At 72.3% G+C, this 43,243-nt stretch carries 43 protein-coding genes and 2 tRNA genes (1 of these 45 running past the window's edge); 20 read left to right on the forward strand and 25 right to left on the reverse strand.

What is annotated here, in order from left to right:
• The 6 genes from ABD785_RS25060 to ABD785_RS25085 form a co-directional block, all read right to left on the reverse strand.
• Positions 1-763 carry the 5' portion of a UDP-N-acetylmuramate dehydrogenase gene (locus ABD785_RS25060; RefSeq protein WP_344832672.1) on the reverse strand. It extends 275 nt beyond the left edge of the window, so 763 of the gene's 1,038 nt are visible here — the first part of the coding sequence; the start codon lies at positions 761-763; its stop codon lies beyond the left edge, outside the window.
• Between the two features lie 38 nt (positions 764-801).
• Complete coding sequence (locus ABD785_RS25065) at positions 802-1,227, reverse strand: MaoC family dehydratase (RefSeq protein WP_344832675.1); 426 nt, start codon at positions 1,225-1,227, stop codon at positions 802-804.
• The gene (locus tag ABD785_RS25070; protein WP_344832677.1) at positions 1,227-1,664 is read right to left on the reverse strand and encodes a MaoC family dehydratase N-terminal domain-containing protein; all 438 of its coding nucleotides are present in this window, start codon (positions 1,662-1,664) and stop codon (positions 1,227-1,229) included. The genes ABD785_RS25065 and ABD785_RS25070 overlap by 1 nt, the downstream gene beginning before the upstream one ends.
• 278 nt (positions 1,665-1,942) lie before the next feature.
• On the reverse strand, positions 1,943-2,107 hold the full coding sequence (rpmG, locus tag ABD785_RS25075; protein ID WP_344832679.1) for a 50S ribosomal protein L33: 165 nt from the start codon (positions 2,105-2,107) through the stop codon (positions 1,943-1,945).
• Positions 2,108-2,184: 77 nt separating this feature from the next.
• Positions 2,185-2,258 (reverse strand) — tRNA-Met (locus ABD785_RS25080).
• A gap of 124 nt (positions 2,259-2,382) precedes the next feature.
• Positions 2,383-2,455: transfer RNA gene (locus ABD785_RS25085), tRNA-Thr, on the reverse strand.
• A 135-nt stretch (positions 2,456-2,590) separates the two neighbouring features.
• On the opposite strand from ABD785_RS25085, the gene ABD785_RS25090 reads away from it, so the two are divergent.
• Positions 2,591-3,547: an Rv2578c family radical SAM protein gene (locus ABD785_RS25090; protein ID WP_344832681.1), complete on the forward strand. Its 957-nt coding sequence runs from the start codon at positions 2,591-2,593 to the stop codon at positions 3,545-3,547.
• Positions 3,548-3,566: 19 nt separating this feature from the next.
• Positions 3,567-4,208, forward strand: a complete 642-nt coding sequence (locus tag ABD785_RS25095) for a Crp/Fnr family transcriptional regulator (protein WP_344832684.1) — start codon at positions 3,567-3,569, stop codon at positions 4,206-4,208.
• A 71-nt stretch (positions 4,209-4,279) separates the two neighbouring features.
• On the opposite strand, the gene ABD785_RS25100 is transcribed toward ABD785_RS25095, so the two are convergent.
• A complete protein-coding gene (locus tag ABD785_RS25100) occupies positions 4,280-5,383 on the reverse strand; it encodes an SPFH domain-containing protein (protein WP_344832685.1) in 1,104 nt (367 codons plus the stop codon).
• Between the two features lie 289 nt (positions 5,384-5,672).
• On the reverse strand, positions 5,673-6,338 hold the full coding sequence (locus tag ABD785_RS25105; RefSeq protein WP_344832687.1) for a FadR/GntR family transcriptional regulator: 666 nt from the start codon (positions 6,336-6,338) through the stop codon (positions 5,673-5,675).
• A 52-nt stretch (positions 6,339-6,390) separates the two neighbouring features.
• Here ABD785_RS25105 and ABD785_RS25110 point away from each other — a divergent pair, with 52 nt between their 5' ends.
• Positions 6,391-7,611, forward strand: coding sequence for a CynX/NimT family MFS transporter (locus tag ABD785_RS25110; RefSeq protein WP_344832689.1), 1,221 nt, complete (start codon positions 6,391-6,393; stop codon positions 7,609-7,611).
• Here ABD785_RS25110 and ABD785_RS25115 read toward each other — a convergent pair.
• A complete protein-coding gene (locus tag ABD785_RS25115; RefSeq protein ID WP_344832692.1) occupies positions 7,608-8,393 on the reverse strand; it encodes an SGNH/GDSL hydrolase family protein in 786 nt (261 codons plus the stop codon). The two genes, ABD785_RS25110 and ABD785_RS25115, sit on opposite strands and share 4 nt — an antisense overlap.
• Positions 8,394-8,423: 30 nt before the next feature.
• On the reverse strand, positions 8,424-9,665 hold the full coding sequence (locus ABD785_RS25120) for a DUF7927 domain-containing protein (protein ID WP_344832695.1): 1,242 nt from the start codon (positions 9,663-9,665) through the stop codon (positions 8,424-8,426).
• Positions 9,666-9,766: 101 nt separating this feature from the next.
• On the opposite strand from ABD785_RS25120, the gene ABD785_RS25125 reads away from it, so the two are divergent.
• The 4 genes from ABD785_RS25125 (at position 9,767) to ABD785_RS25140 (ending at position 13,220) form a co-directional block, all read left to right on the forward strand.
• Positions 9,767-10,918, forward strand: coding sequence for a hypothetical protein (locus ABD785_RS25125; protein WP_344832697.1), 1,152 nt, complete (start codon positions 9,767-9,769; stop codon positions 10,916-10,918).
• 120 nt (positions 10,919-11,038) lie between these two features.
• Complete coding sequence (locus ABD785_RS25130) at positions 11,039-11,593, forward strand: hypothetical protein (protein WP_344832698.1); 555 nt, start codon at positions 11,039-11,041, stop codon at positions 11,591-11,593.
• On the forward strand, positions 11,590-12,525 hold the full coding sequence (locus ABD785_RS25135; protein ID WP_344832700.1) for a DUF7927 domain-containing protein: 936 nt from the start codon (positions 11,590-11,592) through the stop codon (positions 12,523-12,525). The genes ABD785_RS25130 and ABD785_RS25135 overlap by 4 nt, the downstream gene beginning before the upstream one ends.
• The gene (locus ABD785_RS25140; protein WP_344832702.1) at positions 12,522-13,220 is read left to right on the forward strand and encodes a hypothetical protein; all 699 of its coding nucleotides are present in this window, start codon (positions 12,522-12,524) and stop codon (positions 13,218-13,220) included. Before ABD785_RS25135 ends, ABD785_RS25140 begins: the two co-directional genes overlap by 4 nt.
• 41 nt (positions 13,221-13,261) lie before the next feature.
• On the opposite strand, the gene ABD785_RS25145 is transcribed toward ABD785_RS25140, so the two are convergent.
• The 3 genes from ABD785_RS25145 to ABD785_RS25155 are packed head-to-tail and all read right to left on the reverse strand — an operon-like array spanning position 13,262 to position 14,416.
• Positions 13,262-13,399 (reverse strand): DUF397 domain-containing protein, encoded by a 138-nt coding sequence (locus tag ABD785_RS25145; protein WP_344832705.1) that lies wholly within the window; start codon positions 13,397-13,399, stop codon positions 13,262-13,264.
• Positions 13,400-13,415: 16 nt separating this feature from the next.
• Positions 13,416-13,598, reverse strand: a complete 183-nt coding sequence (locus ABD785_RS25150) for a DUF397 domain-containing protein (protein ID WP_344832707.1) — start codon at positions 13,596-13,598, stop codon at positions 13,416-13,418.
• The gene (locus tag ABD785_RS25155) at positions 13,595-14,416 is read right to left on the reverse strand and encodes a Scr1 family TA system antitoxin-like transcriptional regulator (protein WP_344832710.1); all 822 of its coding nucleotides are present in this window, start codon (positions 14,414-14,416) and stop codon (positions 13,595-13,597) included. Before ABD785_RS25155 ends, ABD785_RS25150 begins: the two co-directional genes overlap by 4 nt.
• Positions 14,417-14,532: 116 nt before the next feature.
• On the opposite strand from ABD785_RS25155, the gene ABD785_RS25160 reads away from it, so the two are divergent.
• Positions 14,533-14,958 (forward strand): ATP-binding protein, encoded by a 426-nt coding sequence (locus ABD785_RS25160; RefSeq protein WP_344832713.1) that lies wholly within the window; start codon positions 14,533-14,535, stop codon positions 14,956-14,958.
• Positions 14,959-14,972: 14 nt separating this feature from the next.
• Here ABD785_RS25160 and ABD785_RS25165 read toward each other — a convergent pair whose 3' ends face one another.
• On the reverse strand, positions 14,973-16,100 hold the full coding sequence (locus ABD785_RS25165) for a methyltransferase (RefSeq protein WP_344832716.1): 1,128 nt from the start codon (positions 16,098-16,100) through the stop codon (positions 14,973-14,975).
• 100 nt (positions 16,101-16,200) lie between these two features.
• Here ABD785_RS25165 and ABD785_RS25170 point away from each other — a divergent pair, with 100 nt between their 5' ends.
• The 3 genes from ABD785_RS25170 to ABD785_RS25180 are packed head-to-tail and all read left to right on the forward strand — an operon-like array spanning position 16,201 to position 20,620.
• Complete coding sequence (locus ABD785_RS25170) at positions 16,201-17,583, forward strand: aldehyde dehydrogenase family protein (RefSeq protein ID WP_425547818.1); 1,383 nt, start codon at positions 16,201-16,203, stop codon at positions 17,581-17,583.
• Between the two features lie 49 nt (positions 17,584-17,632).
• Positions 17,633-19,300, forward strand: coding sequence for a ricin-type beta-trefoil lectin domain protein (locus ABD785_RS25175; protein ID WP_344832719.1), 1,668 nt, complete (start codon positions 17,633-17,635; stop codon positions 19,298-19,300).
• Positions 19,301-19,321: 21 nt separating this feature from the next.
• The gene (locus tag ABD785_RS25180; protein ID WP_344832722.1) at positions 19,322-20,620 is read left to right on the forward strand and encodes a sigma-70 family RNA polymerase sigma factor; all 1,299 of its coding nucleotides are present in this window, start codon (positions 19,322-19,324) and stop codon (positions 20,618-20,620) included.
• On the opposite strand, the gene ABD785_RS25185 is transcribed toward ABD785_RS25180, so the two are convergent.
• A complete protein-coding gene (locus tag ABD785_RS25185) occupies positions 20,610-23,114 on the reverse strand; it encodes a LuxR C-terminal-related transcriptional regulator (protein ID WP_344832725.1) in 2,505 nt (834 codons plus the stop codon). The genes ABD785_RS25180 and ABD785_RS25185 overlap by 11 nt on opposite strands.
• A 65-nt stretch (positions 23,115-23,179) precedes the next feature.
• Between ABD785_RS25185 and ABD785_RS25190 the strand changes: the two genes are divergently transcribed.
• Entirely contained in the window at positions 23,180-24,244 is a 1,065-nt protein-coding gene (locus ABD785_RS25190) for a phosphotransferase family protein (RefSeq protein WP_344832728.1), read from the forward strand.
• Between the two features lie 53 nt (positions 24,245-24,297).
• A complete protein-coding gene (locus ABD785_RS25195) occupies positions 24,298-24,864 on the forward strand; it encodes a TetR/AcrR family transcriptional regulator (protein WP_344832730.1) in 567 nt (188 codons plus the stop codon).
• On the opposite strand, the gene ABD785_RS25200 is transcribed toward ABD785_RS25195, so the two are convergent.
• Positions 24,810-25,457, reverse strand: a complete 648-nt coding sequence (locus tag ABD785_RS25200) for a TetR/AcrR family transcriptional regulator (RefSeq protein ID WP_344832731.1) — start codon at positions 25,455-25,457, stop codon at positions 24,810-24,812. The two genes, ABD785_RS25195 and ABD785_RS25200, sit on opposite strands and share 55 nt — an antisense overlap.
• Positions 25,458-25,578: 121 nt before the next feature.
• The gene (locus ABD785_RS25205; RefSeq protein ID WP_344832733.1) at positions 25,579-26,772 is read right to left on the reverse strand and encodes a glycoside hydrolase family 3 N-terminal domain-containing protein; all 1,194 of its coding nucleotides are present in this window, start codon (positions 26,770-26,772) and stop codon (positions 25,579-25,581) included.
• 117 nt (positions 26,773-26,889) lie between these two features.
• On the opposite strand from ABD785_RS25205, the gene ABD785_RS25210 reads away from it, so the two are divergent.
• Positions 26,890-28,461: a hypothetical protein gene (locus ABD785_RS25210; protein ID WP_344832736.1), complete on the forward strand. Its 1,572-nt coding sequence runs from the start codon at positions 26,890-26,892 to the stop codon at positions 28,459-28,461.
• A 21-nt stretch (positions 28,462-28,482) separates the two neighbouring features.
• Here ABD785_RS25210 and ABD785_RS25215 read toward each other — a convergent pair whose 3' ends face one another.
• Positions 28,483-28,887 (reverse strand): hypothetical protein, encoded by a 405-nt coding sequence (locus ABD785_RS25215; protein ID WP_344832739.1) that lies wholly within the window; start codon positions 28,885-28,887, stop codon positions 28,483-28,485.
• 309 nt (positions 28,888-29,196) lie between these two features.
• On the opposite strand from ABD785_RS25215, the gene ABD785_RS25220 reads away from it, so the two are divergent.
• Positions 29,197-29,646, forward strand: a complete 450-nt coding sequence (locus ABD785_RS25220) for a VOC family protein (protein ID WP_344832740.1) — start codon at positions 29,197-29,199, stop codon at positions 29,644-29,646.
• Positions 29,647-29,682: 36 nt separating this feature from the next.
• On the opposite strand, the gene ABD785_RS25225 is transcribed toward ABD785_RS25220, so the two are convergent.
• From ABD785_RS25225 to ABD785_RS25240, 4 genes are all read right to left on the reverse strand, one after another.
• On the reverse strand, positions 29,683-30,297 hold the full coding sequence (locus ABD785_RS25225) for a hypothetical protein (protein WP_344832743.1): 615 nt from the start codon (positions 30,295-30,297) through the stop codon (positions 29,683-29,685).
• A gap of 518 nt (positions 30,298-30,815) precedes the next feature.
• The gene (locus ABD785_RS25230; RefSeq protein ID WP_344832744.1) at positions 30,816-31,610 is read right to left on the reverse strand and encodes an ABC transporter permease subunit; all 795 of its coding nucleotides are present in this window, start codon (positions 31,608-31,610) and stop codon (positions 30,816-30,818) included.
• A gap of 288 nt (positions 31,611-31,898) precedes the next feature.
• Entirely contained in the window at positions 31,899-33,293 is a 1,395-nt protein-coding gene (locus ABD785_RS25235; RefSeq protein WP_344832745.1) for a DUF1349 domain-containing protein, read from the reverse strand.
• Positions 33,290-34,243, reverse strand: coding sequence for an ABC transporter ATP-binding protein (locus tag ABD785_RS25240; protein WP_344832746.1), 954 nt, complete (start codon positions 34,241-34,243; stop codon positions 33,290-33,292). Before ABD785_RS25240 ends, ABD785_RS25235 begins: the two co-directional genes overlap by 4 nt.
• A 167-nt stretch (positions 34,244-34,410) precedes the next feature.
• On the opposite strand from ABD785_RS25240, the gene ABD785_RS25245 reads away from it, so the two are divergent.
• The 4 genes from ABD785_RS25245 to ABD785_RS25260 all read left to right on the forward strand — a co-directional run bounded on the left by ABD785_RS25245 (position 34,411) and on the right by ABD785_RS25260 (position 38,413).
• Entirely contained in the window at positions 34,411-35,586 is a 1,176-nt protein-coding gene (locus ABD785_RS25245) for a sensor histidine kinase (protein WP_344832748.1), read from the forward strand.
• Complete coding sequence (locus ABD785_RS25250) at positions 35,583-36,239, forward strand: response regulator (RefSeq protein ID WP_344832749.1); 657 nt, start codon at positions 35,583-35,585, stop codon at positions 36,237-36,239. The genes ABD785_RS25245 and ABD785_RS25250 overlap by 4 nt, the downstream gene beginning before the upstream one ends.
• Positions 36,240-36,344: 105 nt before the next feature.
• Positions 36,345-37,790, forward strand: coding sequence for an MFS transporter (locus ABD785_RS25255; RefSeq protein ID WP_344832751.1), 1,446 nt, complete (start codon positions 36,345-36,347; stop codon positions 37,788-37,790).
• A 17-nt stretch (positions 37,791-37,807) separates the two neighbouring features.
• On the forward strand, positions 37,808-38,413 hold the full coding sequence (locus ABD785_RS25260; RefSeq protein WP_344832754.1) for a TetR/AcrR family transcriptional regulator: 606 nt from the start codon (positions 37,808-37,810) through the stop codon (positions 38,411-38,413).
• Here ABD785_RS25260 and ABD785_RS25265 read toward each other — a convergent pair.
• Positions 38,391-39,713 carry an APC family permease gene (locus ABD785_RS25265; protein WP_344832757.1) on the reverse strand — a complete coding sequence of 441 codons (1,323 nt, stop codon included), beginning with the start codon at positions 39,711-39,713 and terminating at the stop codon, positions 38,391-38,393. The two genes, ABD785_RS25260 and ABD785_RS25265, sit on opposite strands and share 23 nt — an antisense overlap.
• 29 nt (positions 39,714-39,742) lie before the next feature.
• Complete coding sequence (locus ABD785_RS25270) at positions 39,743-40,921, reverse strand: cytochrome P450 (RefSeq protein ID WP_344832759.1); 1,179 nt, start codon at positions 40,919-40,921, stop codon at positions 39,743-39,745.
• Between the two features lie 143 nt (positions 40,922-41,064).
• Between ABD785_RS25270 and ABD785_RS25275 the strand changes: the two genes are divergently transcribed.
• Complete coding sequence (locus tag ABD785_RS25275; RefSeq protein WP_344832762.1) at positions 41,065-42,246, forward strand: PucR family transcriptional regulator; 1,182 nt, start codon at positions 41,065-41,067, stop codon at positions 42,244-42,246.
• A 7-nt stretch (positions 42,247-42,253) separates the two neighbouring features.
• Here the strand turns inward: ABD785_RS25275 and ABD785_RS25280 are convergent.
• Positions 42,254-43,243 (reverse strand): FUSC family protein (locus tag ABD785_RS25280; RefSeq protein WP_344832764.1); only part of this gene is annotated, 990 nt, incomplete at its 5' end.

The following is a 43,243-nucleotide window of genomic DNA, read 5'->3' on the forward strand; positions in this document are numbered from 1 at the left end:
CGGCGAACTCCTTGAGCTGCCGCTCGTCCAGGATCGGGTTGGTGAAGAAGGAGCCGGCGCTGCGGGTGTCGGGGTCGGCGGCGTCCAGGACCATGCCCTTGCCGCTGCGCAGGGCGAGGACGGCGTCGCGGGCGTCCTGGAGGGGGACGGTGCCACCGGGCTCGACGCCCAGGGCGCGGGCGAGTTCCGCGTACTTGATCGGGGCGGAGTCGGGTGAGGCGGCCAGCCGGAAGGTGACGGCCAGGACGACGTAGCGGTCGTCGCCCTTGAAGACGCTGTGCCGGTAGGTGAACCCGCAGTCGGCGGCGGGGATCGTGAGGATCTCTCCGGTGCGGCGGTCGTAGGCGCGGACCTCGGTGATCGTCTCGCTGACGTCCTGGCCGTAGGCGCCGACGTTCTGGATCGGGGTCGAGCCGACCCGGCCGGGGATCCCCGACAGGCACTCGACGCCGGACAGGCCCTCGCGGACGCACCGGGCGACGAAGGCGTCCCAGTCCTCACCGGCCTGCGCGGTGACGAGGCCGTCCTCGACGGTGACGCCGCGCGTGCTCACATGGATCACGGTCCCGGGGAACCCGGCGTCGGAGATCACCAGATTGCTGCCGCCGCCGAGGATCAGGACGGGATCTCCCGCCAGCTCCGCCGCGCGCACCTCGGCGATCAGCTCGTCCTCGGTCGTGACCTCGACGAACGTCCGTGCGGGCCCGCCCAGGCGGAGGGTGGTGTAACCGGACAACCGGACGTCCTGGCACCGAACCGTCACTTGCTCCCCCTCCGCGCCGGGCTTCTCCGCCCCCGAGCCTAGGCCAGTCTGACGGTGGCCTTGGCCTGGGTGAGGACCTTGAGGTCGCCGGTGCGGGCGGTGAGGGCCACCACGACCTTGTTGTCGTCGAGCTTCTGCTCGACGACGCCGCTGATCACGAGTTCGGCACCGCCGTCGTTGGGGACGACGACCATGCCGGAGAAACGGACGCCGTAGTCGAGGACGGCCGCGGGGTCGCCGGCCCAGTCGGTGACGAACCTGCCGCCCTCGGCCATGGTGAACATGCCGTGCGCGATGACGTCGGGCAGGCCGACGGCCTTGGCGGTCGTCTCGTTCCAGTGGATGGGGTTGAAGTCGCCGGACGCGCCCGCGTACATCACCAGGTTGTGCCGGTGGACGGGGTAGGTGACGGCGGGGATCTCGGTGCCGACCTCGACTTCGTCGTACTTCACTGCCGCGGTCATCAGGCTCCCCGCTCGACGATGGTGTTGTAGGTGGTCACGACGAGGTCGCCCTTGGCGTCGCGGATCTCGGTGGTGAGCTTCAGCAGGTGGTTGGAGCCCGCCTTGCGGATGTCGGTGATCGTCGTCTGGCAGACCAGGACGTCGCCGGCGAGGATCGGCCGTTCGAAGGTGAACTTCTGCTCGCCGTGGACGACCATCGCGTAGTTCAGGCCCAGCTCGGGGTTGCCGAGGAAGTCGCCGCCGAGGGAGACCACGATCGGGAAGGTCGGGGGCGCGATGACGTCCTCGTGCCCGGCCGCGCGGGCCGCCTCACGGTCGTAGTAGATCGGGTTCTTGTCACCGATGGCCGTGGCGAACTCCCTGATCTTGATTCGGGAGACCTCGTACGGCGGGGTGGGCGGATAGGTCCGCCCGATGAAATCTGTGTTCAAAGCCATATCGGCTCCTTCCAGGGACGTTGCGGTCGCGCCTCGTCAGGAAGGTAACAGAACGACGTTCGGCCCGCTCCCGGCGGGATGCGCCAAGGGAACGGGCCGTACGGAGATGTACAGGAGTGCGCGGGCCCTGAGGCCGAGAGCGCAGCTACCTAGCGGGTCTCGCGGTGGGGCTGGTGGGTACGGCCAACTCTGATGAGCACGCGGGCAGTACTTCAAGCCTTAGGCGGTGCCGGTGGAGAGCGTCAGGCGCGTGGGCCTTGAGCTCAGCCAGGCGACGACTAGCGGGTCTCGCGGTGGGGCTGGTGGGTACGGCAGTTGGGGCAGTACTTCTTCAGCTCCATGCGGTCAGGGTCGTTGCGCCGGTTCTTCCGCGTGATGTAGTTGCGGTGCTTGCACTCCTGGCAGGCCAGCGTGATCTTCGGCCGAACGTCGGTGGCAGCCACGGTGGAGTGCCTTTCTGCTAAGGGATCTGGACAAACAGCCCGAAGGGGAGTCCGGGGGGACTCCACTTTCAGGTTAGTAGCGAGGGCCGGACTTGAACCGGCGACACAGCGATTATGAGCCGCTTGCTCTGCCAGACTGAGCTACCCCGCCATGGCAAACCGTCATTCACGAGCTCAGGAGAAGACTACCTGAGGACTGACGGTCTCGAAACAAACCGAAGGCCCGCCCGGCGTGCTAGATGCAAGCAACGGGCCGGGCCTTGGGATGTTTCTAGAGCCCCTTTACGGAATCGAACCGTAGACCTTCTCCTTACCATGGAGACGCTCTGCCGACTGAGCTAAAGGGGCTTGCGTCGTGCTCGCAGGGAAAACCATACACGGTCACCTGCGAGTACGCGAACTGGATACTCCCGACCCCCTTGACCAGGGGTTGCATGCTCTTGACGCCCCCTCGTATCGTACAGATGTTCGAGGAGGCGGAGTATGCGTTGGAACGGTCTGATCACCCCGCGGGAGGACCCCGCGCCCGAGTTCAAGGGCATCACGTTCTACGAGATCCACGCGAAATCGATCATCAACAAAGTGCCCGGCGGGTCCAGGGTTCCGTTCTCCTGGACCATCAATCCCTATCGCGGCTGCAGTCACGCCTGCACCTACTGCTTCGCCCGTAACACCCACACCTATCTCGACCTCGATGCCGGCGCCGACTTCGACTCGAAGATCGTCGTCAAGACGAACGCGGCGGAGCTCGTCCGGCACGAGCTGGCGGCCCCGCGGTGGCGCGGCGAGCCGATCGCGATGGGCACCAACGTCGACTGCTACCAGCGCGCCGAGGGCCGCTACCGGCTCATGCCCGGCATCATCAAGGCGCTCGGCGCGGCCGGTAACCCCTTCTCGATCCTCACCAAGGGGTCGCTGATCCTGCGCGATCTCCCGCTGCTCCAGGAGGCGGCCGAACGCGCCGACGTCAGCACGGCCGTCTCGGCCGGCTTCCTCGACCGCGACCTGTGGCGCCTGGCCGAACCGGGCACCCCGGCCCCGCGCAGGCGCCTGGAGGTCTGCGCGGCGCTCAACGACGCGGGGATCCCGTCGGGCGTGCTGATGGGGCCGCTGCTCCCCTACCTCGCCGACACGCCCCGGCAGATCGACGCCGCCGTCAGGGAGATCGCCGCCACCGGCGCGACCTGGGTCAGCGCCATCCCCCTGCACCTCAGGACGGGTGCCAGGGAGTGGTACCTCTCCTGGCTCGCCGAGCACCATCCGGAGCTGGTCGGCCCCTACCGGCGGCTCTACGGCAACGGCTCCTACGCGCCCAAGGCCTACCAGGACCGCGTCACCCGGCTCGTCCGCGAGGCCGCCGAACGCCACGGGCTGCACCGGCGCAACGCCGTCCGGGCGATCACGCCCCGGCCGCGGCCGGAACAGCTCTCCCTGCTGTGAGCCCCATTAGGTTGGTGCCATGGGCGATGTCAGGGGGCTCGTCTCCCGGCTGACCGAGCTGGCCGAGGTCAGGGCCTTCGGTGACGGCGAGCTGCTCCGGCATGCCGACGACCGGGTCCCGGCGGTCGTCGGGCTGGTCTCGGGCCGCGTGAAGATCGTCGGTGAGCACTACGGGCGGCGGCCGTCGCTCGCGTTCCGGGACGGGCCCGACCTGCTCGGGCAGATCGTCAACATCGGGCTGGAGACGCGGCGGGAGACGATCTCCGCGGTCGGCGTGTGCTCGGCGCTGTGGGTGCCGACCGAGACGTTCCTCACCAGGACCCGCGAACTCGGCCTGGAGGGCGTGGTCCACCAGGTGTGGGCCTCGCGGCGCGCCTATGAGGACCTGCTGCTGGCGGAGATGGAGGGGCTTCCGCCGGAGGCCCGGGTGGCCCGGCTGCTGTGGCGGATCGCGTCGGCGGATCCGGCGGCGCATCCCGGCATGACCCTGCCGGTGGGGCGGTCCGATCTCGCCCGGACGACCGGCCTCGGCCGGCTGGCGGCGTCCCGGCAGGTGGCCGCGCTGCGCGGGCAGGGCGTCATCGCCTCGGTCCAGGGACGGATCGTGCTCGTCAGGCCTTGGGCCCTCGGGCAGGGCGCCCCGCCTCAAGCCTGGCGGTGACGGAGCCGGTCTCGGCCGCGGTGGACGCCCTGGGGAGGTGCTCACCGCGGCCGTGGACGTCGAACGAGGATCTAGGCCTCGATCTGGGGCTTCTTGTCGGCGTCGATGTCGCGCTTGACGGCGTCGAGGATGGCGAGGCCCTGGCCGACGAGGCCGGCGGCGAGTTCGCCGAGGCCGTCGGCGCCGTTGAGGATGTTGACGTTGGCGCCCTGCATGCCCTGGGCGGCCTTCTCGACGATGAGCGGGAGCTGCTCGATCAGCATGCGGTCGAGGGCGACGCGGTCGTGGGAGGCGGCGGCGTCGGCCTGGATGCGCATCCGCTGGGCCTCGGCCTCGGCGAGGATCTTGATGCGCTCGGCGTCGGCCTCGGCGGGCTTGACGACCTCGGCGACCAGCTGCTGCTGGCGCAGCTCGGCGGCGCGCTGGGCCAGCTCGGTCTGGGCCGTGAGGACCTCCTGCTGGGCGTGCGCCTGGGCGAGCGGGCCCGCCTGGGCGGACTCGGCCTGCGCGCGGTCGACCTCGGCCTTGTACTGGGCCTGGACGATCGCGGTCTGCCGGCCGTACTCGGCCTGCTTGCGCGCGGACTCCTGCTCGGCCTCGGCCGACTGCTGCTTGGCCTGGGCCTGGGCGATCTGGGCCTGACGCTGGATCGCCGCGACGTGCGGAGCCGCCATCGCGTCGATGTAGCCGGCGCCCATGTCGTCGATCGACTGGATCTGGAGGGAGTCGATCGTGAGACCGATCTTCAGCATCTCGGGGGTGGCGGTGTCCAGGACGGCGGTGGCGAGCTTCTGCCGTTCGGTCACGATCTCCTCGACGGTCATCGAGCCGACGATCGCCCGCAGGTGCCCGGAGAAGATCCGCCCGGTCAGGACGGCCATCTGGGCCTGGTCGGACTGGAACCGCTGCCCGGCGTTGACGATGCTCTCCAGGTCGTTGCCGACCTTGAACGCGATGATCGCCTTGACCTTCAGCGAGATGCCCTGGCGGGTCACGCAGGTGTCGGCGACCTCGGACTCGTGCATGGCCAGGGAGAGGAACTCCACCTTGCGGAAGACCGGCACGACGAAGGCGCCGTGGCCGATGATCACGCGGAAGGGGGCGTCGCCCTGCTGGCGCTTGCCACCGGAGATCAGCATCGCTTCGTCGGGTGCGGGTACTCGGTAACCGAACATTCGGGGGTCTTCTCCTAGGTCGAGGTGTTCGCGTCCAAAGGGTCAGACCATTGCATGACGTCTACGGTTCTGCCACCTCGCGAATCAAATACGAGAATTTTTGTGCCCTCGGGAAGCGGATGCTCTGACCAGGCAAGATAGGTCTCGCTCCCGCCCCTGATCTTGACGAGGACCTCGCCGGGGCCGCCCGTGCCCCTGGTCGGGATCGTGACGACGCCCTCACACCCGATGACGGACCTGTGCGGCACTGCCGGATCTCCCTTCGCCGTTTCCGGGCACGGTACAAGCCTCAGGGCCGCTGGGTGAAGACCGCGGCGGCCTCGCGGGAGGCCTCGGCGGGGTCGCCCGCGCGGATGGCCTCGACGAGGCGTCCGTGGTCGCACATCCGGTCGGGAGTGAGGGGCGCGCCCTCGAAATGCCCGCGGAGCTCGGCGATGAGGAGCTCGCCGAGGTCGGCGTACAGGGCGCTGAGCGCCTGGTTGTGGGCGGCCGCGACGACGGCCTGGTGGAAGGCGGCGTCGGTGCGGACGAAGGTCTCCAGGTCGTCGGCGGCCCAGGCGGCCTCGCGGCGGGCCAGGGCGAGGTCGAGGACGTCGAGGTCGGCGCCGGTGCGGCGGGTGGCGGCCAGCGCGGCGGCGGCGGTCTCGAGGGTGAAGCGCAGCTCCTTGACATCCCCGTCGGGCATTCCGGCGAAGCGGCGGTTCATGACGCCGGCGAGCTCGCTGGTGGCCAGGACGTAGGTGCCGGAGCCCTGCCGGATGTCGAGCAGGCCGTTGTGGGCGAGGGCCCGGACGGCCTCGCGCAGGGTGTTCCTGGCCACGCCCAGCCGTTCGACGAGTTCCGGCTCCGTGGGGATGCGGGAGCCCACCGGCCAGCGTCCGGTGGTGATCTGCTCGCGGAGCTGGGCGACCACCTGGTCGAACAGGGGCGTGCGGCGAGCGGACGACAGCGTCATGGGGCCATCCTCCCATCGACTGGATTCATCCAATGATTATATGATTGGCCCTATGGCGACGCAGACTCATCCCCCGGCCTCCCCCGACCGGATCACTCCGGCCCGTGCCCGCTCGGCCGCCGCCCTGCTGGTGCTGGTCGTGATCGCCGCTCTCAACCTCCGTCCGACGATCACGACGCTCGGGCCGCTGCTGCCGGACGTCCGCGACGGCCTGCACATGAACGGCGTCATGGCCGGGCTGCTGACCTCGCTGCCGTCGGCGTGCTTCGCGCTGTTCGGGCCCCTCGCCCCCGCCCTGGCGCGGAGGTTCGGGCTGCTCGGCGTGCTCGGCGGCGGGCTCGCGGCGATCACCGTGGGCCTGCTGGCCCGGGCCGCCGCCCCCACCGACGCGGTGTTCCTGCTGTTCACCGCGCTCGCGCTGGCCGGGATCGCGGTCTCCAACGTGCTCATGCCCGCGATCATCAGCCGGAACTTCCCCGACCGGATCGGCACCATGACCGGCCTGTACGCCGGGATCATGGCGGGCGGTTCGGCGATCACCGCGGCGGTGGCCGTCCCGGTGACGGGCCTGCTCGGCGGGTCGTGGCGGGAGGGCCTCGGGGTGTGGGCGCTGCTGTCGGTCGGCGGGGCCGCGCTCGCGCTGGTCCTGCGGGACGGGCGGCCCGCCGCGTCCGCCAGGCCTGCGGGGGCGTCGCTGCGGAGCAGCCGGACGGCCCGGGCGATGGCCCTGTTCTTCGGCATGTGCGCGACCGCCGCCTACTCGCTCATGGGCTGGATGCCGCAGATCTACCGGGACGCCGGCCTTTCCCCCACCTACGCCGGGCTGCTGCTCGCCCTCACGATGATCCTCGGGGTGCCGCTGTCGTTCCTGATCCCGGCGCTGGCCGCCCACCGCGACGACCAGCGTCCGCTGGTGGCGGTCCTGATGGGCTGCGGGGTGATCGCCTACGCCGGGCTCGCGTTCGCGCCCGCCACCCTGCCGTGGCTGTGGGCGACGCTCAGCGGGATCGCGCTGTCGGCGTTCTCGCTGGCGCTGACCATGCTCGGCCTGCGCTCGCGCACCCACGAGGGCGTCGCCCGGCTGTCGTCGTTCGCGCAGAGCACCGGCTACCTGATCTCGATCCCGGGGCCGCTGCTGATCGGCGTCCTCTACCAGCACACCGGCTCGTGGAAGCCGCCGATCGCCCTGCTGACGGCACTGCTCGTGCCGCAGCTCCTGGCGGGGCTGCGCGCGGCCCGCCCGGGCAAGATCGAGGACGAGCTGACGGCCTAGGCCGGACCGCTGATCGAGTCGCTGATCGGGGCGAGGACGGGGCGCTTGGCGGTGACGAGGTCGCCGGAGGAGCGGCCGCGCAGGCGGCGGGCGACCCACGGGGTCAGGTAGGTGCGGGCCCAGCGCAGGTGCCACAGCCGGGTCGCGCCGGGGCTCAGGTAGGGCAGCGGCGCGAGCGGAGCGCGGAAGTCCTCCTCGACGGGCAGGCCCAGGCTCTCCTGGACGGCCAGCGCCACCCGGTGGTGCCCGCGCGGCGACATGTGGAGCCGGTCGGTGTCCCACATCCGCCAGTCGCGCAGGATCCGCAGCTCCCACTGGTCGACGACGTGCGCGCCCCGGTCCTCGGCGATCTCGCGCACCCGCTCGTTGAAGCGGAGCAGGCGGGGCCTGATCCGGCCGATGATCGGCGAGTCGGCCGGGTCGGCGCCGGTGAACAGGATCACGTCGGCCCCGGCCTCGCGCAGTTCCCGCACGGCCCCGTCGAGACGGTTCGCGAGGGCGTCGACGTCGGCGCCGGGGCGGAGCAGGTCGTTACCGCCGCCGGAGATCGAGACCAGGTCGGGCTCGAGGGCGAGGGCCTGCGGAAGCTGCTCGTCGATGATCGCGTTCAGGAGGCGGCCGCGGATGGCGAGGTTGGCGTAGCCGAAGCCCTCGGTCTCCTCGGAGAGGGCCTCGGCGACCCGGTCGGCCCAGCCCCGCCAGGCGTCCGGCCCGGCCGGAGAGGGGTCGCCGAGCCCCTCGGTGAAGGAGTCGCCGATCGCCACATAACGCGCCCAAGTCATGCGAACAGGCTAGGTGACCTGGGGATCGGCTCAGCAACGGACGAGTGTGACGGTCGTCTCGACCCGGCAGCGCCCGTGCTTCGGCCGCTTCTTCTTCACGGCCGGCCGGGGCCTGAAGACGATCTTCGGCGTGCAGGCGGAGCCCTCGCAGACCACGCGCGGGCCGCCGGAGACCACGACGTTGCGGATCTTCATGTCGCCCGTGGCGGGTTCCCTCAGCCGGACCGAGTAAGTGATCGTGCGGGTCTGGCCGTGGTTCAGCCTGCCGGACCAGGTGAGCACGGGGGCGTCGTAGGCGATCGTGCCGCCGTCGGCGTGGGCGTCGCCGCTGTAGGAGGCGTCGTCGAGGACGTCGGCGAGGGAGTCGGTGAACTTCGCGTGCGGCTCGTCCACCTTGCCCGTGTTCCTGAGCTTCACGGTGAAGGTGATCTTCTCGCCGGGCAGGGCCGTCGACGGGCGGGCCGTCTTGGTGAGGACGAGGTCGGGCTCGCCCGGCTCGGTCACCACGACGAGCGGCGGCGGCCCGCCGGGGAACGGGACGTGCCCGGGGTCGGGGTCGGTGGTCAGAGCGATCGGTTCCTGGTCCCTGGTCCACTTGGCGGCGATCCACAACTGGGCCACCGGGATGCCGATCTGGACCGTGAAGGTGATCCTCAGCGACCTGACCGGGACCGTCGGCAGGAACCAGCCGGCCGCGCCGTCGCTGTCGGCGATGTTGCCGGTGAGGGTCGTGGTGCCGGGGTCCCAGACGGGCTGGTCGGTGTAGACGCCCCGGGTGCAGGAGGAGGGGCGCGGTGTCGGCGCGCAGTAGTTGAAACCGCTCTGCCAGCCGAGCTCCGCGGCGGTCAGCGGCCGCCCGTCGCCGCCGACGGCCTCGATCCCGACCCGGTCGGAGTCGATGTCGCCGAGGGCGAAGCCCCAGCGTCCGGCGGGGGTGGGGGTGTCGAAGGTGACGGTCGTCGTGGACGGCCTGCCGCCCGCGGCCGAGCCGAAGAGCAGATAGGGCTCGCCCCGGGAGGAGCCGAAGACCTGGCCGAACGGCGTCCCGTCGCCGAGCCAGGTGCTCTGGCCCGACGGCACCTGGGTGCGCGTGCTGTCGGTGGCGAGGTCCCCGTTCGGGAAGCCGACCGCCGGAACGTCCACCCCTCCCCGGGTGGTGCCCGTCAGGCTCCACTCCGCGTACTCGTTGCCCTCTTCGTCGGCGGCCGCGGGGCCGATCGCCGCCAGAAGCGTCATCGCGGCCGTGCCCCAGGCCACCAGAGATCTGCGCATGGAACGACGATCACGATCATGACTTCCGGTCCGCCGCAGCGACCCGCGATCTTGACGAGACCCTGGGTTTCCGCCGCGACGATCTTGGAGACGCCACCGGTATGCGCCGCATCCTCTCCGTCGTCCTCATCGTGCTGGGCTGCCTTCTCGCCCCGGTCGCGCTGACGGCCGTCTGGGCCGCCAACCAGGTCAGCGACACCGACAGGTACCTGAAGACGGTGGCTCCGCTGGCCGACGATCCGGCGATCCAGAACGCGGTCGCCGACCGGGTCACCACCGCGGTGATGAGCCGTCTGGACATCCCGAGCCTGGTCTCGGGAGCCAGTGAGTCGCTCCCGCCGAGGGTCGGGCAGCTCGCGGGGCTCGTCGCGGGCCCGGCGTCGTCGCTGGTGCAGGGATTCGTGCGGGACAAGTCGGGCGCCGTCGTGGCGAGCGACGCCTTCGCCACGATCTGGACCGAGGCCAACCGGGTCGCGCACACCCGGATCGACAAGATCCTCGCCGGTGACGACGACACGGTCGTCCAGACCGACGGCGACACCGTGAACGTCGAGCTCGGGCCCGTGGTGCAGACCGTCAAGGAGCGGCTCGTCGCCGAGGGGATGACCGTCGCCGGGAAGATCCCGGACATCAACCCGACCTATCCGCTGTTCAAGACCGACCAGCTCGCCCAGGCCCAGACCTACTACGACTGGCTCGGCGTGCTCGAGTGGCTGGCGCCGCTGCTGGCCCTGGCCTGCCTCGCGGGCGGCGTCCTCCTGGCCAGGGGACGCCGTAAGGCGCTGGGCCGGGCCGCGCTCGGAGTGGGCGCGTCGATGCTCGTCCTCGCCGTCGGGCTCATGATCAGCCGGTCGGCCGTGGTCGGGGCGGCGCAGAACGCGGAGGCGGGCGGGGCGCTGTTCGACATCGTGGTCGATCTGCTGCGGCTCGGGCTGCGGGCCGTGCTGCTGCTGTCCCTGGCCGTCGCGGTGGGGGCCTGGCTGGCCGGCGGGTCCGCCACGGCCGTCAGGACCCGGGCGTACTGGACGGACCTGCTGCGCGGCCGCGCCGACACGCCCGTCACGGCGTGGGTGACCGCGCACCGCTCCGCGCTGCGGATCGGGGCGGTGGCGCTCGCCGTGCTGGCGTTCGTGTTCTGGCCGCATCCGACCGGGCTCGTGGTGCTCTGCCTCATCGTGGCCCTGCTGGTGGTGCTCGCGGTCATCGAGCTGCTCACGGAGCGCACGCCCGCCGCCCCGAGCCCGCAGCACTAGCCCGCAGCACCGGGCCCGCAGCACCGGGCCCGCAGCACTGAGCCCGGCTCCGGCGCGTCCGGCTGACCTGTGCGTCCGACAGTGCGATCATCGCTACTGTCAGTGACGAGAGGGTGGTTCATGAGGCGGCTCACCGGCGTGGTCCTGTTCGGCCTGGTGCTCGCTCCCGCGAGCGCCGCCGACGCGCGTCCCCGGCCGCCGATGCTGTCGATCAAGCTGGACGACGCACGGACCCAGGTCACTCCCGGTGACGAGGTGACCTACCGGATCGTCGTGAACAGCGACGAGCCGAAGGGCCTGCCGACCCGGGTCGAACTGTCGCTTCCGCGCGGGATGACCGCCGTGCGGACCAGCGGTTCCGGCCGGATCAGCGGGTCGAAGGTGAGCTGGGCGGCGAGCATCGCCCCGGCCGGGAGGACGCTGCTGACCGCGACCGGGCGGCTCCCCCGGGGCGTGGCGGGCGACGCCGTCACGAGCACCGCGTGCGTGACCGCGCCGGGGCACGGCGCCAGCCCGCTGGTCTGCTCGGGAGACATCGACGCGCTGCCCTCCTCGGACGCGCTGCCCGTCAGGGCACTACTGCCACTCTGGGCCGCGACGGCCGCCGCCGCCCTGGCGGCCGTCGCGGGAGTTCTTCACTGGCGCTCGCGCAGACGGCGCCGGGCCGCCGCATGATGCACGGGGCCGTGCTCGCGGCGGCGCTCGCGGTGCCGGGGGCCGTCCCCGTCGCGGCGGAAGCGAACCGTCCGCTCTCCTGCCCGCCGGCGACGGCGTCGCCGCAGGCCGAGGCGGGTCTCCAGGTGTCGCTGCGGGGAGAGGCCGCCCCGCGCGGCGGCCGGGTCTCCTACCGGGCGCGGATCTCCAATCCAGGGCCCGCGGCGCCGGGGGTGACGGTCGTCGACGATCTGCGCTGCCTGCTCGACGACGCCGCGCTGGACGGGGACGTCACCGTCTCGGCGGGGCGGGCGGCGATCGGCGGGACGCTGCTGGAGTGGCGGCTCGATCTGGCGGCGGGCGCCTCGGCGACGCTGGCGTTCGGCGTGAAGGTCCGCGGTTCCGGCGGTGACGGGCGGCTCGACCATCTGCTGAGCGTGCGGGGCGCACCGTCGGTGTGCGCGTCGTCGTGCCGGCTCGGGATGCCGGTGGCGCCGGGCGCCGCGCCTCGTCCGCGTACTCCGGCCGTGCCCGGAGCCCGTCCGAAGCCCAAGCCCCAACCCAAGCCACGGCCCCCCGTGGTGGAGGTGCCGATGCGGACCGTTCCGCACGGGGCCCCGCCGCCGCCCGGCGCGCTCGCCGCGCCGCCCCCGCCGGATCCGGTGCTCGCGCCGACGACACCCGCCGAGCTGGTGCTGTCGGACGTGCCGCCGATCCTGCCCGAGGACGCGGCGCCGCTGACGGCCGCTCCGGTGGCGCAGGCGACGGCCACGGCCGAAGACGGCGGCAGCCTGCGATTCGCCTTCTTTTCGAGCCTGCTGACGGCGCTGCCGCTGCTGTCACTGGTGGTCGCGGGGCACCGTCGCCGCCGCCGTCGTGCCGCCCCCGTTCCGGGGCCGCGCCCCGGGCCCGTGTCCCCGTCCGCCCGCGCCTCCGAAGAGTCCCGGCTGTGAAGCGCCTCGCCCTGCCGGCCCTGCTGCCGGCCCTGCTGCCGGCCCTGCTGCCGGTCCTGCTGCCGGTCCTGGCCGCCTGCTCCGGCGGGCCCGCCGTGTCGGAGCCGTCGCCGGAGTCCTCGGCCGCCGCTCCCGCCCCGCCCCCGGCGCGCCCGGATCTGCTGGTGGTCGCGAACCAGCCGCTGACCGTCGCGCAGATGAGGGGGATCCGCGCGCTGAAGAGCGTCACGGCCTTGACGTTCCTGTCCTACGGCAAGGTCACCGTGTTCGACGCCCCGGTGGACGCCGCCGCCGTCGATCCGGGGGAGTTCCGCCGCTTCGCCCCGCCGTCGAGCGCCGCCGCGGACCCCCTGTGGAAGGCCCTGGCCACCGGCGAGGTCGCCGTCAGCCACGCCGTCGCCAACCGCCTGCGGCTCCCGATCAACGTCCTGGTCCCCGCCGCGAGCACGGCCGTCACGATCGGCGGCATCGCCACGACGGTCCCCGGCATCGACCTCCTCGCGGACCGTTCGACGGGCGCCCGCCTGGGCCTGGGCCCCGTCAACGCGATGGTGCTGTCCTCGTCCGCCCCCGCCAGGGAACCCACCGCGGCCCTCCTGAGACTCCTGGGCCCCACCGCCACGATCCGCCCGATCCTCACCTCGGCCCCCCGCACCGGCGCGGTGCTCCCGAGCCTCCCCCCGGGCCGCGCCTAACCCCCGCGCTTCACCCCGTCCACCAGGCCCGCGAACTGCCGTCACGTCAGGGACAGGTGCCCCGCCCCGGGATTCTTCGCATCCCGCACCCCGACCGCCGCCGGAAGACCGGCGAGCTCCACACAGGTCTCATCGTGGACGCCACCGCTGTAGGAGCTCTTACGCCACTGGACGGTCATCCGAGGGCCTCCGGGTCTACGGCTTCCGCTTGATGCTCTCAGTCAGACGCCCGAACTGCCGGTGTGTCAAGGAGAGGTGCCCGGAGTGCGGGTTCTTGGAGTCGCGGACGCCGATCTCGGTGTGGAGACTGGCGAGTTCTATGCAGGCCTCGTCCTGGACTCCGCCGCTGTAGGAGCTCTTGCGCCACTGGACGGTCATTCGAGGGCCTCCATCTTTCTGAGGATCATGGCCCTGGTGTCGTCGTCCGACAGGGCTCGCTGACTCATGAACTCCCAATCTAGAGCGACTTCAGCGACTTCGTAAGGGGACTCGATCAAGCGCCCTCCGCGCTGCGCACCCATGTAGGCGATCTGTCTTCCGGCTACTTCGGCCAGGCGTATGGGCCCGTCGGTGCCGATGTGGGAGCCGGTGCTCTTGGGAATCGCTCGGACTCCGATATGCGTGCGGAGACTGAGTTCGAGCAGGTGGGCGAGTTGGGCACGCTGAGCGCTCCGACCACCCGTCGCGTATTCGAGTGTGCCCTCCTCGATGATCAGCCACAGATAGGGCGGGTCCCTGCGATTGAGGATGGCGTCCTGCCGAGCCAGCCGTGACTGGGCCGTCGCCTCCACATCCCGGACAGAACGGGCGGCCGAAAGCTGTGCGCGTATCGTCGCCTCGGTCTGGAACGGGATCGGGATGGTCTGACCGTGAAAGATCTTGAGCCAGGACGCCTCCAGTTCGTAGCCGCTGACCGTCCGGGCCCAATCAGGGTCGTGGGCCATGCGGGCGTAGAAAACGAGGGTCTGGAGGAGTTCGCCGGTGCCGTAGTGCTCGTCGAGCAGGGTGGCGTAGCGGTCGCCCAGCTTGCGGCGGCCGGATTCGAAGTTGCTTACAGTGCCGCGTTCGAGGCCGAGGACGCGGCCGCACTGGGCGAGGGAGAGGCCGTGGCTCTCCCGGAGATGCCTCATGACGTAGGCGACGAAGTGCCAGTGGGACAGGCGGGGGTCGAGCTGGTCGCGTGTGTGGACGGGCATCGTTCCGGCCTCCTGTGTTCTCCTACAGCTGGCTACAACTAACCGTAGCTTCGCGGTGTCATTCTCGTGACGGAAATCGACAAGCCCGCTCAACTGGGAGAACTCCGGTGAGAACGATGACCGACGACCTTCGGCTGACCCTGCTCGGCACCGCTTCCGCGGCGGGACTGGTACGCACGCTCGCGGCTCAGCGGATCAGGCGGTGGGGATGTGCGCGGATCCTCGACGACGTCCTGCTGGTGGCGTCCGAGCTGATCGTGAACGCCTGTGAGGCGACGCCGAACGACGACATCCGCTTCCTGCTCGGGCGGGAGGAGGGCGGGGTGTACGTCGCGGTCTGGGACGGCGGGCCCGCGCTTCCGCGGGCGCGGCCGGTCCGGGAGATGAGCTTCGAGGCGCTCGACGCGTCGGAGGGGAGCTGGGACTCCGGGGGCGGGTGGGGGCTGCCGATCGTCGCCGCGCTGTCGGCGTCGTGCGGGGTGCGGGCCGACCCGGCGGGCGGCAAGTGGGTGTGGGCGGCCTGCCGGGCCACGACGGGCTGACCCGCGTCCGCCGCTCAGCGCCTCCGCTGCCGCCGGACGGCCCTCAGCACGACGAACTTGGGGTTGCTCGCCACGAGCGAGCAGTTGCCGAACACGCGCCGCAGCCGGGTGTGGTGGCCGAGGTGCCGGTTGGCGACCACCCACAGCTCCCCGCCGGGACGCAGGGCGTCGCGGGCGCCGGTGAACATCCGCCAGGCGATGGCGTCGGTCGTCGCCTGGTGGGTGTGGAACGGCGGATTGCTGAGCACGAGGTCGACCGAGCCCTTCTCCAGCCCGGTGAGGGCGTCGGCGGCGCGGAACTCCGCCTTCCCGGCGAGCCCGGGACGGCCTTCGAGGTTGGCGCGGTAGGTGGCCTCGGCGGAGGCGACGGCCTGGAACGACTCGTCGGTGAACAGCACCCCGGCGCCGGGGTGGGTGAGCGCCGCCGCCAGGCCGACGACGCCGTTGCCGCAGCCCAGGTCGACGATCGTGCTCGCGTCCGGCATCGTGGGCAGGTTCTCGAGGAGGAAGCGGGTGCCGATGTCGAGCCGGTCGGCGCAGAAGACCCCCGCGTGGTTGACCACGGGACGGCCCGCGACGATCGCGGCGTCCGCGGGAAGCCGGTAGGTCAGCGGCCACGGGCCGGGGGTCCGCGGGATCGAGGCGTCCGCGGTGGTGAGGATCAGGCGTGCCTTCTTCACGGCCGGCGAGGTGCGCGTGGGGCCGAGGATCCGCTCGAACAGCGCCAGTGTGCTGGTGTGGATCTCCTTGACCATCCCGGTGCCGACGATCCGTGTTCCGGCGTGGACGCCGGGCGAAAGCCGGTGGAGCTGGTCCTCCAGCAGCGCCAGGCTCTTGGGGACCCGGACGAGCAGCACGTCGATCCGGGGCGGCGGGGTGTCCCGCGAGGTCAGCAGGGTGACACCGGAGCGCCCGTTCGCCTCCAGGTTGGCGCGCGTCGCGGCCTGTGCGAGGAAGGAGTCGGAGATCTGCGACGGGCGGTGCGCGGCCAGCTCGGTCGCCAGCGCGCCCCAGCGGTCTCCGACGATGACCACCTCGCCGGACACGCCCGTCTCCGCGAGATGCCGGAGGAGGTACTCGTCGGCCGCGTCCCAGGCGCGCAGGGACTCGTCGGCGGGGAACCGCTCCAGCACCAGATCCATCGTCCCAGGTTAGGGGCAGCCCGAGCGGCCGTCGGCAGGCGCGGTGGCTCCCGGCGCCGTCTGCCGGTAGAAGCGTGCGGGCACGGGTACATCACTGTGCGTGACCAACGATGCTCCCCACTCCGTTGTCAGCCGGCTGAGGGCCGGACACTCCGCAGGGATCACCAGGCCGCTCTCCTGGCGGACCTCCCAGCTGAAGGCGCTGCGGGCGCTGCTCGTCGAGGGGCGTCCCGGGCTGGAACGGGCGTTGCACGAGGACCTGCGCAAGAGCCCGACCGAGGCGTGGACCACCGAGATCGGCTTCACGCTCAACGAGATCGACCACACGCTGAAGCACCTCGAAGGCTGGCTCCGGCCGCAGAAGGCGCGGGTTCCCGCGACGTTGCAGCCCGCCAGGGCGCGCATCGTGCGGGAGCCCCTCGGCGTCGTGCTGATCATCAGCCCGTGGAACTATCCGGTGAACCTGGCGCTCGCGCCGCTGGTGGGGGCGCTCGCCGCCGGGAACTGCGCGGTCCTCAAGCCCAGTGAGCTGGCCCCGGCCACGTCGGCGGCGCTGGCCCGGCTGGTCCCCAAGTACCTGGACACGGCCGCGGTGGCGGTCGTCGAGGGCGGGGTGCCGGAGACCACGGCGCTGCTGGAGGAGCGGTTCGACCACATCTTCTACACCGGGAGCGGCGGGGTCGGGCGGGTCGTCATGGCGGCCGCGGCCAGGCATCTGACGCCCGTCGCGCTGGAGCTCGGCGGGAAGAGCCCGGCGCTGGTCGAGCCGGGGGTGGACCTCGCGGCGACGGCCCGGCGGATCGTGTGGGGCAAGTTCCTCAACGCCGGGCAGACCTGTGTGGCGCCCGACTACGTGCTGGCCATCGGGGCGACGACGGCGCGGCATCTCGAGGCGGAGCTGACCGAGGCGATCGGCGACATGTACGGGCCCGACCCCAAGGAGAGCTCCGACTACGGGCGGATCGTGAACGACCGGCACTTCGAGCGGCTGACCGCCCTGCTCAAGGACGGCCGGATCGTCACCGGCGGTGAGCACGACACGGCCGAGCGGTATCTCGCGCCGACCGTCCTGGCCGAGGTGGATCCGGACTCCTCGGTGATGAGCGAGGAGATCTTCGGGCCCGTCCTGCCGATCGTGACCGTCCCGGATCTCGACGCGGCCATCGCGTTCATCAACGGCCGCGACAAGCCGCTGGCCCTGTACGCCTTCACCGCCTACGACCACACCAAGGCGCGGCTGGCCGCCGAGACCTCCTCGGGGGCGCTCGGGTTCGGGCTGCCCGCGGCGCATCTCGCCGTCCCCTCGCTGCCGTTCGGCGGGGTCGGCGAGAGCGGGACCGGCGCCTACCACGGGGTCCACTCCCTCGACACGTTCAGCCACCGCAAGGCCGTCCTCGACAAGCCGCTCTCGCCCGACACCTGGTCGGTCGCCTATCCGCCCTTCTCCCGGATCAAGAAGACGATTCTTCGCCGTTTCCTGTAATCGGCCGCCGCCCCGGCACTCCTCTCTCCTAGACCCGAGAGGAGTGCCGATGAGGCTGAGGGCAGTGGTCGCGGCGGTCGCCGCGGCGGCGGTGGCGATGACGGGGCTGGCGGCGGCCGGTCCCGGACGTGAGATGAGGCCCGTGGCGCGGGCGGCGGCCGTCCCGTCGAGCGTGCCGAAGGCGGCCTGCGACGCCGGGGACACGCCGGGCGAGGGCTGGGTGCTGGCCGTCTACGTCTTCCAGCCGGGAAAGGACCGGTACGCGGGCTCCGTGGGGGCGATCCGGCGGACGCTCTGGGAGACCGACCAGACCTACGACGCCAGCGCCCGCCGGTTCGGGACGTCGCGGCGGATCCGCTACGTCCAGGACGGCGGGTGCGTGCCGGTCGTCGCCAAGGTCGCCTTCGCCGAGGGGCGGAACCGGGCGGAGATCGGGGACGAGTTCCGCAAGCGGCTGCCCTCGCAGCCCGCGGCCGTCCGGAAGATCATGAAGACGGGCCGGGTGAAGCTGCTGTTCTTCGTCGGCGACAACGAGATCACCGACCAGTGCACCGGCGGCGGCGCCGACGCCGGGCTCAGCACCGGCGGGGTGATCCTTCCGCTGTGGTGCTGGAGCGAGGCGGGCCTGACCCACGAGTTCGGGCACGGGATGGGGCTCAGCCACTGCGACCAGGACGGCGCGGGCGGGCCCAACGGCAGCGACCCGATGTGCCGGAACTGGGGCGGCCGGAAGTCCTGTACGAGCGACGCGGCGGCGAACTACCTGCTCGACTCCTGCCGGAGCGACGCCTTCCGCTACTTCGAGGTCACGAAGCCGAAGGGGAGGAAGGCGCTGCCGAGGAACCGGAACGTCGCCTTCAGCCCGTACCTGATCCGGAACCGGCCGTCGCGGCCGGTGAACTTCCGGCTGCGCCTCGCCGGGACCGGGGCCTGCGTCGACGGGGCCGGCGCCGTGGTGCTGCGGCCGTGCCGGCGCAGGACCGTCCAGACCTGGCAGCGGAAGATCGACGGCCACGGCTACCTGACGCTCCGCAACCTCGGCACCGGACGCTGCCTGGAGATGCGCACCACGCCCGCCGCCAAGGCCGCCAGGGTCGTCACGGCCGCCTGCGTGCCGGGACGCGCCTCCCAGCAGTGGCTCCCCCGGCAGGACAGGAACGGGATCAACTTCGCCAACCGGACCGGCGGGCCGAACGGCGCGACGCTCACCGGCTGGGGCGGCGAGCACTGGGACGGCACCCCGGTCGTCAGGGGCGGGGCGACCTTCGTCATGGACACCGCGGTCGACCGGGGCAGGACGGCGCTGTCCGCCGCGCCCTCCGGGCCGATCCGCGCCACCTACGGCACCTGCCTGAACGCCGACGGCACGAAGGTCCGGCTCGGGAAGTGCGGCGCGCGGTGGAAGGCCGTCCCGAGCCGGGCGCTGGGCGTCCAGCTGCGGCTGAACGGCCGGTGCCTGACCCTCGGGCCGGTCGCCGACGGGCGCCGGACGGTCTCCCTGGCCGCCTGCCGGAAGGGAAGGCGGGCTCAGCTCTGGCTGTTCGACAGCGGCGAGAACGGCCGGCACCTGATCCACAGCGCGACGGTGAAGCTGCTGAAGGGCGAGGCCGGGCAGGGTGACCAGATTGTCCTCTACGCAGGCGATCCCGACCGTAAGATCCCCGTCCATGCCGGTATTCCGTATCCCGACCCCGCTCGTCTCTTCCGTATCGGTTGACGGCTTTCTAGGGTGAACGTGATGACGAGCGAGGACGCGGAACTCACCCGGCTGGTCCGGGTGGGCGACGACGCGGCGGCCGAAGAGCTCTACCGGCGGCACCACACGGCGGTCCTCGCCTTCGCCGGGCGGCTGTGCAGGGATCCGCTGACAGCGGAGGACCTGGCCAGTGAGGCCTTCACCCGAACCCTCCGGGCGGTGCGCACGGGCGCGAGCGGACCGTCCGGAGGGTGGCGGCCCTACCTGTACGCGGTCGCGCGGAACACCGCGGCGGAGTGGGCGCGCGGGGAGCGGGGGGTCGTCGCGACGGCCGAGGTCCCCGACCTCGCCGCGCCCGAGGACGATCCGCCGGACGACCTCGCCGTCGCGGCGTACCGGTCGCTGCCCGAGCGGTGGCGGACCGTGCTGTGGCACACGCTCATCGAGCGGGAGAAACCCGAGGACGTCGCTCGGCTGCTCGGCACGACGCCGGGGAACGTCAACGTGCTGGCGTTCCGGGCCCGCGAGGGGCTGCGGACGGCCTACCTCGCCGCGCACGTGAACGCCGAGCCGGGCTGCCGGGAGTTCGCCGACCGGCTGGCGGTGGCGGTGCGGCGGCCCGCCGTGCGCCGGCCGCCCGCGCTGCGGCGCCATCTGAAGGAGTGCGAGGCCTGCGCCAGGGCCGACACGGAGCTGCGGGACCTCAACGCGACGCTGCGGGCGGCGCTGCCGCTCGCGCTTCCCCTCCTGAAGGGGCCCGCGTTCGCCTGGCCCTCGCTGTCGGTGCCGTGGGCGGTGGCGGCGGGCGCGGGGGCCGTCTCGGTGGCGGTGGCCGTCGCGGTGCTGCCGCGGGATCCGGCTCCCGTTCCGCGGCCCGTGGCGGCTCCGCCCAACTCCTCCGTGGTCACCGCGGAGCCCGTCCCGGAACCGTCTCTGCTGCCCAAGGCCGGTCCCGTCGAGGGCACGCGGATCAGGAGCGGGGCGAAGGGCTGGTGCGTCGGCGCGGACGCCGTCCATCTGCCGTGCGACGACCGCAGGACGGCCTGGCGCAGGACGGGCACGACGGAGTTCCGGCTGGTCAACGCCGTCACCGGCCGGTGCCTGGCCGCGGCGGAGAAGTACGACTCCGCTTCCTTCGACGGGGTGTGGGCCGTCCGGAGCGCCGTCTGCGGCGCCTCCCGTGAGCAGCTCTGGAAGACGCCCGGGTTCTCCGACGGGATCCGGCGGCTGACCAGCGTCGCGCTCGGGAAGGTCCTGAGCGAGCGGTGGCGGGGATCGCCCACCGACTTCGTCCTGTACTTCGCCTACACCGGCTCGGCCGAGCAGGAATTCACTCTCTGAGCAGGACCCCGAGCTCCGCTCTGTCATTCACGCCGGTCTTCTCGTAGACCGCGAGCAGGGTGTTGGCGACCGTCCTGATCGACAGGAACAGCCGGGTCGCTATCTCCCGGTTGGTGAGGCCGCCGGCCGCCAGCAGGGCGATCTCGCGCTGGCGCGGGGTCAGGTCAGGGGTCGACAGCGAGCTCAGCGCGGGGGTGCGGGCGCCCTGGCACTCGTGGCGGAGCGTCCTGGCCTTCTGCTCGGCGAGCTGGGCCCGGCGCGGTTCCCCGGCGGCGCGGAGGCGGACCGCCGCGATCGCGGCCGCCTCCGCCGCGAAGAGCAGGAAGCCGAGGGCGTCGAACTCGGTGGCGACGGCGAGCAGATCGGCGCCCGTCCGGGCGGCGGCGTGCCGGGCGAACAGGGCGGCCAGGGGGCCGTTGCCCGCCAGCGCGGCGAGACCGTCCACGGCGAGGTCGGGACGGCCGAGGCGGACCAGATCGTGCAGGGCGAACAGGGCGAACGGGATGTAGGGGGTGTCGATGAGGGCCTCGGCCCTCGCGACGGCCGCGGTGAGGTCGCCCCGGGCGGCGGCCGTCCAGATCTCGGCGAACCGCAGCGGAAAGGTCACCGGCGGACCCAGTTCCAGGACCGCCGACTCCGCACGGGCCAGGGCCTCCTCGGCCGCCTCGACGTTCCCGAGCAGGGCGTGGGCCTGGGCCAGCTCGCCCAGGCACGGACCGCCCGACGCGCTGCGCCCGGCGGGCAGCCGCAGGGCCGCCTCCTCCACGCGGTGCAGGGCGCCGGTGATGCGGCCGCGCAGCCGGTCGTTCCGCGCGGCGGAGGCGGCGGCCTGCAGGACCGAGCGGTTCCAGTCGCCCAGCGCCTCCGCCCGCTCGGTGTAATGCTCGGCGAGGTCCAGGTCGGCGCCGGCGATCGCGGCGATGGTGCCCGCGTCGAGGACCTGGGCGGTGATGCTCGGCATCGCCTCCGGCTGGGTGGCGATCAGGTCGAGGGCATAGCGGACCGCGTCGAGGGCGGGACCGGCGGCGTCCGCGATCGCCAGCACGCCCGAGCGCATCGCGCTCAGCGATCCGGCCCCGCGCACGCCCTGCGGGCCCGGCACGACGGTCTCCTCCATCAGGGCGACCGCGCCCGGCAGGTCCCCCCCGACGGCCCTGATGGAGATCTCGAAGCAGGAGATGCTCTGGCGGTACTCCGGCGACGTGACGATCCCCCGCGCCTCGGCGATCACCCGGAGCGCCTCGTCGATCCGGCCCGAGCCCCAGGCCAGGTTCTGGGCGCGCAGGACCGCGCACTCGAACGCGGTCATCGAGTCCTCCGGGGCCTCGGCCCAGAGCGCCGCGAAGATCGTCTCCGCCTCCTCGGGCCGTTCCTGGTAGGACAGCACTCCGGCCAGCGCGAGCCGCGCCCTGCGACCTCCGCCCGCCGCCCTGGCCAGGCGCTCGGCCAGCGCCAGATCGCGGACGGCCCGCGCCTGGCCGCAGGCGCGGAGCATCAGGGCGTGCTCGTGGTCCTCCCCCTCCCCGGCGAGGTCGGCGTCGAGACGCCAGACCGCGACGCGCAGGACGTCCTCGCGGCGGCGCAGCCCGGCCGGTTCGACGGACGCGATCAGCCGGCGCAGGACGGAGCGGGTGCGCAGGGTCCCCCAGCGGCTCCTGATCTCCTCGCCGTACAGCGGGTGCGCCAGCCGGGCCTCCAGCCTGCGGCCCGTCCGGCTCACCGTCACGAGCTGGCGGTCCTCCAGGCGCTCGGTCGCGGCGGCGTCCAGGAGGGAGACGCCCAGCGGCTCGCCGAAAGCCAGCAGGTCGAGGACGTCGCGCTCGTCCCCGGTGAGATCGCCGATGCGGGCCGCGACGGTCTCGCGCAGCGTCGCGCTCAGTTCCAGCGAGCCGTGCCACAGCCACAGCCCGCCGACGTCGCGGAGCGCCCCGGACAGGACCAGCTCGCGCAGGTAGAGAGGGTTGCCGCGGCTGGTCTCCCAGACCCTGGCCAGCGAACCGGCCTCGATCCTGCCCGGCAGCGCCGCCCCGAGCATCGCCTCGGCCTCCGCCCGGGGCATCGGCCCGAGCTCCAGCCGGGGCAGCAGCTCGTCCTTCCACAGCGCGACGACGGCTCCGGGCGGACGCTCCCCGGTCCTGACGGTCACGAGCAGCCGCCGGTCCCCCTGGAGCGCGAGCCGGTGCAGCAGCTCGGCCGAGGCCGGGTCGAGGAGCTGGGCGTCGTCGACGACCAGCACCGGAGCGGTGATCGCGGCGGTGGCCCAGCGCAGCGGGTTGCCGCCGGGCGCGGTGTCGGGCAGAAGGTGGGCGAAGGCGCCGCACGGAAGCTCAGCGGCGGCCGGGGTCGCCCGCACCCACGCCACCCCCGCCAGCCCGGCGACGGCCTCGGCGACCAGCCGGGACTTGCCGGTGCCGGCGGGCCCGAGCACGACCATGCCCGGTCCTGCGGCCCTGACGGCCTCGAGCTGGTCAGCGCGTCCCGCGAACGGCCACATGGCCCGAATCTATTTGAGTACCCCTTGCTCATGCGACGGGAATCGGACGGCTCCATGCTCCGTCCATGGACACTCTCGCCCGCACCGACCTGACCGCGCTCGTCCGGGAGCAGCTCGACGACCCCTCGGCCGAGATCGCCGAGCAGCGCGTCGAGAGGCTTCCCGCTGAGTTCGCGTTCTCCACGATCGCCCTGCACCGCGTGCACGGCACCGCCGCCGACGGCCGGTCCTGGTCGTTCTTCGTGAAGTCGATCGGCGCCCTCCGGCACTCGGCGGTGTTCCCCTCGCTGCCCGCGGAGATCCGCGAGGACGTGACCGCGGGGTACCCGTGGCGGGTCGACGCCGACACCTACCTCGCCGACGAGCCGCTCCCGCCCGGGCTGCGGCTGCCCCGGCTGTACCGGCTGGAGGAACTGGGCGACGAGCGGGCGATCATCTGGATGGAGGACGTCGCGGAGGCGCCCGGCGCCTGGGACGCCGCCCGTTACGCCGAGGCGGCCCGCCGCCTCGGGGCGCTCGCCGCGCTCCGCCCCGCCCCGGCGGGCAACACCGGCCTGCGCTACTTCTGCGAGCGGGTGGCCCCCTTCGGGCTGCACAGGATGCTGCTGGACGCGGAGCTCTGGAAGCATCCGCTGCTCGCCCCGCACGTTGACGAGGACTTCCACACCGGGGTCCGCGAGGTCATCGCCCGCACCCCCGCCCTGCTGGAGGCGATGGACCGGCTCCCCCACAGCCGGGTCCACGGCGACGCCAGCCCGCAGAACCTGCTGGTCCCCGCCGACGGCTCGGCGTCCTTCGTCGCCATCGACTGGAGCTGGGGCAGCCCGGGAGCGGCCGGCTTCGACCTCGGACAGCTCCTGGCCGGGCACGCCCACAGCGGGCTGCTTCCCGTCGAGGAACTGCCCGCGATGACCGAGACCGTGCTGGCCGCCTACGGCGAGACCTGTCCCGCGGATCCGGACGCGATCCGGCTGGGCGCCCTCGGCGGGCTCGTGCTGCGGAGCCTGCCGACGGCCGTCCCGATGTTCCGGCTGGACGAGCCGCCGGCGGAGGAGCTCGCCGACCATGTCGCGATGCGGGTCGCCCTCGCCCGTCATCTCGTCGGGGTCGGCCTGGCGCTGGCCGGGTGACCGGATCCGGCCAACAAGCGCTTGCTCGACATCGATGAGCGGACGATGGGCGGATGTCCGAACGTGAGCGGCTCGTCCGCGCCTTCGCCGGGGTGGCCACCGAGAACGGGTTCGATCGGACGTCGGCCGGGCTGGTCGCGGAGGCCGCCGACCTGCCCGAGGACGCCTTCCACCGTCACTTCCCGACGATGGAGGACTGCTTCATGGCCTACTACGCCGAGTGCGTCGCGGAGCTGAGAGAACTGCTGGAACGCGCCTACCACGCCCAGAACGACTGGCGGGACGGGCTGGAGGCGGCGCTCCGGGCCGCGATCGAGGCGCTGGCCTCCGATCCCGAACGGGCCCGGCTGCTGGTCGTCGAGATCAACTCGGTGGGGCCGCGGGCGGCGCGGGCACGGGCGGTGGCCGTCGCGGGGTTCCGGCAGTTCTTCGCCGAACGGCCCGAGCTTCCGCCGCTGCCCGACGTCGTGCGGAAGGCCTTCAGCGGCGGGATCTACACGACGATCTACAACCACGTGGCCGCGGGGCGGGCCGCCGAGCTGCGTCAGGCGCTGCCCGCGCTCAGTTACTTCGTGCTGCTGCCCTTCTCCGGGTCCGGCAGCGGGAGCATGACGAAGTAGAGCAGGGACGGCAGCAGCGACAGCAGGTCGGCCGTCCGGCCGGAGTCGACCTGGAGGTAGAGCGTGCTGTAGACGCCGCCGACCACCGCGTCGACCACGTGGTCGCGGGTCTCGCCGCCGTAGCCGGGCTCGTCGAAGACCGCGCGGAAGCGCTCCAGATACTCGTCGCGCACCGCGCGGACCCGGGCTCCCGCCCCGGCGACCTCGACGGTGACCAGGCGGGCGAACGGCTCCTCCGCCGCCAGGGTGCGCAGCAGGGCGTCCAGGCCGGCCTCGATGCCCGAACGCCAGTCGGGGGCGGTCTGGAACGCCGTCCGCACGGCCTCCTCCAGCACCGCCGCGCCCTGTTCGAGCGCGGCGACGAAGCAGTCCTCCATCGAGGGGAAGAACAGGTAGAACGCCTTCTTGGTGACCCCGGCCGCCTCGGTCACCCGGCTGATCGTCACGTTGGTGTAGCCGTGCTCGGCCACCTGCCGGACGAATCCGTCGATCAGCCGCCCGCGCTGGATCAGCCCGACCGCCTCGCGCGAGAGCCCGTGCCGTCCTGGCTTGATCGCCCGATCCGGCGCGAGCGCCGATCTCGAGCCGGGCAAGTGACTCACTGTGGTTCCTTCGGCACGGCGACGATTGGCCACACCATAAGCCCGGTGCGTCCGGGTTCGCTTCGTGTTCAGGATCACAAACCGGGCTCGGCCACGTGGCCTCGCGCCATGGTCAGTAGGCCCTGCGCACCGTGAGGATCCGCCGGACGGCCGACTCGGTCCGCTTCTTGTCGAGCTTGCCCTCCTGCAGGGCCTTGGCGAGCACGGTGACGCCGGACAGGCCGGCCGCCGGGTTCTGGGCGGAGAAGAGCAGCAGGTCCATGCCCGCGCCGGCGGCCAGCAGGCCACGGGTGGCCACGGAGCCGAACTTCTTGAGCGCGCCGGCCTCGAGGGCGTCGGTGATGGTCACGCCCTTGAACCCGACGCGGCCGCGCAGCTCCCCAGAGATGATCTTCTGGGACAGGCCGGCCGGACGGGTCTTGTCGAGGGCCGGGTAGACGGCCCAGGACAGCATGACCATCGGGGCTCCGGCCGCGATCGCGGGACCGTAGGGGCTCTCGTCGACCGACCGCAGGACCGCCGCCGGGGTCTTGAGGACGACCTTCCTGAGATCGGTGTTGGCCTTGGTGGGAGCCGGGCCGAGGCCGGGGAAGTGCTTGACCGTCGCCGCGACGCCGCCCTTCTGCTGGGCCTTCAGGAAGGCCGAGGCGAGGGCGGCGACCTTCTTCGGGTCCTTGCTGAAGGAGCGGCCGAAGCGGTCGGCGAAGTCGCCCTTCTTGCGGTAGACGTCGAGGACCGGGGCCAGATTGACGTTCAGCCCGACGCCGCGCAGGTTGGCCGCGGTGTCCCTGCCGGCCTTGGCCGCGGTCGCCGCCGGGTTCGCCGACGCGCCCATCTGCCGGGCCGACTGGAACGGAGCACCGGGCAGGCGGCGGACCGGGCCGCCCTCCTGGTCGGTCATGAGCAGCAGGGGAGCCTTGACCGGGCTCTCGGAGTTGGCCTTCTTGATCTTGGCGACGGCGGCGCGGAGCTTGGCGCGCGAGCGGACGTTGCCCGCGAAGAAGATGACCCCGGCGGCCTCGCCGCGGCGGATCGCCTCCAGGAGGGAGGCGGGCGGGGTGGCGCCCTTGTAGCTGTAGATCACGCGCTGGCCGGCGAGCTGGCGGAGGGTCAGCCGGGGCAGCGGCGCGACGGGCGCCCGGCCCGGATCCGTGCCCGGATCGGCGTTCGGGGCCCGGGTGACGGAGGTCGTCTGGGGGGCCGCCGGGGGCGGAACGGGCTCAGGGGTGGACGTGTTGCCACATCCGGCCACCAGTAGGGCGACCGTGGTGCATATCGACACCAAGCGGTGCTTTTCGCCTGACATGTCCTCCGTCCTACACCAAGCGATTGCTTGGCTTCCGCTACTGTGCGGCCACCGCACCGCCGAAAGGGATCCAGGATGATGCCCCGATCGCTCCTCTGCGCGACTACCGTACTGCTGATGGCGGGGGCCGTCGCCTGTTCCTCCAGCCCCAAGGGTGTCAAGGACGGCTGCGTGAAACTGCGCGTGGCCGTCAGCCCCGAGCTCCTGGCGCCGCTCAAGGCCGTGAGCGGCTCGGCCTGCGGGGTGACGTTCGCCGCGCAGCCGCCGGGGAAGGTCGCCGACGTGCTCGCCGGGACGCTCGAGAACCCCGGCCTGCCCGCTCCCGACGTCTGGATCCCCGACTCCTCGCTGTGGATCGCCACCGCCCGGCGGACCGACGAGGGGGCTCAGCTCGTCCCGGCGAAGGGGACGTCGCTGGCCTCCTCCCCCATCGTGTGGGGCGTCCCGGCGGCGCTCGCGGTGAAGATGGCGTCGTCGCCGCAGAAGCCGGCGTGGCGGATGCTGCTCCCGGCCAAGGTCTCCAACACCGCGGCGGCGGGGCCGGCGCTGGCGATCCCCGATCCCGGGACCAGCGCGACCGGGCTGTCCACCCTGATCGCGACCCAGCAGCTCTCCGGGACCGGGAAGGCGGGGCTCCAGCGGTACGCGACGGCGCTGCTGGCCGTGCGGTCGCTGGCCGTCAAGGACGTGGGGACGGCGCTGAAGTCGCCGAAACCCACGATCGGGATCATGAGCGAGCAGGCCGCCCTGGCGAGCGGCGGAAAGATCATCGTGGCGAATCCCGTGGAGGGGACGCTGTCGCTCGACTATCCCTACCTCGTGACCACCGGTGACGAGGCCAAGCGGAAGGCGGCCGAGACGCTGCTGGGCACCGTGCGCAAGGTCGACTTCGGCAAGGCCGGGTTCCGGACGGCCGCGGGCAGGGCTCCGGCGGGGGTGAGCCCGCTGACCGGGATCGACGCGAAGGGTCCGAAGAGGCTGGCCGCGCCCGATCCCGAGAAGACCGCGAAGATCCGGAAGATCTGGAACCGGGTGCAGCTCGGGGCCCGGCTGCTCGAGGTCCTCGACGTGTCGCCGTCCATGGCGCAGAACGTCCCGGGGACCACGACCGCGCGGATCGCCGCGCTGACCCGGCAGATCCGGGAGGGGTTCGTGCTGAGCCCGGACTTCGTGTCGATCGGGCTGTGGGAGTTCTCGACCCGGCTCGACGGGAGGCGGCACTACCGGGAGCTCGCGCCGATCCGGAAGCTGGGGGCGGGGAGCGGTGCCTCGAAGCACCGGGACCTGCTGGTGCGGAAGATCGACGCGGCGCGTCCGGTCCAGGGGAGTTACACCGGGCTCTACGACACGATCCTCGCCGCCTATCGCGAGGTGAAGCGGGCCTATCAGCCGGACGTCTACAACACGGCTCTGATCTTCACCGACGGGATGAATCAGAACCCCTACGGCGGCCTCTCCCTGGCGAGGCTGCTCAAGACCCTGAAGGCCGAGTACGACAGGACGGCGCCGGTCAGCGTCGTGATCGGGGCGTACGGGCCCGACATCGACGAGGAGCCGCTCCGGCGGATCGCCGCCGCCACCAACGGCCAGGTCTACGTCTCCAAGGACGCGCGGCAGACGCAGCGGATCTTCCAGGACCTGCTCGTGCGGATGCTCTGCGACGGGACGGACTGCCCGTCCAATCCCTGAGCCGGACCGGGCTTCGGCGGGTCAGCTCCGGAAGGAGACGCCGCCGTCGACCGGTTCCGTCTTCGCCTTCACGCCGTTGACGTAGACCTCGGCTCCTTCGCAGACCGTCCCCTGGAAGCGGGTGTGGTCGAACCTGGCGATGGAGCCGGGGTCGAGTTCGGTGTTGGCGAGGACGTTGCCGTCCAGGTCGAGGAGCTTCAGCGGGCAGGGGGTCGCGGGGGCCTGGATCCGCAGCGGCACCGTCCTTTCGACCGTGCCCTGGAAGGCGATCCTGGTCGGCACCGCGGTCACCTCGCGGTCGGCGTGGCCGAAGGCCCGGTAGGCGGCGTAGGCGCCGACTCCGCCGAGCGCGAGCACGATGACCATGACGGCCAGCGACGCGGCCAGGGGGCCCGCCCTGCCCGCGTCGGATCTATGTCGAGACATGGCCGGGAGCGTAGCGGCGGGCTGCGAGCGGGTGCTAGGGCGCCTTTTTGGTGGGCTTCAGGGCTTTCGGGAGGTTCGCGAGGCGGGTCGTTCCGCCGCCGGGACCGGGTTGGGCGGCGCGCACCACCCTTGAAGTGCGAGGTCTGCGGGGCGGAAGGGATGGGGCCGCCGTCTTCGGGGTCCGCGGCACCGGGCGGTTCACTCCGCGGGCCGGTCATACCGGCCTGATCCGGACGCGAATCCGGTGGCCGTCCCGGAGTGATCGGGGCTCCGGGAGATGAAGGGGACCGGCGGGGGCATGGTGAGGGCATGGCACTCACCTGGAAACTCGTCATCGACTGCGCGGACCCGCACGCCCAGGCCGCGTTCTGGGCCGCGGCCCTCGGCTACGCGATGGAGGACAACGGCGATCTGGTCGAACGGCTCCTGGACTCCGGCGCCCTCCCCGAGGAGGCGACCGTGACGGTGGGCGGACGCCGGGCCTTCCGGACGCTCCAGGCGGTGCGCCACCCGGACGACCCCGTCCAGGAGGGCACCGGCGTGGGCCTCGGCAGACGCCTGCTGTTCCAGCAGGTCCCCGAGCCCAAGACCGTCAAGAACCGTCTCCATCTCGACCTCCACGCGGGCCCGGACACCCGCGACGGCGAGGTCTCCCGCCTCCGCTCCCTGGGCGCCACGGTCCTGCAGGAGGTCAAGGAGCCGGGCACCCATCACGTCGTCATGTCCGACCCCGAGGGAAACGAGTTCTGCGTCCAGTAGACCGGCCACCCGAGACCCTCGTCCGGCGAGCGGCGATCAGCGGGCGGCAAGCCGCAGATACAGGCCGTCGCCCGTAGGCGGCAGCGGCGAGACCTCGGCTCCGGCCGAACGAACGACGAGAAGTTCACCCGCCGAAAGCCTGACGGGAACGGTCTCCTCACCGGAGAGCGTCAGCCCGACCCCGAAGTCCCGACCCCCGGGCGGGCACAGGACCACCTCGAACGCCATCTCCGCCTCCCCACCGGAGACCCCGAGCCGCGCACCGACGACCTCCAACAGATCATCCGCAGCATCCCCGACACTCCCCCGCCCTCCACCGTCCTCATCAACGCCCCCCACCCCAACGCTCCCGACCGCCATGCTCCCCGCCCCCATGCTCTCCACCCCGACGCCACCCGCATCGGCGCGCACCTCCCGGACGCCTTTCTCCCCCAGCCCACGGACCAGCAGCGCAGGCGGGCCTCCCGCGACGAAGGCATCAAGGCGATCGCGGAACGGACAGGGCGCGAGCTCCGGCACCCCACTGAACCCCGGCCCCCACGCAGGCATCCGCCCACGCCTCCTCCGCAACACCGCCTCGTCGATCTCGATCAGATCGACCGGAGTGACCCGGTAACGCTCCAACCGCCAGTAAGCCTCCAGCTCGTCCATCCCCACCCGCCCGCCCTCCCGACCAAGGAATCACCCACGACCGACACGAACCACCCCCAGATCAAGCCCTTCGCACACCACCCCCTGCACACCGCTCGACCTTCGCCCCGGCACGTCAGCCCTTCCACCGTCCCAGCACACCACGCGACCCACCACATCAAGCCCCCGACCTGCCGCCCGGCTCAACACGCGAACGTCCCGGCACACCACGCAGCCCATCGCGTCAAGCCTTGCGGCCCACCACGCGACCCATCGCGTCAAGCCTTGCTGCCCACTACCGGTCGGCCGTCACAGAGCTCCACGCGCCTCACGAGGAAGCCTCCCAGCGCGCCACCCGACCCAGCGCGTGAAGCTCCAGCGCACCACGCAGCACATCGCGTCGAGCCCCCGGCACACCACGCGACCCATCGCGTCAAGCCCCAGCGCGCCACGCGGCCCATCGCGAGAAGCCCCCGGCAGACCACGCGACTCGACGCGAAAACCTCTCAGGGCACCGGCGCGACTCAGTGCGTTGAGCTTCAGGCGTCGCGGCGGGTGAGGGTGAGGGTGGCCAGGAGGAGGGCGGTGAGGGTGTAGGCGGTGAGGATGGAGAGGCCTTGCCAGGGGGTGGTCTTCAGGTGGTCCACGCCTACGGTCACCTGGATGGTGAGGCCGGCGGTCATGGGCGACCAGCGGTTCAGGCGGTCGTGCCAGGTGGGGTCGGAGATGAACTCGGTGAGGATCGGGAGGATGAAAAGGAGGGCGAGGACCGTGGTCAGGGCGCCCGCGGTGTCGCGGACGATCGTCGCCACGCTCAGGGAGAGCAGGGCGATCAGGGCCAGGTAGAGGACGGTGCCCGCTGTGGCGCGGAGGGTGGGGCCGTCGGTCGGGGACAGGAGCGGGTATCCGTTGGCCGGGGTGAATCCGCCGTCGGGGAGCAGGTGGCGACCCAGGAGCAGGCAGGTGAGGGTGGCGAGGACGGCGCTGGCGACGGTCACGCCCGTCAGGACGATGGCCTTGGCCGCCAGGACCCGTCCGCGACGGGGGACCACCGTCAGCGTGGGGAGGATCGTGCCCGTCCCGTACTCGGCGGAGATGCTCAGGACCGCCAGCACGACCACGGCCACCTGGGCCAGCCGTACTCCGTTCAAGGCCAGCTTGGGCGTGTCCTCGAAGCACCGGTCGGGCGCCGGGCAGTGCGACACGTCGGCCCCCGCCGTACCCGCCAGCCCGACCAGGACCGTGAACGCGACGATCGCGAGCACCAGCCAGTGGGTGCTGCGCAGGGTCCGGAGCTTCGTCCACTCCGCCTGCAGCACATCAAAAGAGAACATCAGGCTTCCCGGGGTCTGGAGCAGGAGACGGCCTCAGGGCTCGGACCCTCAGCCGCTCCGCGCGGAACACATCGAAAGAGGACATCCAGCACCCCGGCAATGGACAAGGAAAGAGACGGCGGCCACCGCCGCAGCCCAGCCGAACGGGTCGAGTGGGCCGAGCGGGTCGAGTGGGCCAAGAAAGCCGAGCGGGCCGAGCGGGGCCCAGGGGGTGATGGTCGCCAGGAGCCAGGGGCGCTGCGTGGGTCGGGAATCCGGCTGCTGTGGGGTGGGCATCGTGGAGGGGCATCAGGCGTCTCGGGTGGTGAGGGTTCGGGAGGCCAGGGCCAGGGTGAGGGCGGCGTAGAGGAAGAGGACCGCTAGGGCGGGCCAGGGGGAGAGGGCCGTGTCGTAGTGGCGGAAGGTCTGCTGGGCTTCGAAGGCCGCCGAGGGGGTCAGGCGGGTCAGCCAGCGGGCCGCGGAGAGGGGGAGGCCGGTGGCGATGATCTGCGGGAGGAGCAGGCCCACGAGGGCGGTGCCCACGGCCGCCGCCGTGTTGCGGAAGAGGGTGGCCAGGGCCAGGCTGAAGATCATTACCAGGGAGACCAGGAGGGCCGTGCAGAGGACGGCGCGCAGGACGGTCGGGTCGGTGAGGGAGATGTCGCGGCGTTTGTCCGCGCGGATCAGGGGGGCGCTCAGCAGAAGGGCCGCCACCGAGGCGACCAGGCCGATCACGAAGCCCGTCGCGCCCAGGACGAGGGTTCGCGCGGCGAGGACCCGGCCTCGGCGGGGGCTGATCGTGTAGGTGGTCAGGGCCATGCCCTTGCGGTACTCGGTGGTGACGAAGAGGACGGCGACCGCGATCACCGCGATCAGGCCGAGGAGGATGCCCGTGAGGGTGGTTCTGGTGATGTCGTCGCCGTAGAGGTCGGGGCCCAGGTCGTTGACGCCGTTCATGGTGGCCTTGCCGTCGGACCAGGCGAAGGTGGTGATTTCGGCGCCGTCCGGGCCTTCGGCGCCCGGGCCCTCGGGGGCGCCCGAGTCCGTCCAGCCGACCGGTTCGGGGGTGACGTTGTCGAAGACGGCGTTCGCGATCGCCGGGAAGGAGTCGATGCTCTCGGAGCCGAACTGGCGGATGACCTTGGTCTGGTCGGGAGAGGCGACGAACAGGCCCAGGAGTGCGGGGCCGCTGAGCCGGTAGGTGGACAGCTTCCGCCAGGTCGTGCCGTCCTGTGAGGTGTAGCCGGTGACGGTCGGGCCGGTGCGGGTCAGCTTCAGCCAGGTGGGTTTTCCCGGGGTGGCGGCGGTGGAGGCCCTGTCCTTGAAGTCGGCCTCCATCCTGACGCCGTGCCCGGGGGTGAGCACGACGGTCGCGTGGGCCGCTCCCCTGTCCTGGCTCGCCCGGATCATGAGGCCGGCCTTGGCCCAGGGGCTGGTGTCCTTCTGGGAGACCACGCGGGCGATCAGAGTTCCGTCGGCGGGGAGCGCCTTGTAGGTGAAGGAGCCGCCGTCCTGGAATCCACGCGGGGGCCTCGGGCTGTCGTCGGGTCCTGATCCGCCGGTGGCCTCCGACCCCGCCCCCGCGGACGTCAGCAGGGCCACCAGCACGGTGAGACCGATGGCGGCACCGAGGGCCATCATCCAGCGGGGGACCGAGCGGAGCTTGGTCCATTCGGCTCTGATCAGCCAGCCGAACTCACTCATGTGCGCTCCCGGTAGTCGACGGCGTCGCGGGTGAGGTCCATGTAGGCCTCCTCCAGGGACGCCCGGTGCTCGTTCAGGCCGGTGAAGGGGATGCCGTCGGAGGTCAGGAGGGCGGCGATCCGCTCCGCCGGCAGGCCCGCGACGGTCACCTGGCCGGACTCGCCCGCCGCGACGGTCGCGCCCGCCCGCGACAGCGAGGTCATCGCCTCCTGGCGGTGGGTGGTCCTGACGACGACGCGGTCGTCGGAGGCGGCGGCCAGCAGGGACCGCACGTCGGTGTCGGCGATCAGCCTGCCGCGGCCGATCACCACGAGGTGGTCGGCGGTGTCCTCCAGCTCGCTCATCAGATGGCTGGAGACCAGGACGGCCCGGCCCTCCGCCGCCAGGGAGCGGAGCAGGATGCGGATCCAGCGGACGCCGTCGGGGTCGAGGCCGTTGACCGGCTCGTCGAAGATCAGCATGGGGGGATCGCCCAGCAGGGCGGCGGCGATGCCCAGGCGCTGGCGCATTCCCAGGGAGTAACCGCCGACGGCCCGCCTGCCGACGGAGGAGAGGCCGACCTGCTCCAGGACCTCGGCCACCCTCGCCTTCTTCAGGCCGGCGGCGTGCGCCATCCACAGGAGGTGATCGCTCGCCTTCCGGGACGGGTGGACCGCGGACGCGTCGAGCATCGCGCCGAGATGGGTGATGGGTCTGCGCAGGCTCCGGTAGGGCCTGCCGCCGACCAGCGCGGTGCCCCCGTCGGGACGGTCGAGGCCCAGGATCAGCCGGAGGGTGGTGGACTTGCCCGCGCCGTTGGGCCCGACGAAGCCGGTGACGCGGCCGGGGGGGACCGTGAAGGTCAGGTCATCGACGGCGAGGGCGGCGCCGTAGCGTTTGCGCAGCCCTCGCACCTCGATGGTCGAGGACGACCCGTTCGGGGTCGCGGTGGATCCTGTGGACTCTGCCATGGTGAGAACGCTAGGGAAACGACGGACCCGTGGCGTCCCGCGAGGGAGCCCACTTCTTCCTCCCCTCTCCAGGGGAAGGCGAGGGCCGGGTCCCTCTGCCGGGGGACATCGCGATCCACGGTCCAGTGGGACGCGGGACCGCTCACCGATTGGCCACAATGAGTGATGTGAAGCGCGCGGGGTATCTCGTCGCCGCGGCCGCCCTGGGGGCGGCCGGGGCCGCCGAGGCCTGGTCACAGGCCGACGGGTCGCTGACCCTCGCGCTGGTCCTCCTGGCCGTCGCCGCCGCGGCGGTACCGGCGGCCTTTCCCGGCAACTGGCGGATGGCCGTGGTCGCGACCCTCGCGGCCGTCACCCTGGCGGCGATCTACCGGGAGCCGAGCTGGGCCGGGAGCCTCGCGGTGCTGGTCGTCTGGGGCCCGATGATCGTGGAATGGTTCCGCCGCAACCGGGCCGGCACGGCCGCGAGGCTCGAGGAGCAGCGGGCGTTCGAGGCGTCCCTGCTGGAGCTGACGGCGCGCGGCGAGCGGGCCAGGATCGCCCGTGAGCTGCACGACGTGGTCGCCCACCACATCTCGATGATCTCGGTGCAGGCGGACACGGCCCGTCTCGCCGTGCCTGGGATGCCAGCGGACGGCGTCAAGCACCTGCTGGCCATCGGGGAGACGGCCCGATCCGCGCTCACCGAGATGCGCAGGCTCCTCGGCGTGCTCCGCGAGGACGCCGAGCCCCCGCCCACCCGCCGCCCCCAGCCGGGCCTGCGCGACCTCCTCGCCCTGATCGACGAGACCCGCCAGGCCGGCGGCGGCGCCGCCCGCCTCATCGTCTCCGGCCCGGTCACCCCCCTCGACCCCGGCCTCGAACTGACCGCCTACCGAGTCGTCCAGGAGGCCCTCACCAACGCCCGAAGGCACGCCCCCGGCGCCGCCGTCGACGTCGAGCTCACCTACTCCCCCGACCACCTGAAGATCAGAATCCGCGACAACGGCCTCTGCCCCGCCCCCCGCCACCCCGCCCCGATCCCCCCACCGCCTCAGCCCAGGACCTGGCCCTTCACGCACGGCGGCCCGGGGTGGGACAAGGGCCAGGCAGGGCGGTATGAGGGCCAGGCGAGGCGGGACCAAGATCGGGCGGGGCGGGACGAGGGTCAGGCGGGGTGGCATGGGAGTCGGGCGGGGCGGGATGAGGGTGGGTTCGGTGGGGACAGGGGTTGGGGGGACGGGCATGGGCTGATGGGGATGCGGGAGAGGGTGGCGACGGTCGGGGGGAGTCTGTGGGTGGGGCCCGGGGTGCCCGCGGGGTTCCTGGTCGAGGTCGTTCTGCCGGTGGGGGAGGTCGCGTGATTCGGCTCGTGGTGGTTGATGATCTTGAGGTGGTCCGGGCGGGGTTCGCCGCGCTGCTGGAGACGCAGGAGGACTTCTCGGTGGTGGGGACCGCCGCCGACGGGGAGGGGGCCGTGGGGGTCTGTGCGGAGGTGCGGCCGGATGTGGTGCTCATGGACGTGCGGATGCCGGTCATGGACGGGATCGAGGCGACCCGGCTGATCACTGCCGCGGCGGAGCATCCCCGGGTGGTCATGCTGACCACCTTTGATCTTGACGAGCATGTGTACGACGCGTTGACCGCGGGGGCCAGCGGGTTCCTGCTCAAGGACGTCTCGGCCGAGCGGCTGTTCGACGCCGTCAGGGTCGTCGCCGACGGCGAGGCCCTCATCGCTCCCGCGATCACCCGGCGTCTCATCGCCGAGTTCGCCCGCAACCGGCCCCGGCCCGCGCCCCCCGCCATCGCCGCGCTCACCCCCCGCGAACTGGACGTGCTGCGCCTGGTCGCCGAGGGGCTGTCCAACGCCGACATCGCGGGACGGCTCGTCCTCGGAGAGGAGACCATCAAGACCCATGTCAGCCGGATCCTGCGCAAACTCGATCTGCGCGACCGCGCCCAAGCCGTCATGACCGCCTACGAGTCGGGGCTGGTGGTGCCACGGGCGGCCCCGTGACGTCAGTCACTTGTCACCACCAGGCGCAATATCTCGGCCAAAAGCCGGGTTAGCCTGGGCAAAGACAAATGGACCTACGGGTCCGTTTTTGCTTCTGGGGGAAAGATGACGAAACGGACCGCGCCCGTGGGCCGGACGCTCGGGATCCTGTCACTGTCGGCGCTGGCGTACGCACTGGCCCAGACCGCGGTGGTCCCGGCGATCGGAGCCCTGGCGACCGGCCTTCACACGAGTCCGCAGAACGTCACCTGGACGCTCACCGGCTACCTGCTGTCCGCCGCCGTCCTGACCCCCGTCCTCGGCCGGCTCGGCGACATGTTCGGCAAGAAGCGGCTGCTGGTGATCGCCCTCGTGGTCTTCGCGGCGGGCGGCGTGGTCGCGGCGGTGGGCCCGAACCTGGGCTGGGCGGTCGCCGGCCGGGTGCTCCAGGGCGCGGGCGGCGGCATCTTCCCGCTCTGCTTCGGCATCGTCCGCGACGAGTTCCCCGCGGCCAGGCGGGTGTCCGCGATGGGCCTGCTGTCGGCGATCGCGGGCATCGGCGGCGGAGGCGGGCTGCTGATGGGCGGCCTGCTCATCGACCACGCCAGCTACCACTGGATCTTCTGGAGCGGTGTCATGATGGCGCTGGCCGCGGCCGTCGCCGCGCAGCTCCTGGTGCCGGAGCCGGGCGAGCGCAGGCCCGGCCGGGTCGACCTGACCGGTGCGGGGCTGCTCGCCGCCGGCGTCACCCTGCCTCTGCTGGCGATCAGCCAGGCGCAGGCCTGGGGCTGGGGCGACACGAAGACCCTCGGCCTGATCGGTGCGGGCGTGGCGATCCTCGCCGTGTTCGGGTTCGCCGAGACGCGCGTCGCCGAGCCGCTGGTCGACATGAAGGTGCTGGCCCGGCGGCCCGTGCTGGTCACCAACATCGCGACCGTGCTCGTCGGGTTCGGGATGTTCGGCGCGTTCATGCTGATCCCGCAGTTCATCGAGACCCCCGAGGCCGCCGGTTACGGGTTCGGCGGATCCGCCACCCAGGCCGGTCTGATCATGCTTCCGGGCTGCCTGATGATGCTGGTCGCCGGGCCGGTGTCCGCCCTGGTCACCCAGAGGTTCGGGGCGCGGATCGCCCTGGTCCTCGGCTCATTGATCACCGGGGCAGGGCTGCTGCTGATCGCGGCCGACCACGGCTCCCCCGCCGCGGTGCTCGGCGTGACGATGGTGATGTTCTTCGGGATCGGCCTGGCCTTCGCGGCGATGCCGAACCTGATCATCGACGCGGTCTCCCCCGACCAGACCGGCCAGGCGACGGGCGTCAACGCGCTGCTGCGTTCGGTCGGCTCGTCGCTGGGGTCGCAGCTCGTCGCGGGGATCCTGGCGGGAAGCGTCACCGCCGGCCGCCTGGTGCCGACCGAGCGCGCCTACGTGGTGTCGTTCCTGATCGCGGCGGGCGTCAGCCTCACGGCCGGAATCGCCGCCCTGTTCATTCCGCGCGGCGGCGCGACCGAGCCCATCCCGATGCTGGAGGAGATCGGCGCCGCCGGTCTCGTGGCGGTGGCCGAACCCGAGTGATCGGGCACACTGAACCCATGACCGACGAGGCCGCGCCCACCACCGGCCGGGGGAGTTCCCCCGGCGGCGGACCGGGATGGGCGGGACGGCGGGCCGACGCCCGTCGCAACCACGAGCGGATCGTGCGGGCGGCCTTCGAGGTGTTCGCCGAGAAGGGGCTCGAGGCGACGGTGCCGGAGGTCGCGGAGCGGGCCGGGGTCGGGAAGGCGACCGTCTACCGGAGTTACCCGACCAAGGCCGACCTGGTGGCGGCCGTCGCGCTGCACCAGCTCGAGTGGTTGCAGGAGCGCCTCGCGGCGGCGCTCGCCGAGGACGACGCCGGGCCCGCCCTGCGGGAGGCGCTGGCCGACATGCTCGAACGGCTCGCGGGCGACTGCGCGATCGCCGAGGCTCTCGGGGCGGGCAGCCCCGTGGACGCCGCCCTCCAGACCTTCGTCGATCTCCTGGGCCGGGTGGTGGCCGCCGCCCGCGACCAGGGTGCGATCCGCGCGGATGTGACCGTCACCGAGGTCCGGGTGCTGTTCGGCGGCTGCTCGGTCCAGCTCACCAAGTACGGGGAACGGGATCCGGCGGTCTGGCGGCACTACGGCGAGCTGGTGTTCAACGCCCTCCGGCCGGCCTGACCAGGCGGGTGAGGAACCAGAGCAGCACGCCGACCGCCAGCAGGATCCCGGCGCGGAGGTAGACCTCGACGTCGCGGCCGGTCAGCGGGGTGGCCAGGAGCAGGCAGACGATCGAGCCGGCGGCCGGCGTCCAGGTCGGCGCGCGGTAGTGGTCGTGCTCGACGCTCTCCCGCCGCAGCACCAGTACACAGACGTTGACCAGGGCGAAGACCAGCAGGAGCAGCAGGACGGTCGTGTCGGCGAGCCCGCCGACGTCCCCCGTGCAGACCAGGACGACCGCGATCGCGACGGTGAAGAGGATCGCGACCCAGGGCGTGGCCCGCCGCGGGTGCACGGTCCCGAGGACCGGTGGCACGATCCCCTCCCTGGCCATCCCGTAGACCAGCCGCGAAGCCATGATCATGTTGATGAGGGCGGTGTTGCCGACCGCCAGCAGGGCGATCAGGGCGAACAGCTTCGGCGGGAAGGACAGCCCCGCGGCCTTGACGACCTCCAGCAGCGGCCCCGTCGACTTCTCCAGCACGTCGGTGGGGACCAGCATCGTCGCGGTGAACGCGACGGCCAGGTAGATCAGCACCGTGATGGTGAGCCCGCCGAACAGCGCCCGCGGGAAGTCGCGGCTCGGGTCCTTGGCCTCCTCGGCCAGGTTGACCGAGTCCTCGAAGCCCAGCAGCGCGTAGAAGGCCAGCGCGGTCCCGCCGAGGATGCCGAGGAACGCCCCGTCGGACGCGTGGAACTCCAGCGCCCGTCCGGGATCGCCGTCGCCGCTGACCAGGGCCGCGACCCCGATCACCATGATGACCACGAGACCGAGGCCCTCGATGATCGTGAGCACCACGTTCACCTTGATCGACTCGGAGATCCCGACGAAGTTCACGACCGTCACCAGCGCGAGGAAGCCCAGCGCCCCGACCACGGTCGGCAGGGTGACGAACTCGGCCAGGTACTTGCCGCCGAACGCCCGTGCCGCCGCGCTCGCCGAGGTGATGCCGCTCATCATCACCGCGAACGCGACGAGGAACGTCACGAAGGGGATGCCGAAGGCCCGGTTGGCGTACAGGGCGGCACCGGCGGCGCGCGGGTACTTGCCGACGAGCTCGGCGTAGGCGGTCGCGGTGAGCGTCGCCAGCAGGAAGGAGATCAGGAACGGCAGCCAGATGGCCCCGCCGACCTCGCCCGCGACCTTGCCGACGAGCGCGTAGATGCCCGCGCCGAGAATGTCACCGACCACGAACAGCAAGAGAACCCGGCGTCCGATGACGCGTTTGAGCTCGCCGCCTCCGACCGCTGTCTCCGTCATGCCCGGAAACCTTTCCGCGAACGGCCGTTCTAAGCGCCGGAACGGACCTCGACGATCAGTCCGCGCAGCTCATAGCCCGATATCTCCTCTTTCATCGCGATGCGCGGCTCGGTACGCATCGCGATCCCCGGCAGGGCCAGCAGCCGGGTCAGGAAGACGTCGGACTCCTGGATCGCCAGGTGCGCGCCGGGGCACTTGTGCGGCCCGTCGCCGAACGACAGCCCGTAGGGGTTGGCGCCGTCGCCCAGCTCACGGGCGGGGCAGACCTCCAGGCCGTGTTCCCCGACGGCCTCCGGATCGACGTTGACCGCGCCGACCTCGACGTCCACGAGCTCACCGGCCGGGATCGTCACCTCGCCGGGGATCTCGACCGGGGCGGTCGTGCGGCGCTTGAGGTTCCCGACGATCGGTTCGAGGCGCAGGATCTCGTGCAGGATCGCGTACCGCTCCCGCTGCTCGGCGGCGAGGTAGCGCTTGCCGAGCGCGGGGTCGGACAGCATGTGCCAGGCCGCCATGGTGATGAACTCGCGGGTCGTCACCATCCCGGCGGCGGCGAAGGTCACGCACTCGCCGAGGATCTCGCCACCGGTGCAGCCCTCGTCGATGAGATGGCTGATCAGATCGTCGCGGCGCTCGGCCTTGCGGGCCTTCACGGCCGGGCGGACGTCCTTGAGGTAGATCCCGAGGAACTGCTTGTTCTGCCGGTAGAACCAGTAGACGCCGTCGACGCTGGTGAAGCCCGGACGCCCGAACTTCTCGGGGAAGAACTCGTCCAGCCGTGCGGCCAGCCCGGGCCTGCTGTCGGTCAACCCGATGACGGCCGACGCCACCTCGACGGCCAGCTCGAACCCGAGCCCTCCGAGGTCGGCGGAGCCGTCGCGGACCAGCCGGTCCAGCAGCTCGTCCGTGACACGTTCCATCAGCTCGCGGTACTTCTCGTCGACCCGCTTCCGGGTGAAGTAGCGGGCGGTCTGCCGGCGGTGCTCGCGGTGCTCGGAGCCGTCGCGGTAGAGGACGGGGCGGCGGATCTTCTGCGGCAGCCGGTCCATGGTCTCGACGCCGAGCCCCGCCTGGACGGTCTCGGTACTGCGCAGCACCGCCCGTCCGGCCGCGTGACCGCGCACCCGCCAGACGCCGTCCGGCCCCTGTTCGACGGGGCAGCCCTCCGCGGTACCGCCCCGGTCGACTTTGCGTGCGTTCTCAGACACGGGCATACCTCTCCGAACGGGCCTAAACGATCACAGTAATCCGGGAGGAGGGTCGTTGGTAGACGGTTCAAGTAAACAAACGCTAGTTCGTGACGACCAGGCTGGGCCTACCTCCCGGAGCGGGACGTTGGCAGGATGCTCGGATGCGGTATCGGCTGGCGGGCCTGGGGCTCGACGACGTACAGGTGGCGGAGCTGGTGGGTCTCCTGCGCGAGCACGTGCCGGAGGTCTCGCGGGAGGCCGTCAAGGAGATCGAGCAGCAGGTCCCCGAGTACCTCCGCAACCATGATCCCCGCTATCCCGAGGTGCTGTACCGGATGTGCGAGCAGGCGAACTTCCGCTTCCTCGACCTGCTGGAGGACCCCGACGCCAGCCTCGACGACATGCTCGCCTTCTTCCGCTCGGTCGGTGAGGGCGAGGCGCGCGAGGGCCGCGGCGAGGGGCTGTGGCAGAGCGCGCTGCGCGCCGGGACGGGCGTCACGGTGCGGCGGCTGACCGAGGTCGCCGAGAGCAGGACCGAGGTCCCCGGCTCGGTCATCGGGCAGATCACCCAGCTCGTGCTCGCCTACCACGACCAGCTCATCACGGCCATGCGCCAGGGCCATGCGACGGCGGCGGCACGGGCGGCCGGTGAACGCGAGGAGCGGGTCCGCAAGCTCGTCGACCTGCTCGTCACCGACGACCCCGACCCGCGTGAGCTGGCGGAACTGGCCCGCGAGGCCCGGTGGGAGCTCCCCCGGACGGTCGCGGCCGTCGCCCTGAAGCGCCGCGACCACGGCCACCGGCTGCCGTCGTGGGCGCTGCCGGGGCTGCATCTCGCACAGCCGTGTGTGATCGTTTCCGATCCGGACGGCCCCGGCCGCAGGGCCGCCCTGGAGTCGGGCCTGACCGACTGGATCGCGGCGATCGGCCCGACCACGGAGCCCGCGCGGACGTCCCGCTCGCTGGGCTGGGCCCGGCGCACGCTGGACCTGGTCGAACGGGGTCTGCTCCCCGGCGACCGTCCCGCGGTGGCCCTCGACCAGGTCGGCCTGCTCGTGATCACCCGTGACGACGACCTGGTCGGGGCGCTGGCCGCCCGGCTGCTCGAACCGCTGGGACGGGCGCGGGAGCCGCAGCGGGAACGGCTGGCCGAGACGCTGCTGGCCTGCCTGGAGTGCCGGTTCAACGCGAACGAGGTAGCGGTCCGGCTGGCCGTGCACGCCCAGACCGTCCGGTACCGGCTGCGGCGCCTGGACGAGCTGTTCGGGCCGGCGATGCACGATCCGAACCGGAGCCTCGATCTCCAGCTGGCGCTCCGGCACTGGCTGGCAGGCCGCGGCTGATCGCGGGTCAGGTCTCCGCCAGGGCACGGACGGCCGCGGTCAGGCGTTCCAGCTCCAGCGCGATCGGGTCGGCCGGGTTCCCCTCGGGTTCGGGCAGGGGGCCGGGGGTGAAGAGGCGGTCTGCGAGCAGATCCAGGCGGTCGGGGTCGATGGCGGCGCCCTCGGTCGCGAGGACGGCGAGGGCGACGGCGGCGCTGCCGAACGTCCAGACGGCGGCCGTCTCTCCGGATCCGGCGGCGCGGTCGGCGGCGGCGTCGCGGAGCACGAGGGCGCGGCCCCGCAGGTCCGGCAGGCGGGCGGCGGGGTCCGATGAGCGGAGGGCGTCGGCGGTGCCGCGCAGCAGACGGGCCGCGGCGGCGGGCCACGGGTCGGAGCGCCAGGTCAGCCCCATCACCAGGACGATCACGGCGCAGCCGACGAGGTTCTCCAGCAGCCGGAAGTGGAAGAAGTCGCCCTGGTCGCCGATGCCGCCGTAGAGCAGGCCGACGGCGGTCGCGACGAAGAAGCAGGTCCAGCCGTAGTTGATCGGCATCAGCAGGATGCCGGGCAGGATGAACAGCAGGCCGAGCACGAGCTGGAGGCCGCGGGCGTCGCCGGTGAGGGGGACCAGGACCCCGGCGAGCAGGACGCCCGCGAGCGTCCCGAGCAGCCGGTCCCACATCCGGGCCCGCACCAGGCCGGGCGGGGTGGCCAGCACCATCACGGCCGCGAACACCGACCAGTAGACCTTGCCGATGCCGAACAGCACCGAGACGGCCGCCGTCAGCAGGCAGGCCAGGCCGAGCCGCAGCGCTCCGCGCGTCACCGGGTCGGCGGTGGTGAACCCGGCGCGCAGCCGCTCGCCCGGCGTGGAGGTCCAGCCCTCGGCGACCTCGCCGCCCGACAGCCCGGCCAGCGCCTCGCGCGTGCCTTCGAGCGCGGCGCCCACGTCGTGGGCGGGCCCGCCCTCCGGGACGGCCAGCGGCCCCGGCGGCCCGCCCTTCCCGGCGAAGGCGGC

Source organism: Actinocorallia longicatena (assembly GCF_039534125.1).
Lineage (GTDB): Bacteria > Actinomycetota > Actinomycetes > Streptosporangiales > Streptosporangiaceae > Actinocorallia > Actinocorallia longicatena.

Coding starts and splice junctions, on each gene's coding strand:
- ABD785_RS25065 (WP_344832675.1), bottom strand. CDS start 1,227: ATGACCGCGGCAGTGAAGTACGACGAAGTCGAGGTCGGCACCGAGATC.
- ABD785_RS25070 (WP_344832677.1), bottom strand. CDS start 1,664: ATGGCTTTGAACACAGATTTCATCGGGCGGACCTATCCGCCCACCCCG.
- ABD785_RS25090 (WP_344832681.1), top strand. CDS start 2,591: ATGCGTTGGAACGGTCTGATCACCCCGCGGGAGGACCCCGCGCCCGAG.
- ABD785_RS25095 (WP_344832684.1), top strand. CDS start 3,567: ATGGGCGATGTCAGGGGGCTCGTCTCCCGGCTGACCGAGCTGGCCGAG.
- ABD785_RS25100 (WP_344832685.1), bottom strand. CDS start 5,383: ATGTTCGGTTACCGAGTACCCGCACCCGACGAAGCGATGCTGATCTCC.
- ABD785_RS25105 (WP_344832687.1), bottom strand. CDS start 6,338: ATGACGCTGTCGTCCGCTCGCCGCACGCCCCTGTTCGACCAGGTGGTC.
- ABD785_RS25110 (WP_344832689.1), top strand. CDS start 6,391: ATGGCGACGCAGACTCATCCCCCGGCCTCCCCCGACCGGATCACTCCG.
- ABD785_RS25115 (WP_344832692.1), bottom strand. CDS start 8,393: ATGACTTGGGCGCGTTATGTGGCGATCGGCGACTCCTTCACCGAGGGG.
- ABD785_RS25120 (WP_344832695.1), bottom strand. CDS start 9,665: ATGCGCAGATCTCTGGTGGCCTGGGGCACGGCCGCGATGACGCTTCTG.
- ABD785_RS25125 (WP_344832697.1), top strand. CDS start 9,767: ATGCGCCGCATCCTCTCCGTCGTCCTCATCGTGCTGGGCTGCCTTCTC.
- ABD785_RS25130 (WP_344832698.1), top strand. CDS start 11,039: ATGAGGCGGCTCACCGGCGTGGTCCTGTTCGGCCTGGTGCTCGCTCCC.
- ABD785_RS25135 (WP_344832700.1), top strand. CDS start 11,590: ATGATGCACGGGGCCGTGCTCGCGGCGGCGCTCGCGGTGCCGGGGGCC.
- ABD785_RS25145 (WP_344832705.1), bottom strand. CDS start 13,399: ATGACCGTCCAGTGGCGTAAGAGCTCCTACAGCGGTGGCGTCCACGAT.
- ABD785_RS25150 (WP_344832707.1), bottom strand. CDS start 13,598: ATGACCGTCCAGTGGCGCAAGAGCTCCTACAGCGGCGGAGTCCAGGAC.
- ABD785_RS25155 (WP_344832710.1), bottom strand. CDS start 14,416: ATGCCCGTCCACACACGCGACCAGCTCGACCCCCGCCTGTCCCACTGG.
- ABD785_RS25160 (WP_344832713.1), top strand. CDS start 14,533: ATGACCGACGACCTTCGGCTGACCCTGCTCGGCACCGCTTCCGCGGCG.
- ABD785_RS25165 (WP_344832716.1), bottom strand. CDS start 16,100: ATGGATCTGGTGCTGGAGCGGTTCCCCGCCGACGAGTCCCTGCGCGCC.
- ABD785_RS25175 (WP_344832719.1), top strand. CDS start 17,633: ATGAGGCTGAGGGCAGTGGTCGCGGCGGTCGCCGCGGCGGCGGTGGCG.
- ABD785_RS25180 (WP_344832722.1), top strand. CDS start 19,322: ATGACGAGCGAGGACGCGGAACTCACCCGGCTGGTCCGGGTGGGCGAC.
- ABD785_RS25185 (WP_344832725.1), bottom strand. CDS start 23,114: ATGTGGCCGTTCGCGGGACGCGCTGACCAGCTCGAGGCCGTCAGGGCC.
- ABD785_RS25190 (WP_344832728.1), top strand. CDS start 23,180: ATGGACACTCTCGCCCGCACCGACCTGACCGCGCTCGTCCGGGAGCAG.
- ABD785_RS25195 (WP_344832730.1), top strand. CDS start 24,298: ATGTCCGAACGTGAGCGGCTCGTCCGCGCCTTCGCCGGGGTGGCCACC.
- ABD785_RS25205 (WP_344832733.1), bottom strand. CDS start 26,772: ATGTCAGGCGAAAAGCACCGCTTGGTGTCGATATGCACCACGGTCGCC.
- ABD785_RS25210 (WP_344832736.1), top strand. CDS start 26,890: ATGGCGGGGGCCGTCGCCTGTTCCTCCAGCCCCAAGGGTGTCAAGGAC.
- ABD785_RS25215 (WP_344832739.1), bottom strand. CDS start 28,887: ATGTCTCGACATAGATCCGACGCGGGCAGGGCGGGCCCCCTGGCCGCG.
- ABD785_RS25220 (WP_344832740.1), top strand. CDS start 29,197: ATGGCACTCACCTGGAAACTCGTCATCGACTGCGCGGACCCGCACGCC.
- ABD785_RS25225 (WP_344832743.1), bottom strand. CDS start 30,297: ATGGACGAGCTGGAGGCTTACTGGCGGTTGGAGCGTTACCGGGTCACT.
- ABD785_RS25230 (WP_344832744.1), bottom strand. CDS start 31,610: ATGTTCTCTTTTGATGTGCTGCAGGCGGAGTGGACGAAGCTCCGGACC.
- ABD785_RS25235 (WP_344832745.1), bottom strand. CDS start 33,293: ATGAGTGAGTTCGGCTGGCTGATCAGAGCCGAATGGACCAAGCTCCGC.
- ABD785_RS25240 (WP_344832746.1), bottom strand. CDS start 34,243: ATGGCAGAGTCCACAGGATCCACCGCGACCCCGAACGGGTCGTCCTCG.
- ABD785_RS25255 (WP_344832751.1), top strand. CDS start 36,345: ATGACGAAACGGACCGCGCCCGTGGGCCGGACGCTCGGGATCCTGTCA.
- ABD785_RS25260 (WP_344832754.1), top strand. CDS start 37,808: ATGACCGACGAGGCCGCGCCCACCACCGGCCGGGGGAGTTCCCCCGGC.
- ABD785_RS25265 (WP_344832757.1), bottom strand. CDS start 39,713: ATGACGGAGACAGCGGTCGGAGGCGGCGAGCTCAAACGCGTCATCGGA.
- ABD785_RS25275 (WP_344832762.1), top strand. CDS start 41,065: ATGCGGTATCGGCTGGCGGGCCTGGGGCTCGACGACGTACAGGTGGCG.